The sequence below is a fragment of the Cohnella sp. GCM10012308 genome, from assembly GCF_042649185.1.
GTDB lineage: Bacteria > Bacillota > Bacilli > Paenibacillales > Paenibacillaceae > Cohnella.
On the sequence record NZ_JBHRYU010000032.1, the window covers coordinates 1 to 57,671 of the forward strand.

A 57,671-nucleotide genomic window follows, 5' to 3' on the forward strand; every position below is an offset into this window, starting at 1 on the left:
AAGCCCGGCAAGAGATTTTCGAGTACATCGAGCTATTCTACAACCGCAAACGAATCCATAGCTCGCTGGGATACCTGTCGCCGGCTCAGTTTCGTGCACAATTTTCTGTAAGAGAGATAAGCTAAAATTCGTTAAAGTACTGTCCACTTTCTTGACAGAGGTCCATCGGTGCCGTTATTGGCCAGGGAGCGGCGCGGTGGCGTGCATTAGCGGCATTTGGTGCCGCTAACGGCCAGGGGAGCGTAGTTGTGACGTGCATTAGCGGCATTTGGTGCCGCTAATGGCCAGGGGAGCGGAGTTGTGATGTGCGTTAGCGGCATTTCGTGCCGCTAACGGCCAGGGGAGCGGAGTTGTGACGTGCGTTAGCGGCATTTCGTGCCGCTAACGGCCAGGGGAGCGGAGTTGTGACGTGCGTTAGCGGCATTTCGTGCCGTTATTGGCCAGGGAGCGGCGCGGTGGCGTGCATTAGCGGCATTTGGTGCCGCTAACGGCCAGGGGAGCGTAGTTGTGACGTGCTTTAGCGGCATTCGGTGCCGTTATTGGCCAGGGAGCGGCGCGGTGGCGTGCATTAGCGGCATTTGGTGCCGCTAACGGCCAGGGAGCTCTAGCTCCCCGCTCCCCTGTAACGCTTCACGCCGCGGTTCCAGACTGCGAGGCCGATGGCGGCGGCGATGAGGCCGACGACGGGCGTCATCCACGCCATGAAGACGTCGCGGTGCGCCTCGAGGAAGAACATCGCCGGGTATACGCCGACGAAGGCGAACGGCAGCACCCAGGTGAGCAGGAAGCGGATGCCCCGGTTGTAAATTTGGACCGGATAGCGGCCGTAGCTCTGAATGTTGTACATGAGCGGGATGATGCCCGTCGGCGCGTCGGAATAAAAAGAGATCGCCGACAGCGTCACGTAGATTCCCGTGTAGATGAGCACCGAACCCAGCACCATGACGATGAGCACGAAAGGGTCGTACCAGTCGAACGCGAGCCCGAGTTTCCCCCACGCCGTGCCCATGATCGCGAGCCCTACGAGCGAGGATACGAGCGACGGCGGATCTACGTTTTCCAGCATGACCTGGGCCAGGGAGTGGGCGGGCCGCGTCAGCACGCGGTCCATCTCTCCTTTGATAATGTAGCGGTCGCCGAAGTTCCACAGATTCGTGAAGGCGCTGAACACGCCTTGCGCGATCATGAAGTAGCCATAGACGAATATGACCTCGGATTCGCTCCAGTCCCCGAGCGTCGGGGTGTGCTGGAACACGATAAAAATAAATACCAGGTTTGTCAGCGAAAACAGCAGATCGCTCACGACCTCTACCCAGAAGTCGGCGCGGTAGGTCAGCTTCACCTTGACATAATTGGCGATGTATTCCTTGAACAGGCCGAACGTATAGCCCAATCTAGACAGTCTCACTTTACTTTAGCCCCCTTGCACGAAAAGACGACGACGCGCCGACCGCCACATGAGCAAGATCGGGACGACGAGGACTGCGAACCAGCCGATCTGAATGAGCAGCGCGTGCCAAGTTTCCGCGTCGCTTGTCCTGCCCGTGAACACCGAGCTCGGCAAATACGTAATCGCCTGAAACGGCAGCCAATCCATGACCGCCCGTCCCCAAGCCGGGAAAAAGGCGATCGGCACGACGACGCCGGACAGCAGGTCGACGAGCACGCGTTTCATGCGCATGAGTCCCTCGTTGTTCTCGACAAAGAAGGCGAACAGGCCGGTCAAAATGTTAAGCTGCGTATTGATCAGGAAGCTGAACCAGATCATGATGAAAAACACGATCCAGCGCATCGGGTCCGAAGGAAGCGTCACATGGAAAAGCAGCGTCGCCAGAATCATGCCCGGCACCATGAACAGCAGCAGGCGAAAAACGCCCTCGCCGAAGCCCTGCATCATTTTCACCATTAAATAATTGATCGGCCGCGTCATCTGCACGGCCACGCTGCCGTCGCGTATCTCGTTCGAGATCTCGCGGTCCAGATTGTTGAAGTAAAACGCGCGCGCCATCCAGGATACGGCGACATACGTCGTCATCTGCTCGACGGTAAAGCCCGCCAGCGTCTCCGCGTCGCCATAGATCGCCTTCCAGAGGAAGTAGTAGGCGCCGATGTTAATGGCATAAACGATGATACCGCTATAATAATTAACGCGGTAAGCGAGCATCGTCAAAAAGCGGATGCGGATAAATTCGAAGTATGCGGCATTCACGGCTTGGTCGCCTCCGCCCGTGCGGTGGGCCGCGAACTGTCGGTGCCTGCGCTGCCGTTCTTTGCTCCGTTCACTGTGCCGTTCTCTGTGCCTTTCTCTGCGCCACTTTCAGCGCCGCTCCCTGCTCCTCCGCCGCCCTCTCCATCGTCCCGGCCGCCGGCCGCCAACGCCTCCGCAGGCGTCTGCGCGCTGCCCGTCCGATAGATCTCGCGCACGATCTCCTCGGTGTTCGTCTCGATGATCTTGATGTCGCTGATCTCCATCGTGCCGACGACGCGTGACAACACATCCGACACGTTGATCTCGAGCGGAATCCACACGGTCGCGGTATACGCGTCGCCAAGGCTCCATCTAACGTCCATGCCCTCAGTCAACGCGACCAGCCGATCGGCCCGTACGGCATCGCCGAACGTGAAGACGACTTCGCGGCCCTTGCCCCAACGCGTCTTGAGCTCCTCCAGCCCGCCGTCATAGATGATCCTGCCGTCGTCCAGCATGATGACGCGCGAGCAGAGCGCTTCGATATCCTGCAGGTCGTGGGTCGTGAGCAGAATTGTCGTGCCGCGCTCGCGATTGATTCGTTTCAGAAACTCGCGGATCTCCGTCTTGACCACGATGTCCAGACCGATCGTCGGCTCGTCCAGGAACAATATCGACGGATTGTGCAGCAGCGCCGCCGCCAGCTCGCAGCGCATCCGCTGCCCGAGGCTCAGCTTGCGCACCGGACGGTTCAGCAGCTCGCCGAGCGACAGCGTCTCGACGAGCTCGTCGAGAAGGCGCTTGAAGTCGTTTTCGCCGACGCCGTACACCTTGCGCAGCAGCCGAAACGACTCGATGACGCCGATGTCCCACCAAAGCTGGCTCCGCTGCCCGAATACGACGCCGATGCCCTGGACGAATTTTTCTCTTTCCTTGTGCGGCACGAAGCCGTTGACCTTGATATGCCCGGACGTCGGGACGAGAATGCCGGTCAGCATCTTGATCGTCGTCGACTTGCCGGCGCCGTTCTCTCCGATATAGCCGCAAATCTCGCCCTGCGGGATCTGGAAGCTGATGTCCTTGACCGCGGTCACTTCCGTATATTCGCGCTTAAATAGGTCGCGAAGCGCACCGCCGATGCCTTCGCGGTTTTTCTGAACGTTGAACTGCTTGCGCAGATCGCGTACGTCGATGGCTAACATTCCAAATTCCTCCGTGATTCGACTTAACTTGATTCGAGTCGTGCGGGAACTATATAATTCAATAAGATATCTTACAGGAGATTGATCTTAACGTAAAACGAAGGGAACATGAGGATGCGCAGTCAGCCGCGAAAAAAAAGAAGATGGCCTCTCTACACGGGTCTCTCCATATTAGTGGTCGTCATTGCCTTTGCTACCTGGTACTTCTACAATACTTACCACGCGCTCGAGCAGCTCGACAAACCGAAGGAAGACTCGATTTTCAGCAACGTGCCTGACAAGCCCGAGGAGCAGCCGCCCGAGTGGACCGGCTCCGAACGCGTCAACGTCCTGCTTATGGGCGGAGACAATCGAGGACTCACCCAGGGAGAAACGCCCCGATCGGACTCGATGCTCATCGCCTCGTTCGATCCGACGACGAAAAAAGTTCATCTTTTCTCGATCCTGCGCGATACGTACGTGAAGATTCCGGGACATGGCTCGGATCGGCTCAACGCGGCGCTCTCGATCGGCGGTCCCAACCTGTCGATGAAGACGATCTCCGAGTTGACCGGGCTTGATATCCAGTACTACGTGTACGCGGATTTCCAAGGCTTCATCAAGCTGGTGGACGCGATCGGCGGCGTGGACTTCTACGTGGAGAAGGACATGGACTACGAGTCGGCCGCGGACAAGCATTTGTTCGACATTCATCTAAAAAAGGGCCAGCAGCATCTCGACGGCGACCATGCGCTGCAGTATGTCCGGTTCCGCCACGACAAGCTCAGCGACTATACGCGCACCGAGCGTCAGCGCGCCTTCCTGGGCGCGGTCGCCGACAAGCTGCAGTCGGGCTGGAATCTGATCAAGCTGCCGACCATTTTGAACCAGGTCGTGCCTTATATCGAGACCAACATGTCGGTCAACGACATGTGGAAGCTCGCCAGCCTCGGCTATAAATCGCACCAGGCCGGCTCCGCGCAGCTGCCGCCGATGGATAATCTGGTCGAGCAGAATATCGGGGGCTCGACGATCGGCATCCGCGACGAGGATAAGCTGCGCGAGTACATCCAGGAAGTGCTCGCCTCGGATTCTTCCGTCGCATCGCCATCGCCGTCGGGCTCCGCGAGCGCTACGCCATAACCGTCCTACCGGGACCGCCGATTCGGCGGTCCCTTGACGTTCGTCCGCAGCCGTCCCTTTATCCCAATATCCCGTTCTCCCCATATTTTATCCCATTATCCCATTCGCTCAGGAGGTCACCGCTATGTCCGATTTTAATCAAGCTTCGAACCCAAGAACCGAATCCGCGCGCCTCTACGAGGAAGCGCAGCGCCATATCGTCGGCGGCGTCAACAGCCCCTCCCGCTCCTTCAAGGCCGTGGGCGGCGGAGCGCCGGTGTTCATGCAACGCGCTGAAGGCGCCTATTTCTGGGACGTCGACGGCAACCGCTACCTCGATTACCTGGCCGCGTTCGGACCGATCATCGCCGGCCATGCGCACCCGCACATCACTGCGGCGATCGTGCGCGCCGCGCAGAACGGCACGCTGTACGGCACGCCGACCGAGGGCGAAGTCACGCTCGCCCGCATGCTGAAGGAAGCGATCCCGTCGCTGGACAAAGTCCGCTTCGTCAACTCGGGCACCGAAGCCGTCATGACGACGATCCGCGTCGCGCGCGCGGCCACCGGGCGCAACAAGATCGTCAAGTTCGCCGGCTGCTACCACGGCCACTCCGACCTCGTGCTCGTCGCCGCTGGTTCGGGTCCCTCGACGCTCGGCATCCCCGACAGCGCGGGCATCCCGGTCAGCATCGCGAGCGAAGTGATCACGGTGCCGTTTAACGACACCGAAGGGCTGCGGCTCGCGCTCGAAGCTTGGGGCGACGATGTCGCGGCCGTCATGGTCGAGCCGATCGTCGGCAACTTCGGCATGGTCATGCCGAAGCCGGGCTTCCTCGAGGACGTGTGCCGCATGGCCCGTGCGGCAGGCGCGCTCGTCATTTACGACGAAGTCATCACGGCGTTTCGGTTCCACTACGGCACGACGCAAACGTACGCTGCGGCGTTCCCGGACTTTGCGGCAATCGAGCCGGACCTGACAGCGCTCGGCAAGATCATCGGCGGCGGACTGCCGATCGGCGCCTACGGCGGCCGCGCCGAGATTATGGCGCAGGTTGCGCCGCTTGGCCCCGCCTACCAGGCGGGCACGATGGCGGGCAACCCCGCCTCCATCGCGGCGGGCATCGCCTGCCTCGAGGTGCTGCGCGAGCCGGGCGTCTATGCCCGCATGGAGGCGCTCGGCACGCGTCTGGCCGACGGCCTGCGCGAATCCGCGGCGCGCAATGGCGTGCCGCTGACGGTCAACCGCATCGCAGGCGCGATCTCGACCCACTTCTGCGACCACCCCGTCACGAACTACGACGAGGCGCAGGATACCGACGGCGAACGCTTCGCGGCATTCTTCCGCGAGATGCTGTCGCGCGGCATTTACCTGGCGCCGTCCAAGTACGAGGCGTGGTTCCTGACGACCGCGCATACGGACGCGGACATCGACAGGACGCTCGAAGCGGCGGACAAGAGCTTCAAGGCGATACGGTAGCCGGCGGCGGCAAGAGGAATACGAAGCCGAGCTGCTGGTGCTATTCTCGCGCTCGGGTTGTGCCGGCGCGAAAAGCCTTGCACAGCACAGCACAGCACAGCACAGCACAGCACAGCACAGCACAGCACAGCACAGCACAGCACAGCACAGCACGGCACCGCATAGCATCGCATCGCGCCGTAACGCACCACGCCGTAACGCCGCCGTGCGCCAACCTAACAAAACGCAAAGCGCACAGAAAAAGACGACCAACGGGTCGTCTTTTTCTGTGCCTGCTTACTCCGACTTGGCACGATCGTCGTACCGTCCGTCCGCTTCCTTCGCCAGCTTGCGGTAAGCCGCCGTCTCTTCCGCTACGGGATCCCGCTCCGTCTGGATCCGGATCTCCCAGCGGGGGGAGAGGCGCGCGAGCGCTTCCTCGTTCGGATCGCCGGCCGCCGGCTCTCCTTCGGTCAGCTGCCTCACGAGCTCGGCCTCCGCGCCGGACATAAAGGCCGCTTCGTCATCCACGTATTCCTCGGCCGCCCGCGCGGCCAGTCCCTCCGGACGCTCCGGCAGCGGCTGCGATTGGTCGAATCTTCCGTCCATTCGGTCGTCGCGCATCGTAGTCGCTCTCCTTTCGTAGGTAGCATGATCCATATGCCTTACTCTCATGTACCCCAAGCGGGATCAAATGCTTAAGTGTCGAATCGATACCGCGGACAAAGACGCCTAAGCTTCCGCAAGCGCCTTCAACAATTCGTCATGAATGGCGCCGTTGCTGGCTGCGATATCCCGCACGCCGAGCGAATAAGGCTGGCCGTTCTGCTCGGAAACGACGCCGCCGGACTCCGCGATCATCAGCGCGCCCGCCGCCAGATCCCAGGCGTTCAGGCCGACTTCCCAGAAACCGCTGAGCCGGCCCGCGGCTACGTATGCCATGTGAAGCGCGGCGGAGCCGGAGCTGCGGATGTTGCGTACTTGCGGCGCGAGCGCCAGCGTCTGCTTGAGATTGCGCGGCAGCGCGGAGATATGGTCCGCCGGGAAGCCGGTGGCCAGCAGGCTTTGCGCGAGCGCGGGCTCGGCCGACACCTGCATGCGCTTGCCGTGAACATAGGCGCCCTTGCCTTTTTCGGCGACGAACAGCTCGTCTCGCGACGGGTCGTAAATGACGCCGACGATCACTTCTCCGCGATAAGCGAGCGCGATCGATACCGAGTAGAACGGAAATCCGTGAACGTAATTCGTCGTGCCGTCCACCGGATCTACGATCCACAGGTATTCGCTGCCGCCCATCTTGGCGATCGATTGCGCGGAAGCCTCAGGCCCCGGCTCTACCCCTTCTTCGCCCAGAAAAGAGTGCGTCGGGTAATGCGTCGCCAGCAAATTGCGGATCAGGCGCTCGGAGCCCTTGTCCACTTCGGTGACGAGATCGTGCTTCGAAAATTTAAGATCGGGCGCCGCGAATTGCCCGATCCTGCTCTTGATCCACTCGCCCGCTTTGGACGCGCAGTTGATCGCGACGGCGGTAAAGCTCTTGCCCCCGATCGTATTCGGATTGTCGTTCATATCCTCATCCCTCATTACGCATTATGAATTCGTATGGCTTAGACCGCTTGTCTACCGTTGATCTCTCTAGTTATACGCGACGGCGCTGCAGAGCGTTCCGGCGCTTGGCCCCGCCCCTTGCAGGAAGGGCCGAACGCTACATCTCGCTCGCGCCCTTGAAGATGAGATAACCGGCCATAACCAGCAAGGTCACCCGCAACAGCCACATCAACTGCGGCCCCGACAGCCTCGAAGCGATGATCGCGCCGGCGCGGCCGCCGATCAGCGCACCCGGCGCAAGCGCCAGAAATAGCGGCCAATCGATGTTCCCGTTCCACAGATGCACGGTGCTGCCCAATATCGAGGACAGGAAAATGACGAACATCGAGCTTGCCGTGGCAACATGCGGCGGAAACCTGAACAAGATGACCATGATCGGCACGAACAGCGAACCGCCGCCGATCCCGAACAAGCCCGAGCAGAGCCCGACGGCGAAGCCGATCGTCAGCGCCAGCGGCAGGTTGTAGCCGTATTCGTGAACGGCACCGGAGCCGTCGGTGAACACGCGCTTGATCGGCCAGTCGATGCGCAGCGGCTTCATCCGCTCGCGGGCCAGCATCAAGCCGAACATCGCGAGCATGAACAAGCCGAACGCCAGCTGGAACGGCCCCTGCGGGATGTAGTCCGTCACCAGCGCCCCGATCATGGCGGCAGGTCCGCTCGTCGCGAAGAAGAGCCATCCGCTGCGAAAATCGACTTTGCCCTGCTTGCGGTACGTCCATGTAGACGTCAAAGCCGTGAAAATAAGCACGGCGAGCGAGGTGCCGACAGCCGTTTGCGACGCCACTTCTTCGCCGAGCAGGCTCGGCCCCAGCAGCACGAGCGAGGGCACGATGATAATGCCGCCTCCGAGTCCGACGATGCTGCCGAACAAAGCCGCGACGACGCCAATCAGTACAAGTATAGCCGTAGACAACTGAGATTCTCCCTACTGAGTCGTGTTGGTTGGATTCACTTTATTATACCTGTATCCTGCACGGGAAGCGAAGCGTCCATTGCCGGATGAGGAATTGGCCTGCAGCATGCCGGAAATGGATTCATGCCATTAAGTTTGCAGAGTTAGTTTGCAGAGTTAGTTTGCCAAGCTGCGGACTGCAGCGTCCGCGGACACAGCGGCCGCTATTTGCGCGGTTATGGGGAAAATCGACGCGTTGCCGGACTGAGGGGACGATATTTAGTGTAAATGAGGCGATTCAGCGACGACGCATGCGAAATAGCGGAACCTGAGTCCGCTGCATCGCACATATACGCTTAACGGCCCGAAATAAGATCGCTACGGTCCGCAGCTTCATGAGCGGCGCACTGACTCGAACACAGCGGCCGCTATATGCGCGTCTATAGGGAAATCGACGTTGTTCCGGACTGAGGGGACGCTATTTAGCCTAAACGGGGCGATTCTGCGGCGAGCTTATGTTCACGCGAATCCTCCGCTCATCCGATCTCCACGCTAGCCCCGTCCACGATCCGGATATCGCCGGCCCCGGCTTCGGCGGCTGCGCGAAATTCGTCCATCAGCTTGAACAGCGCCTCGTCCTTCCGCTTGGCTTCGATCATCACGTCGACGGCGAGCGTCGATCCGGCGATCGCGCGGAGAAACGAGAGCAGCGGCTCCAAGGAGACGTGGTCGGCATGTCCGCGGGGATCGGTCGCGCTCTTGGGCGTGGAAACGTGAATTTTGGGCGGAAGCGGCACGCGCGGAAAGGCTCCATCCGAATTAACGCCCGCCTCATGCTGAAGGCCGTTCCAGCCATAGTCGCGCCAAGTCTGCTGGATGCGGTCCCAGAGGACCTGCGGCTCGATGCCATCCGGATTGTTGACCGCATGATGGTGAATGTCGAGCACCATCGGCACGCCCGCTTCCTCGCTGATCGCAAGCGTCTCCGCCGCCGTAAACGTCTTATCGTCGTTCTCGAGCGTCATCCGGCGGACGATGCGAGGCTCGAGCGCGCCGAATTGCGCGAGAAAACGCCGGCCCGCCGTCTCCTTGTCGCCGTAGGTGCCGCCGACGTGGATGTTGCAGGTCGCCCGTTCGTCCAGCCCCATCAGCTCGAGCATCCGGACATGATGGTTGAGGTCCTTGATCGAATTGCGCAGCACTTCCGGACGCGGGGTGCTGAAGACGGTGAAATGATCGGGGTGAAACGAAACGCGGATGCCCGTCTCGCGGACATAAGCGCCGACCGCGGCAAAATCGTCCGCAAGGATCGCATACGGGTCCCAGTCCGCGAGCGCGTCGTGCGTCGCGAGCGGAATGAGCTTGGATGTCAGCCGGTACAGGTGAATGTCCGAATATTTGCAGTGGCTGAGCAGCCGCTGCGTATGCTGCAGGTTCTCCTGCGCAATGCGCGCAAGCCGGAGCAGCCCGCCTTCGCGGTCCGGCAGCTTGCTGAAGTTGGTGTAGGTCATCGTGCGCGACGGGGATGCGTTTTCCAGCAGCACGGACATGGCGACAAAGCCGAACCTGACGAGCACGGGACCGCCTCCTTTTTAATGAAGTGTACCCCTTGCGGACACAGCCCACCCATGCAATCGCAAAAAGAGCCGTTTATATGCAGAAAAAAACGCCGCCTCGCCAAGCATCGCTGCTCGAACGGAGTGGCGCGAACCGGGGAGGAATACCGCGGCTTATATCGTGAGACCTCATCTGAATGGATGGCGGGCCGTCTTGCTTGCATAGACCTTGCGGCCCCGCACATAGGTCGACTGCAGCACGAGCGCGCCGTCCAGCACAAGGAAATCGGCGTCCATGCCCGCCTCCAGCCTTCCCTTCCGCCCCGATACGCCGATCTGCCGGGCCGGCATCTCCGTCAGCGAAGGCAGTACCTCCTCCAGCGGGCGTCCGGTGAACCGCAGGACGTTTCTCAAAGCCTGAAGCATGGTGAGGCTGCTGCCCGCGAGACTCGAGCCGTCCTTCAGCCACACCTGCCCGTCCTTCATCGTCGCGTTGCCGTATTCCCCGTCGGGCAGTCCGGCGCAGTAGACGGCGTCCGTAATGACGCACACGCCGTGAGCCCCCTTGACGTCATACATTAGCTTGACCGCGTCCGGATGGACGTGGATGCCGTCCGCGATCAGCTCCGCCGTCAGCTCCGGACAGATTAGCCCGGCGCCGGCCACGCCCGGTTCCCGATGATGGAACGGGCTCATGCCGTTGAAGTGATGCGTCGTCTGCGTCGCCCCCCGCCGGATCGCCTCGCGCATCTGCGCCAGCGTCGCGTCGGAATGTCCGACAGACACGGTAATGCCCGCCAGGCGCAGACGTTCCGCCGCCTCCATGCCGCCGTCGATCTCCGGCGCGACCGTGACGATCCGGATAAGCCCGCCGCCTGCGTCGAGGTAGCGGTCCAGCTCGTCCGGATTCGCCGGACGAATGTTCGCCTTGTCCTGCGCCCCGCAGCGGACCGGGTTCAGGAACGGGCCCTCCAGATGGACGCCGAGCAGCTCCGCGCCTTCGAGCCCCCGTCCGGCAGCCCGCACGGCATTTCGCAGCGCGTCCAAGATCTCCGCCTCGGCGGCCGACTCCGTCGTCGCGAGAAAAGAAGTCGTGCCGTGCGCCGCATGATACAAGCTCATCCCGTTCAGGCCCTCGTACGTGGCGTCCATCGCCTGCCAGCCGCCGCCGCCGTGGACATGCTGGTCGACTAACCCGGGGATTACGATGCCTCCGCCCAAATCGAGGATCTGCGCCTCCGCATCCTCCAGTCCGGCAGCCGCTCCCCCCGTTGGCCCCGATCCCGCAGCGCCCGATTCCGGGCCGCCGACGGCTTCGATCCGTCCGTCGGCGCCGATCAACATGCGCCCGCCGTCGATCCTCCGGCCGCCCGCGTAGATCGTTCCGTTCGTTACCAGCAGGCGGCGACCCGCGCTATTCTTCATGGAGGCCCCCCCTCTCCTCTGACCATTTTTCGATGGCGAAGCGTACGGCGCCGACAAGGCCGGCTTTGTCCCGCAGCTTGCCGGGCACCACTTGCGGTCTCCACTCCGCTTCTGGGATGTGCACGGCCAGCTCGTCGCGGATCGGCTGCAGCAAATAGTCGCCCGCGGCGGCCACGCCTCCCCCGACGACGATCATCCGCGGATCGACGGCAAAGGCGAGCGCGGCCAGCTTGCGGCCGAGCGCGCAACCTGCGAAGCGGAAAATATCAGCAGCCGCAGCATCCCCCGCCTCGCACGCCCGAAATACATCAAGCGCGGTAAGCGGGCGGTCAATCCCCTCCAGCGCCGCAAGCTTCCCTTCGCGCACAGCCTCGGTCGCCAGCCGCGCGATGCCCGGCGCCGAAGCGATCGTCTCGAGGCAGCCCCGCTTGCCGCAGTTGCAAGGCGCTTCCTGGCCGTCCACGCGGTCATGCCCGATCTCGCCGGCGAGCAGACGGCTCCCGCGCACCAAGACGCCGTTCATCATGATGCCCGCCGACAGTCCGGTCCCCACCGTGACGCAGACCAGGTCGGCGCAGCCCATGCCCGCTCCCGCCTCGGCCTCTCCCAGAGTATAGAGCCTGACGTCGTTGTCGATAAAGACCGGCGTCCCCAGACGGCGGCCCATCGCTTCCGCGAACCGCACGTTTTTCCAGCCCATGTTGGAAGCATCCAGCGCCATGCCGGTCGCGGTATCCACCCAGCCGGGCACGCCGAACCCTGCGGCGGCGATATCGCGGTACCCGTGCGCCAGCGCGAGCGCCCCGATCTCCAGGCCCAGCCGGTCGATAAATTCGGCCGGATCGGACGTCGGACGACCGGGATCCGCGCGCATCGTCGCCAGCCGCCGCTCTCCGAGCAGCAAGCCGCGCTCGTCGAAGAGCCCGATCACCGTGTTCGTCCCTCCGATATCCGCGCCGATAAAAGCCTTGCCCGTCATTCCCCGATCCGCCATGCGCGGCCTCCTCCCGTCAAGCCTGATGTAGCTTCATCGTAGAACGAATCGGGCTTCGGGCAAACGGGCCGATCTTAATTTATACTGCGAGACTCTTATCTTTAAATTCGCGAGCCCTGGCTCCGGTGCCCCGCCATCCGGCGAAGCCGCGGAGCGATTAAAATCCACCCAGTAAAAAACGCGATTGCCTCATCGCCGCGCCGCCGCGCCTGGGGTAGACTGGACTGGATCATGGGGGATTCCCTACAAGGAGCTGTGAAGAGATGGAGAAAATCGTCATCGAAGTCGGACCCTCGCCCTCGCACTCGCCCGCATCCGCGACCGCGGCGTTCGCGGCCGGCGGGGCGACCCGGGCCATACAATCGGCGATCGACTATGCGGCCAATCTGGGAGGCGGCACGGTCAAGCTTGGAGAAGGCGTCTACGCGCTGGACGGCACGCTGCATCTGCGTTCGCGCGTGCGGCTCGAAGGCGTTCCTGGCCGCACCGTCCTGCAGCAGGGCGGAGAGCAAATATCCGCGCTCGCATCCGACGCCGACCTGCACGAACGCCAGGTCGCAGTCGAACATCCCGGCCGCTTCGCGATCGGACAGACCGTGACGATCCGCAAAGCCGCGTCCAGCATGGGCTTCGGGGATACGGTCGCCGTCGTCGTCGGCAAAGAAGGGCAAGCGCTGCACCTCGACCGCGAGCTCCATGCGACCGTGCTGCTCGAACAAGGCGGCATCGTGACGACGCAGGCGCCGGTCGTCGCGGCCTACGATTGCGAGCGGATCGAGCTGTACGGCCTGACCGTCCGGGGCGGCGAGAACAACGCCACGCTGGCCGAGGGCTGCCGAAGCGCGGGCATCTACCTGTACGGGGTCGCCGGCGCGCGAATCGAACGCTGCGCCGTGCATGCGTACAAGGGAGACGGTATCAGCTATCAGCACTGCGCGGACATCTACGTCGATGAATGCGAGTCCGTCGGCAACGGCGGCAAAGGCATCCATCCCGGGAGCGGCACGTCCCGCACGCGAATCGTGAACAGCCGCTTCGATCGCAACGCCATGGACGGCATCTTCCTCTGCTGGCGCGTGCAGGACAGCATCGTGGAGGGCTGCACGGCGGTCGGCAACGGCATGAACGGCTTGTCCATCGGCCACAAGGACGTCCGCAACGTAATCCGGTTCAACCGCCTGTCGGACAACCGGTATTACGGCATTTTTTTCCGCAACGAAAAAGAACCGATGTCGCCCAGCTACAACCGGGTCGAAGGAAACGCGCTGGAGGATAACGGCTCGGACGATATGGGCTACGTCGGCATCCGCATACGGGGGTACACGCACGACGTCGAGCTCGTATCGAATCGGATCTCCTTTTCCAAAGCGCCGCCGGAGCGGACGATCGGCATCTGCCTGGAGCCGCATACGTCGGGGATCACGCTCGGGGACAACAAGTTCGCCGGCTGCGCGCTGCGGACGCACGATCATTGGCTGCCCGACGGCAGGCACGAATAAAAGAAAGCCGTTCCGGCGTTGCTGCCGGAACGGCTTCTCTTTATTTCAACCCGTTATTTCCCGACCGACTTCAGGTATTCCTGATAGATGGCCGTCACTTCCTGGTTCTGCTTGTCGAGCCCCTTGCCCTTAAGCGTTTTTTCAAGCCCCTGCCAGATGCCGTCCAGCTTGGATTCGTCCTTCTCGAGGATGAACTTCGGCAGCGTCTTGCCCCACTCCGCGATCGCTTCCGTGTTGAAGGTTTTGATGTCGTCCGTCCACTTGGCGACCGAGCCGGCGAACTGGTAGTCTTTCTCCTCGCCTTTCACCAGCAGATCCGCGGACGTCTTGGCCCCGTATTTGCCGAGCGTCTCGATCGCGACCGCATTCATGTTTTTGGAGATCCAGCTCTCCGAGAAACTGTACATCGCGAAGTCGCCGTCCGACAGCGTGAAGCCCGAGGCATAGTTGGTGGACAGCGGACGGGCGTAGCCCATTCCGAGATCCTCCCAGAACGTATTCGGCCTGTTCTTGTACTCGTCGATCAGCCAATCCGTAACCGTCCGCTTGCCGTTTTCGACCGTGTAGTATTTGCCTTCGATGCCCCAGCCGACGAGGATTTGATTTTCCAGCTTGAACATATCGTCGTAGAACTGGATTATGCGCTCCGGATTTTTGGCGTTCTTGGTGATCGACAGCCACATGTCGCCGCCGCGGCTCGCATAGGTGGACGGCTTGACGGCGAGCTTGGTCTTGCCCGGCGCGACGATATCGAAGTTGATGTAAGTCCGGTCCGCCATGTTGTTCTGCTCGAGACTGCCGTTGCAGTTGCCGCCGCCGCCGAAAATGACGAGGACGCGGCCCTGGCTGCACTTGGTGGTGAACTGCTCCTGCGTCTGAATGAGCGACTCGGGGTCGAACAGGCCTTCCTTGTTGATCTGGTTCAGGAACTTGAAAAAGTCCGTGTAGCCCGGCTCGAAAAAGCGCAGTCTGGCGTTGTTCTGATCGTCGACGAAATATTGGGCCGTCGTCGGCAGACCGGCATAGGAACGGGCCGACGTATCGAAAACATTGTACAGCTGGTTGGCCGCGCCGTAGTTGGAGAAGCCGATCGTCTTGCCGCCGCCGATGTCGGGATACTTCTTCATATAGTCGACGGTGACCTTCTTGACGTCGTCGAGCGTCTTGATCTCCGGATAGCCGGCTTCCTTCAGCACCGCCGATTGAATGGCGATCCAGCCCGCCTGGGTCAGATTATTGACTTTTTGGGTAGGCGGCTGCAGCAAGCCGTATACTTTGCCGTCCGGCTGCTGGAGAGAGGACAGATCGTTGTTGTACGCCTTCATGATGTTGGGCGCATGCGTCTTGATCAGGTCGGTCAGGTCCAGGACGGCCTTCGCGCCGATGTAGGACTGTAGCGTGTTGTCGTGGATGTTAATGACCTCCGGATAATCCCCGGCGGCCAGCCAGACGTTCATCTTCTCCCGGAAGTCGCCCGTAATGACGTCCCACTTGATCGTGGCGCCGGTCCGCTTGGTAACTTCCTGCGCAACTTCGTTGTTCCAATTGATGTTCGGATTGTCCGTGTTCATCGTGAAGGTGAACGGCTCGCGGGCCGCTTCGCCTCCCGACGCGGACGGGGATGCCGATGCGGACGCCGACGCGCTCGGCGCCGCGGACTGACTGGGCGAAGCTTCCTGCGAAGCCCCCTTGTTGCCGTTCCCGTTGCCATTCGAGCAAGCCGTCGCGACAATACCGAACAATAGCAGTACGGACACCAAACCGTGCTTCTTCATTTTCCACATACGCTGGCGACCTCCCAATTTCGTATCGTGCTATTTATTTCAGGCGCCCGCCGACTAGCGAGCCGGGTACAGCGGCGGCCGCCGTGAAATCAATCCTTCATCGAACCCAGCGTCAAGCCTTTGACGAAGTACTTTTGCAGAAACGGATAAACGAGCAGGATCGGGACGGTGACGAGAATGGTCAGCGTGGACTTGATGGTGAGAGGAGAGATGACGCGGGCGTTGCCTTCCTCCCCGCCTTCCGCGGCGGTGTTCTCGACGACTTGAATCATTTTCTGAAGCTCGTATTGGAGGACGGCCAGCTTCTCGTTGCGGCTGTTGTACAAGTAGTTGTCGAACCACGAATTCCATTCCCCTACCGCGACGTACAGCGCGATCGTGGCTAGGACGGGCAGGCTGACCGGGAGGATGATCTGCGTATATATCCGGAAGTCGTTGGCGCCGTCGATATAAGCGGACTCGACGAGCCCGTCCGGCAGCTGCTCGAAAAAGGTGCGCATGACGAAGATGTAAAAAGCGCTGACCAGGCCCGGCACGATGTAAACCGCGAACGTGTTGAGCAGATGCAGGTTTTTGATCAGCAGGTAGGTCGGGATCAATCCGCCGCTCACGTACATCGTGACGATAAGCATGAGGATGAAAAAGCGGCGCAGCATGAAGTGCTTGCGGCTGAGGACATAAGCGAGCATGCCGCAGGCGAACACGGAAAGGACGGTCTGGATCACGGTGCGGAGCACCGAGTTGACCGATGCCCGCAAGAGGGTGTCCTTCTGGAACACGTACGCGTAATTTTCGAGCGTGAACTTGCGCGGCCAAAAGTACAGTCCGCCCTTCAGCGCATCCGCGGTCTCGTTCAGCGAGATGATCAGCAAGTAGATAAACGGGTAGACAGTGGTAAAAGCGGCCACGGCCAGCAGCGCATACAACGCGGCGTCGAACGTTCGCTCTCCCGCACTGCGGTGAAGAGGCATGGCGATTCGCTCCTATCGTTAGAAGAGGTTGGCTTGATACCGCTTGGCGATTGCGTTCACGGACAGAACCAGCGTGATGCCGACGACGGAGTTGAAGATGCCGACCGCCGTGCCGAACGAGAAGTCCCCTGCGTTAAGCCCCAGCCTGAGCGCCAGAATCGAGATGACCTGGGAATATTCCGCGTTGATCACGTTGCCGAGCAGGAACTGCGATTCGAATCCGCCTGTCATGAGGCCGCCGATCGACAGGATGGTGAGCAGGATGACGGTGGGCATGATGGACGGTATGACAATGTACTTGACTCGCTGCCACCGGTTGGCGCCGTCGACCATCGCCGCGTCGTACAGACTGGGGTTGATGCCGGCGATCGCGGCCAGATAGATGATCGCGCCCCAGCCGAAGCCCTTCCAGGTGATGATGATCGTATGAATGACCCAGAACCATGTCGGCTTGCCGAAGAAGAAGACGCTCTCGTCGATCCAGCCCAGCTTGATCAGCAGGTCGTTGATCAGGCCGCCGTCCGGCGACAGGAGCATGACGAAAATGTTGGCGACGACGACCATGGAGACGAAGTGGGGCAGATAGGTCATCGTCTGGACGATGCGGACGAAGTTTTTGCTTCTTAGCTCGCTGAGCACGACCGCAAGCGCGATGGAGCTTAGCGTCCCGAGGATCAGCTGCATGAGGTTCATCGCGAAGTTGTTTCGAAGCGCTTGCAAAAATTCGTCGTGGGTAAGCAACGTTCTGAAGTGCTTGAATCCGACCCAGTCCGCCTTCCACAAGCTTTGTCCGATGTGGTAATCCTTGAACGCCATCAGCCATCCCCATAGCGGCACGAACTGGAAAAGCACCAGATGGAGCATGATCGGCACGGACATCCACAATAGCGCCTGCTGCTTCCGAATTCGCATCCATAGCGGAGACCTTCGGACCGCAGCTGCCTGGCGCGCGCTCTGGACGGGTTCTGCGTTTGCGGCTGCCTTTGTTTCCATTCCGGTTCACCTCCGTCTTGCTTGAGCTTTATTATAGCTTCCGCCCGTGCGGGCATAGTATCTCTTAAAGTTGTTCTTTACTGGGAGATTTTTAAACTGTTCGGCATCGTCGCAGAAAAAAGCCGCCCGCCGGTTCAGGAGCTTAACCGGACGAACGGCCGTGCCGCGACTTCATCAGATCGCTTCCCGCTGCCCCGGCTCCGCGTCCAGGACCGGATGAGAGATTCCGATAAACGTCCCGCCCTCTTCCCTGTTCTCGATCCGCAGCCCGTACCGTTCGCCGAAATAGAGCGCCAGCCGTTCATGGACGTTGCGCAAACCGACTCCTTTGCGCCTGTGGGGGATCTCCGTCTCGGCGGTCAACAGCCCGTCGCGCAGCGCCTCGGGAATCCCCGGTCCGTTGTCCACGATCTCGAACTGCAGCCGGTACGGCTCGCGGCTGCCCCGGATCAGGATCTTGACGGCCTCACCGTCGCCGGCGTGCCGGGTGCCGTGCTTGATCGCGTTCTCCACGAGCGGCTGGAGCATCAGCCGCATGCAGGGCAGCGGCAGGATCTCCTCGTCGATCATATAGACGACCCGGATCGACGTATCCTGACGCGCGGACTGGATGGCGACATAGGCCTTGACGTGTTCGATCTCGCGTTCGACCGTCGTCAGCTCACGGCCGTCGTTCAGGCTGAGCCGCAGCAGGTTGCCGAGCGACCGGACCATCTCGCTGATATCGGACGCTTGCCTGCTCTCCGCCTTCCAGCGTATCGCCTCGAGGGTGTTGTACAGAAAATGCGGGTTGATCTGATGCGTAAGCACCTGGAACTCCAGTTCTTTTTTGTCCTTCGCCTCTTTCTCCGCGCTCCGGACCAGTTCGTCGATTTTGCGCACCATATTGTCGAAGCCCATATACAGCCAGCCGATCTCGTCCGATCGCCTTAGCTGCGGCCAGTTGTGCACCGTCTCCCCGCGCTCCACCTTGCGCATGGCCTTGACAAGCTTCTGGATCGGATTGGTGAACCTAAGCGTGAAGAAGGCGACCGTAAAGACGGAGATCGCGAGATAGAACAGCAGGAAGAAAAGGCTGATCTGCTCGATGCCCGATACCGGTCTCGTCAGCACCGATACGGGAATAAGGCTGAGCACCTTCCAATCGTTATGGGTCAGCGAGGCATATGTCGCCATATACTGCACGCCCTCGATAGAGAGCGGACTTGCCGCCTCCGCGGACCGGGTCAGGAAGGCGTCCAGCCCGGGCGAGTCGAATCGGGTGCCGATCCGCTCCGCATCCTGGTGATAAACGATCGTATTGTTCTCGTTCAGCAGCATGACCTGCTGCCGATCCACCATTTTGACCGGCGCCAGGTATTCGCTCAGCGTGCTCGCCTTGATGTCGGCGGCGACGAAGCCCAGCGGCTCGGATTGGTTCAAGCCGTACAATTGTTTGATTTTGGACAGTATCGGCTCCTTGTACAGGGCCGGATTGTCTTGCGGCAGAAAAAGCTGCCAATAAGGGGATTTCATTTCCTTGGCCAGACGGAACCAGGCCTGGTTCTCCACGTCGGCGTCCTGGTAGATCGTATGCGTAAAGGTCGGGTAGCGGGAAGGCTCGATCGGGAAAATCCGGATCGTATACGCATGCGTGTTGCTGTTCAGCATACCGGTGTACTGAACGAGCCTGGAGGCGATCTCGAGCTCTTCGAGTTCGCCGGAGGGCCGTATGCTCAGCAGCTGCTGCATCTCCTTGGAATACATGATCTCGTTCTGGGCGCTGTCAACCAGGTCCAGATAGTTGTCCAGCACCTTCGCGTTCTTGTCCATCATCTCCATGGACACGATCGAGCTCACGTCCTGAATGGCCTTAACGGATTTGGAATAGGCGAAATAGCCGATGAACAGGAACGGAAGCACGACGATCAGAAAAAACAGAACGATCACTTGACGGCGGATCGAGAAGCGCCCCAGTTGCGCTCGGACCGGCCTACTCATGCCGGCAGCTCCGGCTGTTGCGGTACTCCTGCGGCGTGCAGCCGTACGCCCGCTTGAACAGCTTGGCGAAGTGGACCGGATCCTGGTAACCGACCATGTAGCTGATCTGATAAACCTTGTACCTGAGATCGCCCAGCCGATCCGCCGCGTTTTTCAGACGCACGTCGGTCAGGTACTCCAGGAAGTTCATGTCGGTTTCTTTTTTGAACAGCTTGCTAAGCCATACCGGCGTCACATGCACATGCTCGGCGACCATTTGCAGCGTCAGGTTTTCCTGGTAGCGCGCATGAATGATGCGCTGGGCCTCGTCTACGATCTGGCTGCGCGATCCGGACTGCGCCTTGATGCTCTCCGCCGCCTTCAGCAGCTGCTCCGTCGCCTGCTCCCTGAGCGACTCCAGCGTGTCGAAGCGTTCGAGATGTTCCCAGAGCGCGATCGGATGCTTTTCCCAGGACGTTTCCTTCCAGCCCGCCGTTTTTTGCGCGGTCCGGAATACGTCGAGCAGCCATTCGAACGTGCGCTGCTGGAGGTCGTTCGGATGCTTGACCTCCCAGGCCTTGGCCAGCTTCGGAAATCCGGACATCGCCTCCCGAATCTCTCTGTCCGTGCCGAACTTCATGATTTCTACCAGTTCCCTTGCGTCAGCCAACTGGTACTCCGGCCGGGCGCCGGGATCGCTCCCGGCGGCTTCCTCCGCCGCTTCGCCGCCCCGGAGCCTCCGGCTGACAAGCGACTCCTGCGCGCTGCGGTACAAGTCGGACAATTGCCGGAGGCCGCCTTCTCCGACGGCCTCGCCCATGTCCAGCCGTATCTCCGGCATGTGCCCGATCCGCTCGCGGGCCTCCTCGAGCAGGTCAACGCGCGACCCGCTCATATCCGCGTCCGCTTGCCCTAGAATCGCGATCCAGTCGTCCTGTTCGGACCTGAACAGCGCGTGGCGGCAGGGATGCCCTGCGGCGATCGTCTGCGAGAGAGCATCCTCGAGCTCCGAGAACAGCGTCTCCTTGTCGAACGCGGAATCCTTGGTTGTGAGCGCCTTCAAATTGTCTATTCCAAATACAGCGACCCGGAGCTGCCCCTCGATCAGCCACGCAAGGTCCAGCTGCCCCAGCTTGTGCTCGATCCGGGCCGCGGGATCCTCGCGGTAAGGCCGCCCGATCAATCGGCGCAGAAGCTCTTCCCTGATCTTGGGGACGGCAGACTCGTACCCCTGCCGGATGAGGCTGCGGCTCAGCTCGCTTTCGTTTTTCTCGCGCTGTCGCTGGAGCGCCACCGTAACCGCCTTGAACAAGTCGTCCTTGTCGAGGGGCTTGAGCAGGTAGTCCGATACGCCGAGCTTGAATGCTTCCTTGGCATAATGAAAATCGTCGAAGCCGCTGACCACGATCGTGCTGCCGCCGTACCTCTCCCGAGCGAGCGCCTCGATCAGCTTCAAGCCGGTCATGCGGGGCATTCGAATATCCGTGACGATCAGGTCCGGCCGATGCGCGATCGCCAGCCCCAGCGCCGTATCGCCGTCGTCGGCGTCCAGCACCTCGTCGACGCCCCACGCCGACCAGGGGATCTGTTTGACAAGACCGTTGCGAATTTCCCTTTCGTCGTCGACGATCAAGATCCGGACCATCGCTTCGCCTCCTCGATTTTCGCTGATAAAATGGCGTGTCGATAACGGTATGCGGCTGTGATCTTCATTTTGAGCAGGGGCTCCCCGCGCCGCTATGGGTCAATTTAGGCGAATGCAGGCCATTATTAGCTCTATGCCGAGCCGAGACGCCGATTCGTCTCTCTGGCTCAATAATTCTCTCTATAGGGCATCCATCCCTTCCCAAAAAAAGAGAAAAGCACCGATTCCTCCGAAATCCGCGAGATGAACCGCGGGTTCGTTGAGAATCGATGCTTCCGACAGTATAGCAGCTACGGCAGCGTTACTTTTTAAACAAACATAGGCGGAACGTTCTCGGTCAGCTCCAGCACCCCGACGATCTCTTCGTCGGAATTCCGGACCGGAAAATAGACCGTCTGTCCAGCCTCCCGGTCCCGGCGCGTAGGACGTCCGGAGAACGCGCGCAAAATCTCCGGCCACAAAACCATGATATGCGTCCCCTCGGACGGCAGCGCGCCGCCCGCGACCATGACTTCGCCGTGCGACGGGTTTTCGGGCCTCCTGATCCACAGCGCCGCATACGGCCTGCGGAGCGGATCGATCCGCTCGGTCAGCAGGAGCACCCGCTTCAGGGCGTTGAAGCGGTCTTCCACGAAGTCGATCTCGTCGCCGAGCGCGAACTCGCTCTCCGTGCCGGCGACCCGCAGCGGGTATTCCCGCCGGTCGGGCGGCATGACCTCTTCGAGGCAGTCGCCGGGAAGGAACAGCGCGCCCAGCCTTGCGATTTCCATCAGGCTATACGTTTTCGGCTTCATTGCGGCTTTCGCCTCCTTATCCCAGGATTCCCCACAGACTTTGTTTCAGGTCGTTAAACGTTTCCGACGGTCTGCCCTCGTGCAGCGAGGCTTTGGGCGCTTCGCTGAACATCGCGTTTTCCCACTCGTACGGCGGCTTGTCAAGAAAGTCCGGCTTGCCGGGCCACCAGGCTCCCGGCGCAAGTCCGAACGCCTCGGCGATCGCCCCGCCCATCCGCTCTCTGCCGGCCTCCGGCTGCGCGCGGATCCACTGCTCCATGCAGTCCGCGACCTGCATCGCGTTGCGGAGCGCCTTGAGCCGGATCGACGGGATCGGTCCCTGGAGCCCGAACAGCCGGTCACCGGGGTAGAACATCGTCGTGCTTCCTTCCGAATCGGGCGTCTCGCGCCACCCGTCTCCCCACTTCGTGTTTTCCCAGTACACGAACCCGTCCACGCCCCGCGCCACGGCGGCCAGCGGAGAGATCACGGTGGCGAGCAGGGGATGCGAGATCCGCTCGGCCCCGCCGTAAGTCCACACCTCGCAGCCGGCATCGCGCAGCGCGCCCAGGCTCTCCGGGAACCAGGAGAACATCTGATGATTGACGACCCACAGCTTGATGAGATCCGCGTATTTCTCGAAGTGCAGCCCGTAGCTCCAGCTGGCATCGGTACGAAATACGAACTGCGCGCCGCTTTCTTTCTCCAGCACGTCCTTCGCCAGGTCGTAATAAATGTCGTTGACCTTCTCGTCCCAGACGAAGCGCGTCTCGTCGCCGTCGTACGGGAACAGCTTATACCGCTTCTTGTGGTTCAGGAAAAGCTCGAACTTCGTCCGCAGCCACCCGCGCTCCGTGAAGTGGCGGTGGAATTCCTCCATGATGCCGGCGAATTCCGTGCGGTAGCCCTTGGTCCCGAACTTGGCGTAATCGGCCGGCCAGTGAAAGTTGAACGGCAGATACATGTACGGAATCGGAATCTCGCCCCGCTTCGTATCCGCGAAGGCCGAGCCGTCGAGATAGGGGCCGAAGTGTTCGTCGAACGCCGACCAGTCCTTGACGCGCATCTCTTTCCCTTTGCCTTCGAGCTCAGGGATAAAGGCGGCGGGAATGCGCCCCGAGTGCTCGTAAGGCAAATAATGCAGCAGGCAGCGGTGCTCGTGGGCCATTCGGAAAAACGCCTGCTCCGTCTTGAAGTACGTGCCGTCCTCGTAGCGGTCCGGGTTGCTCCGAAGGCTGTCCATCCGGCGCGACAAATTGTCCGCGTAGCTGTTCAGGTCGGCGATCACCAGCGATTCGTCCGGCACGGCCGTATGCAGCACGCGGAGCCTGATCGCATGCGCATCGGTCCCGCTCCCCGTCGTCACGCGGACCGCGCCGCGGTAGTCCCCCGCCCCGACGCCGGCAGGAACGAACAGGTCGACCCAGAGGGCCAAGTACGCCTGGTCCTCCACGCCGTTCGCCGACGCGACCGCGGCCAACGTCCGAGGCCCGTCTCCTTCGGCTTCCAGCGGCACCAGGGCGTCGGGGTAATACCGCGCTTGCACGCGATGGTACCACTGCGCATAAAAAACGAATTCGTCCGCGCCGATCTCGCCCTGCTCGCTCCGCAGCGCCTCGGCCTCGAACCGGATCGCGGAAGGTCCCGCCGCGTCGAGCCTGACGATCAACTGAAAAGACAAGTAGGCGTTGCGCGGCGAAGTCAAATCGGACGAAACTTCGGCCAGCTCGGCGAGCGATCGGGTGCGTGCCTGCTCCTCGAGCGCCTCCCCGGTCTGCGGACAGACGCGGACCATATCGTGAATCAGATAGCTGCTGCTGCTCATGCCCTGACCTCCTGTCGCTGCGTTTTTTTGGCGTTGAGCGCCGAGACGGCGATGTCCGATGCGAGAACGCGAGTGCCTTTGCGGTTCGTCGCCAGCACCGTCCTGCGCTCGCCAGGCAGCAGGTTAAAATAGTTGTCCGAGAACATCGTGTGATCGATCGGGCACTCCAGCTTGACGAACCGAGCGAATGTATCGGTCTCGATCGCGATGACGACGCCTTCAGGTCCTTCTTCCCTGGTCACCTGCAGCCGGCAGGGGCTGAACCGAAGATCCTTGTGCTCGGCGAAAAAGAAATGATTATCGTAGACGTCTTCCCTGGCGCTGCGCGCGAACATGAACCGGGACCGCCTGTCGATGACGCCGAGACGCCACTCGATCTCCGCTGGCGCATATTCGACGATCTGCATGGAGGCATTCGCCGCCACGCTCACCTCGAACGTCTCCTCGTAGATCGGATGGCCGAAGCAGCTGCGCACGCCGACCGTAATCGTATCGTCGAATGCTTCGGCGCTGTCGTTGGTCATCCAGACGGAGATCCGGCCCTCGTCCTCCTTGAACGACAGCAGCAACGGATGATAGAAGCGGCGGGCGTAGTAATAGGAAGCCTTGGGGAATAAGTAATAGTCGATCAGGCTCCAGCTGATGCCCGGCCAGCAGTCGTTGAGCTGCCAGATAAGGGAGCCGCCGTTCTCGGGCTTCCGCCTGCGGAAATGCTCGACGCCGAATTTGAGCCCCTCCGCCTGGCACAGCATCGAGAAATCGACGTACTCGTCCAGATCGCGCGGCAGCCCGGAGTAGCCCGCCATCGTGATGGACGCTTTTTCCGGCTCGTAATCCTTGTTGCGGTAATCGACCTCGAAGCTGCCGTAGTAGAGCTCGCCCTCCGGGACGCTGCGCCGCAGCGTCTCCTTCACCGTGCTCCCGTGAATGCCGAACTCGCTGCTGAACTTGGAGGTGTCGTCCGCATATCTTCGATACGAGATGCCGTACGGCGATACGTCCATCTTGAAGCCTTCGCCGTAATGCCGCGGATAGACGTCCCCCGCCCATACGGCCCAGTTGTGCGTGTCCCCTTCGTCGAAGCTGTTCGGATCGTTGCCGCCCCAAGGCGAGCTGGGCCAATACAGCCGCGTCGGATCGAGCTTCTCCAGCAGCTCGGGCATCATTTCGTGGAAAATTTTCGCGCCGTAGAAGCGGGTATCGCTGCGATAGCGCATCTTTTCGCTGTGGATCGCCTGGCTCTCGTTGTTGCCCGCCCAGATCGCGATGCACGGATAGCTGCGCAGCGCCTTCACGTTCGCCACGATCTCCGCGCGCACGCTGGCCATGTAAGCCTCGTCGTAATCGGGCACCTCGCTGCAGGCGAACATGAAGTCCTGCCATACCAGGATCCCCTGACGGGAGCAGGCGCGGTAGAACGCCGCCTTCTCGTAGACGCCTCCGCCCCAGACCCGCAGCATGTTCATGTTGGCCTCGCGGGAGAGCGCGACGAGATCCTCGTAGCGCTCGTCCGGGATGGCGCCGATGAAGTTGTGGGCGGGAATCCAGTTCGCGCCTTTAGCGTAGACCGGCCGGCCGTTCAGGACGAACAGAAACCGGGGACTGCCGCTCTCCGAACGAAGCTGCACCTCCACGGTGCGGATGCCGACCTGCTCGGAGATCGTGTCGACGAGCTCGCCGTCCGCCTTCAGGTTTACGGTCAGCTCATAGAGGAAGGGCTCTCCGTGATCGAACGTCCACCAGAGCGCGGGCCGCTCCACCTCGAACCGCAAGCCGATCCTGCCGTCCGTAACGTCCGTCTCGTACCTCGCCTCGAATTCTCCACCGCGCAGGATCGTCTCCGCCGTTAGCCGCATGTCCGCGCTCCGGTGCCGGACTTCGGCCTCGACCTCGACCTCCGCGCGATCCGGGCCGATCGACAGCGTCTTGAAGTGAAGGTGCGCAAGCCGCGCCGCATGCACGACCTTCAGCCGGGCTTCCTTCCAAATGCCGGCCGTCACGATGCGCGGGCTCCAGTCCCACGAGAAATTGCACGCGCACTTGCGCAGCCAGATTCGCTCGTAGTTGACCTTGGACCAGAAGCGGGAGACGTCCTGCCGGGCCGCGTATTCGACGACCGGATCGAAGCGGACGACAAGCACGTTGTCCCGCTCCTTCAGCTTCCCGGAGAGCTCGGCCGCAACCGGCACGAACATATTGTCGGACACGGCGACCGATTCCCCGTTGAGGAATACCTCCGCGAGCGTATCTAGGCCGTCCAGCTCCAGCAGCAGGCCCGCCGTCTCCTCCGCTTCCGGACGGTCGAACGCGGTGCGGTACACCCAGGTTTTGCGCTCGATCCACAGGCAAGCCTGATCGTTGGTCGAGTAGTAGGGATCCTCGATGCGCCCATGCGCCAGCAGCGTGGCGTGCACGTCTCCCGGCACCGCCGCCGCGAGCCACTCCGCATCGTCGTAGTCCGCCCGGTGCACGGCGTCCGGGATCGCCTCCCTGCCGTCGAAGCCTTGTATTTTCCAGTCGCGGTCCAGCGCTACGATATTCGTCTTGATCGGTATCATCGTCCATCCCTTCCCGGCCATCGCCATCGACCCGTCTTGTGTTATGCGGCTATCTACCATGTTAGAGAGGACGCCGTTCTTTATAAACGAGTCATTGCTGGCTTTTACTGAGAAGCTTTTGTCCTCGTGCCGCGGCCGGCGCGGCGACGCGAAAAAACCGCCGGAGCGGCCCGGAATCGGGCTGCCGCCGGCGGCCGGTCGGAAGCGAATCAAGCTGAATGCGGACGCTTAAGGCTCATACACGTTGAACTCGTAGATGCTCCACCACGGGGATGCCGCGGCCGTCAGCACGACCTTGATATACTGGGCCGTCTGCACGGAGAACGTCACGGTCTGCACATTGCCGCTGCCCGTGCCGCTTGCGACTGCGGTGCCCCAATTCGTGCCGTCCGAGGAAACGTACACCTCGTAGGCGCGGGGATAGTCGCTGCCGCCCGTGGAGTCCAGCGTGATCTTGTTGAAGGTTTTGGCCGCGCCCATATTGACCTGATAATACCGGCCTACGCTCTGCGCGCCGCTGGACGTCCAGCGGGTCGTTGCGTTGCCGTCGAGCGCGTTGGCCGTAGCAGCGTTGGTCGACGACGTCGCGGTCCAGCCCGTGCGGCTGAGCGCAGCGCCGCTGGAAGGCGTAGCCGACGCCTGCGCGGAATCGGCGCTCTCGCCGCCGAGGCTGACCGCGCTCACGACATAGTAGTACGTCGTGCCGTTGGATACGGTCGTATCGGCATAGACGACGCCGGTCACGCTCGTCGCGACGACGCTGTACGGGCCGCCGCTGACGGTGCCGCGCTTCACGTTGTAGCCGCTCGCGCCGGAGGAAGCCGTCCAACCCAGGTTGACCGTGCCGCTGCCGCCCGTCGCGGCGAGACCGGTCGGCGCAGCCAATGGCACCGTGACCGACGCCTCGGCGGCATTCGGCCCCGAACCTGCCGCGTTCGCGGCGGAGACGGTATAGTAGTAGGTCGCGCCGGGAGCCGCCGCTTTATCGGTATAGGCGTTGGTCGTCACGCCCGTGGCCAAGCTCGTATACGGGCCCCCGGCGACCGTCGCGCGCTTCACCGTGTAGCCGGTCGCCCCGGACACGAGGTTCCAGGCCAGTTGGACGTTGCCGCCGACCAGACTGGCCGTGAGTCCGGTAGGGGCGGCCGGCGTCACGCTGAGCTCGTCGGCGCCGATGTCGTAGGCCGAGCCGGAAGGACGCGGCTGGCCGTCCATGTCGAACGGTACGTCGGCGGTCAGCGCGATGCCGGCGTCGATCGCCGCTTGGGCGGTGGCCGGATTCAGGTGGTAATCGCCGGCGGCCGCGTTGACCAGCATGCTCGCGGTGCCGTTCGTAATGTTGTTGCTGCTCGTCGCGGTACCGCCGTCGCGCGGCTTCACCGCTTTATCCATCAGGTTGTTGCGGACTTCTCCGCTGCTCGCCGCGTACCTGGATTCCACGGACCCTACGCCCGACGGAACGCCCAGGATCGTGTTGTTGTACACCTTGAAGCCGGACGCTTTGTTCATATAGACGCCGGCGTCGTCCGTAACGTACACGACATTGTTGCGCATGATGCCGCCGCGGTGTTCAAGCGACGTATCCCCGTTCCGGAAGTACTGCGGGGCCGTTCCGCCGCCGCCGAACGACATGGCGATGAAGCTGTTCTTGAACACGTTGTTCTCGACGAGCGTATCGATCGAGTTGCCCTTGGCGAAGAAGGCGTATGCGACGCCGCCGGCCTTCTTCGCGTTCTGGAAGGTGTTGCCCCGAATGACCCAGCCCCTGGCCGCGATCAGGTCGACCCCTTCCACGACGTCGCGCGTACCGCCGGTCGTGTAGCCGATCAAGGAATTCTCGATCGTGCCGTAGTCGGCATAAGGCAGCTCCGGGCTGCCCCCCGAGGTCGACTTGAAGCCGCCCTCTCCGTTGTCCCATGTCTTCAGATGATCGGCGCGGAAATAATCCGACCCGGAATTCACCTGGATCGCATGATAGTAGGAATCGCGGATCGTCAGGTTTTTGAACGTGATATAGTCCGAATCGTTGACCTTGAAGTTGATGTCCAGGCTCGAGCTGTTGATGCCCGGACCGGCGACGACCGTGTCGTCATAGTTCGCCGTCGCGCCCTGGATCGTAATATTGTTTTTGCCGTTGATGTTGATCGTCGCCGACTGGCTGTACGTTCCTGCGGCCAGCGTGATGATCCGTCCCTGCGCGGGCGCCTGGTCGATCGCCGTCTGCAGCTGTGCGAGCGAGGTTACGGTCACGCTGCCCGGCGTCTGGGCGGCGGTCGCCGCGCTGACGGGGTTGGACAGCCCGCCGTAGTTGCCGCCATCGTCGTACGTCCTGACCGCGAAGTAATAGGTCACGCCCGTCTGGAGCTGATTGACCTGGTACTTCATCGCCGCGCCCGCCGCCTTCTGCGCCAGCTCATCCTCGGCCTGGGTCGCCGCAGCCCATTGGGCTTCCGTTGTAATGGGCGAAGTCGAGTACCGGACGTCATAGCCCTCCGCCATGCCTGCGTTGCCGTCGTTGCCCGGCGCCGTCCAGGTCAGCTGCACGCTGCGCGCGCCCGGGTTCGCCGCCGCGAGGTCGGCGATCGCCGCAGGCGGCGTCGGGTCGTTCGCCGCCGTCGTGACGGGCACGACGTTGGATAGGGCCGAGGCATTGGATACCTCGTCGAACGTCCGCATCGCGAAGTACAGCGCCGTACCCGCGGGCAGGCCGGTCACCGCCAGCGTCTGCGTCGTGCCCGCAAGCGCCGGAGCCGGCTCGTTCGTCAGCTGCACGGCATCGTTCCAGTTGTTCTCCGTGATGGCGGACGTATAATACCGTATGTCGTAGGCAGCCGCCGTACCGGTCGTGCCGTCATCGCCCGGCGCGGTCCAAGACAGATTGGTCGACTTCCAGGTCGTACCGGACGCGGACAGGTTCGAGATCGTGCCCGGCGCCGTCGAATCTCCGGGATTCGCATACGCCTCGAGCTCGACCGGGGTATTGACCAGATTCGTCTCCCCCGTGACTCTCACGTGCCCGTTGGCCCAGGATCTTACGTACCTGGCGTTAACCGGCGTCGTCAGCGCGATGTTTTTGCCCGAGCCGTCGGTCGGCTCCTGGTATGCCGCATCGCCGCCCGTGCCGAGTCCCGCGCTGTTGTCCGCGTCGTTGTTGAAGACGGTCGTGACGCCCGTCTGGAACGTCGGGTCATTGGACAACTGAACGACGTGGTCGCGCCCCGTCCTGGCGACGCCCGAGGTCCCGCCCCAGTCGTTCAGCACGTTGATCCGGCTGATCGCATACGCCTGGCCGAGGTCTACCTGCACCCACTTGGGACCGTCGGCGACGCTGATCAGCGCGTAGGCGCCGGAGGTTCGCGTGCCGTCCGTCACCGCCGAGACGGAGACCGCGCCGTTTGTCGTCACGGGCTTGCCGAGCGCGACGTTGACGGTCGACTCCAGCAGGGTCTGCGCCGTGTTCGACAGGGCGGACTCGTTATTCGCGTTGTCACGGGTCTTTATGGCGAAGTAATACGTAGCGCCCGTCGTCAGCCCGAACACCGTGAAGCTCTGGGCGGTGCCTGCCGCCTGAGGCGTCGGTTCGCCGATCGCTTGGGTGGCGCCGCTCCAGTTGGACGCGGTGATCGGAGACGTGCTGTAGCGGACGTCGTATTGCGTCGCCGTACGCTCGTTGCCGTCGTCGCCCGGCGCCGTCCATTTCAACGTAGCGCTGGTCATCGTTTTCGCGGTGACCGCAAGGTCTTCGATCTGCGCCGGCGCGAACGTATCCGTAGCGCTCAAGACGAGATAGGGCCGGTTGTACGCGTTCTCGGTGCTGTTGAAGGTTGCCGAGCTCGCCTGGACGAGCGGATCGTGCAGCTTGAAGGATACGGTATGATCCGACATCTGGGCGTTCACGAACGCCGTGACGTCGAACTCGTACCAACCGGGCTCGCTGACCATGATCTTTCCCAGGTCGACCGCGCCGGTCTCGTTCGGACGGGTGGTATTGGTCACGGCGCTCTCGGTCCATGCGTCGTCCTGGAGCCCCGTGACCGTGACGCCCCACGTCTTGCTCGGCTTGTTTTGCAGGAACATCTTAAGCGTCGCGCGCTCCGCCGCCGTGCCCGCGAAGCCGGAGTAGTCGGCTTTGACATAACCGTTGTAGACGCTGTTGCCGTTATTCTGAATGATCGTGGTAACGGCGTTGCCGTATGCTGCGGCACCGGCGAAATTCACGTCGTCGGACGGCGTGAACTCGGTGGTCGAGCTCCCCAGCATCGTAACGGAAGCCACGTTGGACAGCGCCGAGACGTTGCCCTGGTCGTCGATCGTTTTCATCGCGGCGTAGACGGTGGCGCCCGCCGTCGGTCCTTCGACCTTGAGCGTCTGTGTCGTCCCGCCCGCCGCCGGCTGCGGCAGGTTGTAAATCTTTTGGGCGCTGTCCCAGTTGGCGTCCGTGATCGCGCTGTTCGAATAGCGAATGTCGTAGGCGTACGCCGTACCGGTCGTGCCGTCGTCGCCCGGCGCCGTCCACGCGAGCGTGAACGTGCGCGAGGTCGGACCGCTCGCGGCCAGGTTCGTCGTCGTCGCCGGCGGCGTCGTCTCGCTCGGCGCGAACTCGTCGGCGCCGACGTCGTACGCGCTGCCGTACGGACGGGCTTCGCCGTACATATCGGTCGGCACGTCGGGCAGCGTGATGCCGACGTCTCTGGCCGCCATCCCGTTGAACGGATGCAGGCGATAGTCGCCGCCGGCCGGATCGACCAGCCAGGCGGCCGTAGCGCCCGTGATGTTGTTGCTCGCGACGGAGGTGCCGCTGTCGCGGTTCTTGACCGTTCCGGTCATGAGGTTGTTGCGCACCTCGCCGCTCGTGCCGGCGAACCTGGGCTCGATGGCGCCGACGCCGGAGCCGGTGTTCAGAATCGTGTTGTTATACACCTTGTAGCCGTTGGCCTTGTTCAGGTAGACGCCCGTATCCGTAGCGCCGAAGACGACATTGTTGCGGATGATGCCGCCGCGATGCTCGTAGGTCTGGTCCTGATTGCGGAAGAAGGTTGCCCCCGTGCCGCCGCCGCCGAACGACATGGCGACAAAGCTGCCTACGATCACGTTGTTCTCGAAGATCGTGTCGATGGAATTCCCTTTGGCGAAAATGCCGTAGCCGCCGCCGTTGTTCGACGTCTTGGCGTTCTCGACGCGGTTGCCGCGGACGATCCAGCCCCTGGAGGCGATCAGGTCGACGCCTTCCACGACGCTGCGCATGCCGCTCACGGTGTAGCCGATCAGCGAATTCTCGATGATGCCGTAATCGGTGTAGCCGCTGCCTCCGTTCAGGTCGAAGGTCGTCTTGAAGCCGCCTTCCCCGTTGTCCCAGGTCTTAAGGCCGTCGGCATGGAAGTACTTCGAGCCCTGATTGACCTGGATGGCGTGATAATAGGAATCCTGGATCGTCATGTTTTTGAACGTGACGTAATCGGAGTCGTTGACCTTGAAGTTGATGTCGAGCGTGCTGTTGTTGATGCCCAGCCCCTTCACGACCGTCGTCGTATAATTGCTGCCGGCGCCCTTGATCGTGATATTGTTTTTGCCCGTAATATTGATCGGCGTCGTCTGGTTGTAGGTGCCCGCAGCCAGGGTGATGACCCGGCCGCCGGCAGGCGCGCCGTCGATCGCCGTCTGCAGAGCGGAGAGCGAGGATACCGTAACCGCATCGGCCGTCGGCGTGGCGATCGTGGCGGAGGCGGCGTTGGACAGCCCCGATACGTTGCCTACGCCGTCCGTCGTCCGGACCGCGAAGTAATAGGTCGCGCCTGCCGTCAGTTCCGTCACCTTGAAGCGCATGGCCGTGCCCGCGGTCGGCTGCGGCAGCTCGCCTTCGGCCTGCGTTGCGGACGCCCAGTTGGACAAAGTGATCGGCGAGGTCGAATAGCGGACGTCGTAGCTGGCGGCCTTGCCGTTCGAGCCGTCGTCGCCCGGCGCCGTCCAGGTCAGCTTGACGGACTTGAACATCGCCTGGGTCGCCTGCAGGTTCGCGATGGCGGCCGGAGCGACCGTGTCCGCCGCCGGCGTCGTGACGGACGCGACGTTCGAGATCGGCGATTCGTTGACGAGATCCTTCGCCTTCAGCGCGAAGTAATAGGTCGTGCCCGGCGTCAATCCGGCCACCGTGTACGATTCCGCCGAGCCGGCCGCCTTAGGCGCCGGAAGGCCTGAGACCGGCGTCGCGGCGGACCAGTTGGACGAGGTGATCGCGCTTGTCGCGTAGCGGAGGTCGTAGGCGACCGCCGTGCCCGTATTGCCGTCGCCGCCCGGCGCCGTCCAGGCGAGATCGACGGACTGCCAGGAGACGAAGGTGCTGGACAGGTTCGTCACCGCGGCGGGCGGCGAGCTGTCCTGCGGATCGGCGTACACCTCGAGCTCGACGGGCGTGCCCACGGTATTGACCGAGCCGTTGACGCGGACATGGCCGTTCACCCAGTAGCGGACATATCTCGCGCCGACCGTGTCGGCGAGCGAGATGTCCTTGCCGCTGCCGTCGGCCGGCTCCATGTACTCGGCGTCCGTGCCGGCGCCGAGACCTGCGCTGTTGTCGCCGTCGTTGTTAAATACCGTGACGACGCCCGTCGCGAAGGTCGCGTCGTTCGACAGCTGGACGACGACGTCGCGGGCGTACCGGTAGACGTCGGCGGATGCGCCCCAGTCGTTGCGAATATTGATCCGGGCGACGTCGTACGTCTTGCCCAGGTCGAGCTGCACCCACTTCGGACCGTCGGCGACGCTATACAGCAAGTAAGCGTCGCGTGTCTTCACGCCGTCCGTCAACGCCGAGAACGGCTGGCCCGTCGAGCCGGACGCGTTCGTCGTGACCGGCTTGCCGAGCGCGATATTGGCGACCGGCAAGGTGGAGACCTGGACGGGAGAGGAGAGCGCGGATACCTGCCCCGAGCCGCCGGCCGTCTTCATCGCGAAGTACAGCGCCGTGCCGGACGGCAAGCCCTTCACGGTCATGCTCTGGGCGGCCCCTGCCGTAGCCGGCGACGGTTCGCCCGTCACGCGCTTGACGACCAGCCCGTTGTCCCAGTTGGCGCTCGTAATCGGCGAGGTCGAATACCGGATGTCATAGCCGGCGACGGCCGACGGTCCCGGACTGGTCCAGGACAGGACGACGCTGTTGACTCCCGGGCTGCCTGCCGCCAGGCCGACGGCGCTCGGCAGCGACGTATTCGTCGCGGGAACGGCGGCGTACACCTCTACCTCGACCGGCGTATTGACGGTCTGGATCGAATTGTTGGAGGAGCGGACATGACCGTTCGCCCAGGACCGGACATACCGCGCGTTGACCGGCGCGGAGAGCGTCACGCTCTTGCCGCTGCCGTCCGTCGGCTCCAGATAGGAGGCGTCCGCGCCCGAGCCTTGGCCGGCGGTATTATCTGTATCGTTGTTGAAGACGGTCGTGACACCGCTTGCAAATGCAGGATCGTTGGACAGCTGGACAATGATGTCCCTGCCGGTGCGCGGTTCTGCGGGATTGAAGTCGTTCAGAACGTTGACGCGCGTGACGTTGAACGATTCGCCGAGATCTAACTGGACCCACTTGGGGCCGGCGGTCGCGTCGACGAGCGCATACGCGGACGCCTGCCGGTCGCCGTCGACGAGCTTGGCGAGCGAGACGGCGTTCCTGACGAGGCCGTTCGCGGTTACGGCGGCATGGCCGAGCGCGACGTTCGTCTCGGCGGCGTCCGCGTGCACGCGGGCGGCGGGGGCGAAGGTAAGAGGCGAGGAGATTAATGCGGCGACAAGCAGCGACAAGCCTGACTTTTTGACGATCGACAGCATGCGGACACATCCTTTTCATCGAATGGTCTTGCGTAAAGCGTCGAATCCGATCTCGTCATTCCCTTGCCGAACGATTCCTTAATTCCTCCTCTCCATTGCCGACGCGGCATTCGTTGAAGCGTCTCTCGGCCCTCTCATCCTGCTGAAGCGCTTCTTCTTTAAAATTGTCACATCTCCTTCCATCGCACTACGGGCGTAAATTGTCTTCTACTCGGTCATTTCCATACAATCGGCCGCAACCCGGCATATCGACTCAATTCGACTCTCAAAAGCGCCGCAACGGCAAATAGGCCTGCCTCGTCGCCGAGACAGGCCAAGCCGTTTTCGCTTATCTGAAAGTCCGGACAAGCAGCCGCACCAGATCGTCGTCCCGGAGCTCGAGCGCCCTGCCGCCTACGCGGCGGATACCTTCCGCTTCGCTCGCGCGCGCGTCGGCCAGGCTCGTGCTCGTGTACGTGATCCGCATCTCATACGGCCCAGGCATCGCGTAGGGCTGGCACTCTCCTCTGCGGGCGACCGCTTCCTTGACGGCTTCGCCAATCTCCGCCAGCACCCGTGGAGGCGCCTTGAGAAGGCCCGAATGCCGGCCCGTCGCCCGCTTGGTCTCGTACGCGAACGCCGTGCCCAGCTGCCGGCGCGCCTCCGCGCAGGCCTTGTCGTCGCCCGAGACGAACAGGACCGGTACGCCGCAGCGCCCGAACAGAAGCGCGTCGATCCCGATCTCCCCGATCGGCGCGCCGTTCAGCGCCAGCTCGAGGATGTCCGCGTAGCTGAACGTATGCTCGAGAATTGCGTCCCGGGTGCCGGCCATGGCATGATAGCCGATCAAGAGCGCGCCGGCGAAGGTTTCGTCCAGACCGGCGAAGCGGTTCGCAAGCGGCAGCGCGCCGGCGGCCAGCGTGGCTGCGGGATGGAGGCTGCCGATAAGCAGGTTGAAGCCCGACGCGTGGGCGTCCTTCACGATGACCTCGGTCGCGCCCGCCTGCGCGAGCGCCTCGACGACGGCGTTCACCTCGTCCGTCAACAGCCGGCGGGACTCCTCGTAGAACATCTCGCCGCGGTAGATCTGCTCCTTGAGCGCGATGCCGGCGATGCCTTCCATGTCGACGCTGACATAGAACTTCATGGTTCTCCTCCTTCTCTTGCTGTCCGGCCGGAACTACGCTTCGATCATGCGGAAGCGTTGAGGAAAAAAGCGATACTCGCGCAAGTCGAACGGTTCCGGCCGCGCGGCCCACGGCAAACCCGCCTCGGATAACAGCTTGCCCTCGGCGAAGGCCTCCTTCAGGGCGGTCTCGATTCCCTCGATATAAGCGCCCGGCTGGTCCGCCGCACCCGACAGGCGCACGAAGGCGGAAGGAATCTCGCGGATCTCCCCTGCCGATTCAAATGCGCCGTTCGCAACAAGGGTGAAGCGCCGCGCCGAAGCGAGCGAGACGTCGAGACCGCCTTCCACTCCGTCGAGCGTCTGGATCAGGTTCCGGTACCTCCGCTCGACGATGCCGCCCTCCGCGCAGTCGTACGATTTTCCCAAACCGTACCGCCAGATCTTGACTTGATCGCCGTAATCCCATTCGATTGCGCCTTCGGCGCCCTCGATCCGAATCCGCTGCGTCTCGGGCTCCCTGGCGCACAGGGTCACGTAGTAGCACAGCGTCGTGCCGTCGCTCATCTCGATGCGCATGGCGGTCGTGTCGTCGCTCTCGATCGGATTGGCATGGTACATCTCGGCCGCTACGCTGACCGGCTGCGACTCGCGTCCGACTGCGGCCGCCGCCGTTTCCGCCAGCTTCAGCATGCTATAGAGCAGATGGGCGGCCGGGTTGTGAAACGCGCCGTCCAGCACGACGTTCCCGTTAGCCGTAAGCTTGCCGGCCCAAGGCGTGCGGCCGTAGTATGCGGCCGTCCGCTGCAGCAGGGCGATCGCCTTAAAACGACTGACGCGGCCGATCTCCCCGGAGGCGATCGCATGCGCGATCAGCGACTGCGCCTTGCGCGAAGGCGCGAAGAAGTTGACGGCGCACAGCTTGCCCGTCCGCGATACGGTCTCCGCGATACGGTCGACATCCTGAAGCAGGGCGCCGGGCGGCTTCTCCAGGAGGACGTGGAACCCTGCCTCCAATGCGTCGATGCTCATCGGCGCATGCAGCGGGATCGGCGTGGAGACGACGACGATGTCCGCCGCCGTCTCCGCCAGCATGTCGCGATAATCGCCGTAATGCCGGATGCCCCGCTCCGCGATAAGGGCCGCCGCGCTCTCCGTCAGCCTTACGTCGCTGACGGCAGCCAGCTCAAGCAGGCCCGCATCCGTGAGGCGAACCAGCTCGTTCAGGTGGACGCGGCCGAAGCCGCCGGCGCCGATTAAAAGGACTCTGCGTACGGACATGTCGCTTCCCTTCCCCTCTTCGAAAATCGCAAGGCTCAATCGATTGCCGCAGGCGCGGCCCGAGCCGCCGAGCCCAGCCCAGCCCAGCCGCGTCGCCGTCGCGTCGCAGTCGTCGCAGCCCCGGAAGTCTCGGCCTGCCGGCTTCGTTCGCTTGTGCCCCGCATGCATGCTTCGGCTAAGTGCGCAGGATCCGCTCCGCACGTTCGTCCGCGTCCACCGCCGCCATGGAGGCGAGCAGCACGTCCTCCCCCGACAATACGCTCGCGCCGCCGCGCAGCCGGTTCACGAAGTCCGCGTAGAGACCGACCGGCGGCTGGCGAAGCGGCACGAGATGAAGCGCTTCCCTATCGCTCGACGCCAGCAGCATCGGCTCGCGCGCCCCCCACGGATCGCCCTGCAAGCGCAGCTCGGCGGTTCCCTTGGTGCCGACGGCGAAAATGCGCCCGTCTCCCCAGGTCCAGCTGCGCGCGGGCGTATGCCAGTCCGCGTACAGCTGGGCGAACGTACCGTCGGCTAGCCTCGCGATCAGCGTCGCGGCATCGTAGAAGCCCGCATGCTCCGGCAGTATTCTTTTCGCCATATACCCTTGCACGTCGGCGATCTCGCTGCCCGTCAACCAGCGCAGCAGATCCACGTCGTGAACCAGCAGATCTTGTATAATGCCGCCCGACCGCGCGTAATCGAAAAACCAGTCCGGCCGCTCTCCCGCGTTCAGCCGATGCGGCTTGCGCATGTCGAGCGATACGAGCCGCCCGAGCGCGCCTTCGTCGATCAGCGCCTTGAGCGTATGCACGCCGGCATGGAAGCGCTGGGTCAGCATCATCCCGACCTCGATCCGTCCGCGTCCGACGATGCCGCGCAGCCGCTCGAGCCCCGCCCTGCCCGTCACGGCCGGCTTGTCGAGCATGACGTGCTTGCCCCGCGCCTCGCACAGCTCGGCGATATCGATCTTGCGGCTGTTGACCGCCGCGCAGCCGACGACGCTCACGTCCTCCGCCAAGGCGTCGCCGATCGCGCCCAGCAGCGGTACGCCCAGCCGGCCGGACAGTGCATTCGCCAGCCGCCGGTCCTCGCCCGCCTCCTCGAAGATGCCCGCGCAGCGATAGCCCATGCCCAGCATGTTTTCGATAAAAGAGGCGATGTGTCCGTGCTGGCATCCGATGATCGAAAAAACCGGCGACATCATAGATCCGCTCCTTTGGCCGACAGGATTACGCCAGTTGCCCGGGTACGTGCACGGCCACGCCATTTTCCTCGCAGACGCGCGCCAGCCAACCGTCCGGCCGACGGTTCGTGACGATGCCCGTCGCTTCGTCCAGCGGCATGATCGTAAATAGCGCCGTTTTCTCCAGCTTGCTGTCGTCGAACACCGGGTACACCTCGCCCGAGCGCCGGATCAGGATTTGCGCGATCCGGACTTCCATCTCGGCATGCATCGTCCACCCGTGCGTCTCCGATACGCCGTCGACGCCGAGGAACATCTTGGTGATATTGATCCGGTCCGCGACGATCTCGGCGAGCGGTCCGATCAGCTCGTAGCTCTTGGCCCGCATGACGCCGCCGACCACGACGACCTGAACGTCCTCCGCGTCCGCCAGCTCGCAGGCGATATTGACCGCGTTGGTCACGACCGTGATGTTGCGCCGGGCTTTGAGCGCGCGCGCGATGAGGAACGTCGTCGTTCCGCCGGTCAGGCAGATGACGTCCCCTTCGGACACGAGTCCCGCCGCCGTCTCCGCGACGCGTTCCTTCTCTTGCAGCTGAGCCTGTCTTTTATCCGCAAAAGGCAGCTCGGCTGCCGGCTGCGCCGGGGTGCCCTCATAGACGGCGCCGCCGATCGTCCGGATGATCGGACCCGACCGTTCCAGCAGATCGAGATCGCGCCTCGCGGTCGCCTCCGAGCATTGCAGAGCGCCCGTAATCTCCTGAATCGACAATCTCCCGTTCGCCTTGATCAGCTCCAGCATCTTCGCCCTGCGCGCTTCGCCCTTCGACGTCGCTTCCATATCCCGTCTCCCCCGCCCGTCATCCGCGTATTTTTCTACATTGTGCAGGAGAAGCCGTCCGGATTGCAAGGAAGGTGCCGGCTTGGTGCCGGCCTCATGTCACTACAGCGACAACACGGCCACCCGGACCAGCAGCCGTTCGTAGACGACGGGGTCCAGCTCTCCCGCCCTGTCCGTCATGGCCGCCGCCCCGGCAGCTGCCGCAGCCATGCGAAGCCGATCCGCTGCCGGCAGACCCATCTCGTCGGCATAAGCCATGCCCGCCACGAAAGCATCGCCGCAGCCGACGGCGCTAACCGCGCTGACGCTCGGCGCGATGACGCGATACAACCGGCCGTCCACGCAGGCGACGGCGCCCTGTCTCCCCAGCGTCGCGCACACCTGACGCACGCCCTGACCGTGCAGATTCGCCACCGTCTGGGCCAATTGCGACGCATCCATACGTCTGCAACCGGCCAACCGCGCTAGCTCCTCTTCGTTCGGCTTAATCAAGTCCGGCTTCGCTTGGATGCCGAGCGCCAGCGCTTCGCCGCTCGCGTCCAGGTAGACGCGGGCGCCCGCGGATCTCGCGATGTCGACGAGCTCCGCGTATAGGCCCGCCGGTGCGCCGGCGGGCAAGCTGCCCGACATCACGACGACGCTCGCTTGCGCGCCGAGCCGGCCGACGGCGTCCTTGATCTCCGCGAGCTCCGCTTCCCCGACCGTCGGCCCTTCCTCCAGCAGCTCCGTCGACGCGCCGCTTGTTTCGTCGACGATGTTGAGACAGGTGCGGGACTCGCCGGATACGCGCACGAAGGAGGTCCGGATGCCTTTGGCCGTCAGACGCTGCTCGATGAAGGCTCCTGCGCCTCCTGCCGAGAACCCGGTCGCAACCGCTTCGCCGCCGAGCAGCCGCACGATCTTGGCGACGTTGTTCCCTTTCCCCCCGGGCTCGGCGATCTGCCGCCTGACCCGCTGCACGGCGCCCGCGGTAAACCCCGATACGTAGTAGGTCTTATCGACGGCGGCGTTCAGGGTGACCGTGGCGATCACACCGCCTCACCGCCCCGTCCGGCGCAGCCGCATAACGCGATTTTCTCCAGTGCCAGACGCTTGACCGCTTCCTTCGCCGGCACCATGTACTTGCGGGGATCGTTCTCCCCCGGCCGCTCCTCGAAGACGCGCTTGATGGCGTCCGAGAACGCGATGCGCAGCTCGGTCGCGATATTCATCTTGGCCATGCCGAGCGCGACGGCCCGCCTCACCTGATCGGCCGGAATGCCGGAGCCGCCGTGCAGCACCAACGGAACGTCGACGCGGCCGGCGATGCGGGCGATCCGGTCGAAGTCGATATCAGGGTCCCCCTTATAAATACCGTGCGCGGTGCCGATGGCAGGCGCCAGCGTATCGACCCCCGTGCGTGCGACGAACGACACGCATTCCTCCGGATCCGCCAGCAGCGCGTCGCGTTCGTCGACCACGATGTCGTCTTCCACGCCGCCTACTTTTCCAAGCTCCGCCTCTACGTTGACGCCGACCGCCGCGGCCACCGCGATCACGCGGGCGGTGCGTTCCACGTTTTCCTCGTACGGATGCATGGACGCATCGATCATGACGGAGGTGTAGCCCGCCCGGATGCACCTGACGATGACGTTGTAGTCGGTACAGTGGTCAAGGTGAAGGCCGATCGGCAGGCGCGTGCGGCTCGCGGCCACCCCGGCTGCGGCCGCGATGTAATCGGCGCCCAGATGCTGAACGGTACCTACGGTCGTCTGCAAAATGAGCGGGGCATCGCTCTCGACTGCCGCATCCACGACCGCCTGCATCATCTCGAGCGTGTGGACGTTAAAAGCCGCTACGGCGTATCCGTGTTTTCTCGCGTGCCGCAGCACCGCCGTCGTCGAACTTAGAGGCATAACTGGTTCCTCCCGGCCTGCTGGAATGGTGTTCGTTTGCGAGCGAGCCATGACGTTATGCTTTTAATATAGTCATATAATATGATTTTTTCAATCATAAAATGATTGTATTTATCATTTTATTAAATTATTATGATCGTATCATTCAAAAATGGAGGTTTCCGGCTCATGAGTCTAACTTACCGGGAGACCAAGCAGCAATACGCGGCGTTGCGCCAAACCTATGAATACATGTTAGGCGAGCGGGATCGAATCCAAGCTTTCGTGAAAAGCGTCTCGCCCACCTCGTTATCCTTTGTCGGCTGCGGTTCCAGCTATTGTCTATGCGAATCCGCCGCGTTCTCCGCCCGGCTGCGCGCGGGCTTGTCGGCGCAGGCGTTCGCGGGCGGCGACTTGCTGTTGAACGGCGATCGTTACCGCGCCGCGCTGACGGGCACCCTGCTGGTTGCCCCCTCCCGGTCGGGCAGCACGACCGAGATCGTCGAGGCCGTCCGGCTGCTGCGCGCCGAGTCGCGGATCCCGCTGCTGGCCGTCTCCTGCGTCGCAGGCTCCCCGCTGTCGGCCGAAGCGGATCTGGCGCTGGAGCTGCCGTGGGCATTCGACGCCAGCGTCTGCCAGACCCGCACGGTAATCAACCTGTATGCGGCTAACCTGCTGATCGCAGCCTTTCTCGGCGGCGACGAAGCGCTTGTCGCATCGATCGACACGGCGATCCGGGACGGCGAAGCGTTCATGTCGCGAGTCGAAGCGGGCATTCGCAAGACGGCGGATTTCGACTGGACCCAAGCGGTCGTGCTCGCCGACGGCGAGTTGAGAGGCTTGGCCGGCGAGGGCGCGATCGCCCTGACCGAGATCGCTGCCGTGCAGGCTCAGGCTTATCACCTGCTCGACGTCCGCCACGGGCCGATGGTCGTCGTCGGACCCGGCACGCTCGTCATCGCTGCCGCCTCCGGCGACGACGCCGGCAAGCAGCACCGGCTTAACCTGCTCCGCGACCTGAAGCGCCGGGGGGCGACCGTCATCGTCTATACGGACGATGCGGACCCGGAGATCGAAGCGATCGCGGACTACGCCGCGTTCTCCGGCTTCGCGCTGGATCCTGCTGCGCAGGGCATCCCCTTTCTGTTTCTGCCGCAGATCGCCGCGCTCTCCCGCGCGGAGCGCAAGGGCGTCGATCCCGACCGGCCGGACGGCTTGGTGGCGTGGGTCGAGCTTTGAGATATGCCGGCTCTTGACCCGACCGTTGAACGGGCAGGAGCCGGCTCCTTTCCCCTTCCCAGCTCTATCCGGAGTTTCTTCGCCCCTTCCGCCCGCCCACCTCACCAATGTAGGTCCATCCGGCGCTTCTTCGCGCCTTCCGCCCGCCTGCCGCACCAATGTAGCTCTATCCAGAGCTTCTTTGCCTATCCTGCACGCCCTTGCGGCAACGTGACGGGCGGACGGAGCCATGTAGCTCCAACGGGATTCTTTTCCGTAAAATGCGCAAAAAACCGCCCCCGATCAGATGGTCGCACATCGCTTCCATCTCCCGAGGACGGTTTTTTTGGCCTGGTGCCTTTGCTCTAACTAGGCGCTATAGATCAGCGGATTCTGGCGCCTGCACTCTTCCATGACCCACATCTGCTGGCGCACCTGCTCCGGCGTGATTTCCAGCGGCGCGCCCTCCGTCAGCGAGCGGTGCAGCATCAGGTACAGCTTCTCGGTCATGTAGCCGAACAGGCTCTGCCCCTCCGGCAGCGACATCGACCAGTCGTCGCTGTGCCAGGTCAGCGTCTCGTTGCAATACGCGGGCAGCCCCGCCGCATTGAACAGCGGCTCCTTCACGAGCTGCTGCGCAGGCGCTTCGTCGGGCTTAAAGTATGTCCACTCGAGACGGTCGGAGCTGCCCCGCAGTCCGCCGTTGGTCCCCTGGATATTGAAGGAATCCTGCGGATACGCGCAGCAGGACGAGATCTCGATATCGATCGTCGGGCGACCCGGTCCACGCATGATCAGCTTGACGTAGTCTTCCGCGTCGCCGAACGTGTTCGCACGGTCCATGATGCACGTGATCTGCGGCAGCGCGTCGGTGCCGAACAGCTGCAGCGCCTGGTCGACCGGATGCGGGCCGGTGTTCATGAGGTTGCCGCCATTGTTGCTCTGCAGCGTCTGCCAGTCCCAGCGGCGCGCAAAGCCGTTCATGCCGATGCTTACCTGCACGATGCGGCCGAGCACGCCCGAGTCGATCACCTGCCGGATTTGCTGGAAGGCGGGATGGTACCTCGACTGCTGGAAAACGGCGAGCAGCTTGCCCGAACGCTTGGACGCTTCGATCAGCCGATCGACTTCTTCTGGCGATTTGGCCAACGGCTTTTCGCAAAGGACGTTAATGCCCTTGTTCAGGAGCTCGAGCGTGATCGGAAAGTGCTGGTGGCTGGGCGACGCGTTGACGATCAGATCGAGCGGCTCATGGGCAACCATCTCTTCCCACGTGCCGTAAGCGCGGCAGCCGAATTCCTCTTCGGCGAGCGACCGGCGCTCCGGTATTGAATCCGCGATCGCCGCAATGCGATATTGCGCGGGCAGCTGGACGAGCAGTTTGCCATGGATGTCGCGGCCGCTGCGGCCTTGTCCGATGATGCCGACCTTCAAAGGGGTTCCCGTCATTTTTGCATCCCTCTTTCCGCGATGGGCCCGGCGGTATCGCCGAACGTTTTTTTGTATTCCGTAGGCGTGATGCCGGTGCGCTTCTTAAAGGTACGAATGAAGTGACTGAGATGGTGGTAGCCCACCTGGAAGCCGATCTGCGTAACCGTGAGCGACTGGCGCCGGATCAGCTCCTTGGCCCGCTCGATGCGAACCTCGTTCACGTAATCGATGAAAGACTGCCCGGTCACCTGCTTGAACATATGGCTGAAATACGCCGGCGCCATATTCGCGATCAAAGCGCCGTGCTCGAGCGGTATGTCCTGGCTATAGTTGTCGTGAACGTATCGCCGGGCCTCCTCGATGGGTTCCCGTTCGGCGGCGGCCGTCTGCCGGCTCGGCTTGCGCCGGACGGCCCGGTATTCGCGGTCGGCTACCATCAGCAGCTTCAGCAGGCTCAGCCGGATGGCGAACTCGTAGCCGACCTCCTTGTGGTCGTACTCGTCTTGCATGTCCTGGAGCAGTTGTAAAACGAGGGGCTGTCTGTGTTTGCCGACATGCAGCCAGGAATAAGGCGCAGAGGCAAGCCCCGGCGTCAGATACCGCTTGAGCGCATCCTCCATGGGCCCCAGATGGCCCTCCAGCAGCTCGGGCGAGAAGTCGGCCATGATCAGCTCGAACGAGCGATCCTCGATCGCGCTAATGCTGTGCCCGGTACCCGGCGAGATGATGAACAGGTCGCCCTGGCTGACGGTCAGCGACTTGCCGAGCATCTGGTGGTTGCACATGCCGTGGCGGACATAGGCAATCTGAACGTAATCGTGCATGTGCATGCTCTGCTTCAGAAGCGGACTGTCGTAACTGAATATTTTAAAAGGAAAATCCCCGTTCAGCTGATCCCGTCCATGTAAATACGGAATCTCCAAATCCTCGCTCATGGGTCACCGCCTGTCGTTAAGCCGTCGCGATCAGCCTGCGAACCGCCTCGAAGTCGTGTTCCAGCCGCTCGTATGCCGGGAAGGGCGCATGGCACTCCAGCGTTACCCAACCCGAATAGTCCGTCTCGCGCAGCGCGTCGAACAGCGGTTTGTGATCGGCGCCGCCCTCGCCCAGCCGGCTCTGCAGGAACCGTTCCCGGCCATGCCGGGTCGTACTCTCGAACGTGCCCGGCGCGCCAACTTGTTCGATTCGAAGCTCATCCTTGACGTGAACGTGCATGAGTCGGCGTCCCAGCCGCAGTACGGACTCCCGGCCGTAGTCCGTATCGGTAATATACATATTGCCCGCGTCGTGAATCATCCCGACGTTGTCGCTCCCGATCATGTCGAGCAGTCGCAGGCTGCTGTCCACCGTCTCGACGAGCGAGTCGTTGTGAATCTCCATGAGCACGTTCACTTGATGCTTCTTGGCCTCTTCGGCGAATAGATTCATCCAATAAGCGGCCTTGGCATAGTGATAGTCCTGCGCCTTGAAGGCGTTGGGACCGCCGGGGAAAACGCGGATCATGCGCGTGCCCAGCACGTCGGCGATCTCGAGCAGCCGCTTGAATTCGTCGAAATAGCGCTCCGCCTGGTTATCGTCGGCATCTGAGAAGCCGCCGATATAGCTGGCCAGCACCGGAATCGGCAGCGCCAGGCTATCGGAGAGCGCTTTGACCTCCTTGACTCTCGCCATGCTGCTCGACGGGGAAATATGAGGCTCCCGCGCCGCGATTTCGATGCCGTCCAGGCCCAGCCGCTTCGCCAGCTGCATCGCCTCCTGAATGCTGTGCTCGATGAACACCCCGCTAAATGCCGCGAATTTCATTTGCGTTCCCCCTGTTCTCGAATGAAGGGCTTATCGTCAGTTCGCTATTGTCTCGTCCTCGTCCCGATATACGATCTCGCCGGCCTTGCAGGTCTGTTCGATGCGGAGCTTGCCGCCGTCGCGCCGGAACAGCACGATATCCGCAGGAGCGCCTACTGACAATCCCGCCGCTGCAGGCAGACGCATGAATCCCGCCGGCCTGACCGACGCCATGTCCCAGGCATCCGCCAAGCTCGCGATGCCTCGGTCCGTCAGCTGGCCGATGCCCCAGAGCAGCATCTGCGCGGATCCGGCCAGCAGACGTTCCTGCTCCGCCAGATGGAGCCGGCCCTGCGGCGTCAGAACGACGCGTCCCCCGATGTGCGTCTCGTATTCTCCCGGCGGCATGCCGCTCAGATAGACAGCGTCGCTGACCAGCATCGCCTTCGGCCCTTTCACCTTAAGCACGACCTGCAGCACCTGGTCCGGCAGGTGGAACCCGTCGGCAATCAGGCAGCTCCACAATTCGTCCCGGGCCAGTTGTTCCCACAGATAGTTCGGATGGCGGGGCAGCATCAGGTGGGCGCCGTTGCCGAAATGCGTCGACATGCGCGCGCCGGCCGCCACTGCCTCCTTGATCTGGTCCGCCGTCGCGGCCGTATGGCCGATGGAGACCGTGATGCCGTTATCCGTGCAGCGTCGGATAAACGAGCTGCTTCCCTCCCATTCCGGCGACAACGTGACGATGGCGATGCGGCCGCCTGCCGCTTCCTGCCATTTGCAGAACAGCTCCCAATCGGGCGTCCTGACGTATTCGAGCGCATGGGCCCCCCGCGCGCCGTCTTCGGGCGAGATGAACGGCCCCTCCAGATGGATGCCCGCTATGCACGACGCCGCGTCCGTATCCCGCTCGCAAGCCTCGGCGATGGCCGCGACCTGAGAGGCGATCGTCTCCGGCCCGTTCGTGATGACGGTCGGATAGAAGGCGGTCACGCCCTCTCGCCGCAGCTCCCGCGCGACCGTGCCAGGCAGCTCCGGAGACATCGGCGGCCGGTTGAAGTCATGTCCGGCAAAGCCGTTGATCTGCAGGTCTACCAGTCCCGGCGCCGCGAACGGCAGCGCGTCCCTCTCGGTCGGATCGGCCTCCGCGGGCGCGATCCGCGCGATCCTGCCCGCTTGGACCTCGATCTCCACAGGCTCTCCCGTACGATAGTGGATCGCTTGGATAATCATTGGCCCATCGCTCCGTACGAATCGAGATCCGCGTACAGGGTGCAGTCCGGATGGCTCCTCAGAATCGTGGAAGGACAAGCCGTCGCGATCGGTTCGCCTAGCGTCCGGCCGACAGCCTCCCTTTTGGTGGGCCCCGGCACGACGCAGAACAGATGCGCGCCGGAGAGAAGCGCGGGTACCGTCAACGTCAGCGCATGCGTCGGCACCGCATCAAAGTCGGGAAAACAGCCGTCGTTCACCTGCTGCCGCCTGCAAGCCTCGTCGAGCTCGACCGGCTTGACGAGCAGCGGATCGCCGAAGTCGGCGACCGGCGGATCGTTAAACGCGATATGCCCGTTCTCGCCGATGCCGAGGCAGACGATATCGATCGGCGCCTCGGCCAGCAGCGCCGCGTACCGGCCGCACTCCGCCTCGCCGTTCGAGCTGTCGATCAGGTGGACCGCGCCCGGCTTTACCCGGTCGAACAGCCTGCCCTGCAGGTAACGTCCGAAGGCCTGGGGAGCGCCCGGGCGCAGTCCCAGATATTCGTCCATATGAAAAGCGACGATCCGCGACCAGTCGATCTCCGGATCGGCCGCAAGCGCATCCAGCATCTCGTTCTGCGAAGGGGCCGCCGCGAAAATCATGCGAATGCTTCCCTTATCGCGAAGCAGCTCCTTGATCTTCGCTGCGGCATCGGCCCCCGCCGCTGCGCCCATTTCGCCGCGGTTCCGGTATACCCGCACTTTCAAATCGTCCGCCCTCGTCTCCTTGACCGGCTGCTGCAGCTGCTGCGAGTTCGTCATTCGGAACGCTCCTCCTCTTGTTGGTCCCCGATCGCAATCTCCGTCCGGCGGCTCGCGCTCTCGTAGATCGCTTCGACCAGCCTGACCGCCCTCCAGCCGTCCTCGCCAGAGCTAAGCGGTTCGATGCCCGTCTCGATGGCGGCGATCACGTCGAGGAATTGACTCTGGTGAAATTCGGCGACGATGCTCTTCGGATCGGTCACCCCGCCATACGCTTGATCCTGCGCCCAGTTCGGCTGCTCCCATCCGGGCACGCTCCAGCGTACGATCGAGCTGCCCTCGAGCTTGATCGTTCCCCGCTCGCCATAGAGCGTGATCGTCGCCGGATAGCCGGGCTGCACGCTGGTCGAAGCCATGACCGTGCCGTAGGCGCCATTCTCGAACTGCAAGATCGCCAATCCTAGATCCTCCGCCTCCATGCGATGCTTAAGCGTAGCCGTTTTGCCGAATACCGTGCGCGCATCCCCCGCGAACCACAGCAGCAGGTCCAGCCCGTGTATGCCCTGATTCATGAGCGCCCCGCCATCCTCGGCGATCGTCCCGCGCCATTCGGCGCTGTCGTAGTAAGCTTGGCTGCGGTAAAAGGGCAGCGCCATCTCCGCAAGCAGCAGCCGGCCGAGCGCGCCTTCGTCCAGCATCCGCTTGATGAGCTGATTGTTAGCCTCGAATCTGCGCTGGGCGATCGACGAGAGGATGAGCCCGCGCGCGCTGGCCGTGTCCGCCATTCGCCGTGCATCCCGCGCGTTCATGGCCATCGGCTTTTCTACGATAAGATGCTTGCCCGCGTTCAGTACGTCGAGCCCGACGGACGCATGGCTGCCGCTTGATGTGGTCACGCAGACGATATCGATATCCTCGCGCCTTAGCAGGTCCCGGTAGTCGGTGACCCAGTCGCAGCCTTCCCGCTCCGCGAACGTTCTCGCCCGGCTCTCGGTCCGGCTGGAGACGGCGACAAGCCTCGCGTCCTCGATCTGGCCGATTGCCTCGGCGTGCCTCTCCGCGACGTCGCCGCATCCGATAATGCCGAATCCCCATTGGGCCATCCGCCTATACCTCCTTCGCTAGCGCGCGCAGCGCGTCCAGCGTCATCCGGGTCCCGGTCATCCGGCTGCCGTCCCTTGGCACATAATGCGTCTCGATCGTAAAAAGACCTTCATAGCCGTCCGCCGCAAGCGCTCTCAGCTGCGCGATGACCGGCACGTCTCCGGAGCCGAGCGGCACGCACCGCGCCTTGCCGTCGGGGCCGAAGCAGGCGTCTTTGAGATGCACGTGGGCTGCGTAAGGTTTGATCGTCTCGTACCCCAGCGGGTACGCTTCCTTGCCCGCATGCGCTTCGTTGCCGGGATCCCACAGCGCGCGCAGCGCAGGCGAATCGACTGCTCGCACAAGATCCGCGACCTCTCGCGCCGAACCGCCGTTGCACGAGGATTCGTTTTCCAGCAGCAATTCTATTCCCGCCTTGTGCGCGATATCCGCCGCCCGCCGCAAATGTCCGACGATCTCCTCCGCATAGCGCTCGGGCTCCCGCTCGCGCCAGAAGGAGAAAATCCGGATCCGCTTCGTCCCCATCAGCTTCGCGAGCGCGATGACCCGCGCCAGCTTCGCGAAGTGGGCGTCCACGCTCTCTTCGTCCTGACCGAACGTGTCTCCAGATGCGACCGGCCTCCCGGGATCCAAGGCGCACTTGAACACCGGCGAGGCGATCGCGGATATGTACAGTCCCCTCGCTTCCGCCTGACGTCGAACCTCAGATGCCTCCTCATCGCTCAGGCCAGCGGCATTGCGCCCGTCGATAACGCGTACCTCCACGTGCGACAGCCCCTGCTCGGCCGCCCAGTCCAGCGCTTCCTCGTAACGGTCGGACACCTCGTCCGTCAGCACGCCCAATCTGCTTGTGAACACTCGCTCCGCTCCCTTCGCTTCGCGCTTTCTTCCTCTACTATAGCAACTTCGTTCCGAAAGAAGTTGACGTATTTTGCGAAGGATTTTTACATTTTTTAAGAATGCAAAAAAGCCCCCGGCCTTGGCCGAGGGCAGCACGCGTATGTAGGACGAGCGAGACTGCCGCTCTCTGTTCGCTTCTATAATTGGCGCTTGAAGACGACGATAATGTCCCGGGATGCGCCTTGCCCCTGGCTCGTGTCGAAGCAGGACACCAGCTCCCAGCCCTCGTAGCCGTAGCGGTTCAGCTCGTCCTGGAACTCCTGCTCGTCCACCTTGCCGCCAAGCCAGCCGCCGGTCTTGTATTTCAACGTGCAGTATTCCCACTTCGCTCCCATCGCGATTCTCCTCCCGGCGTGCGTTTAGGCTTGCTGCTCCCCGAAAAACATCTCGTGCGCGAGCGCGGTCTGCACGCGCGATTCCTCGTCCGTAAGCTTGCGGATCAGCTCCATCTCGACCTCCGTCACTTCTTCGCCCTGGAAGTTGATCTCGGCGATCGAAGCGACGATGCGGACGATAGCCACCGCCCGATTGTCCGGCGCGTACGCGATAACCTTCTGTCCCGTAGGGAAGACGCGGAACTGCTTCTTGACCATCTTGCCCCGTCCGTATTCGAGCAGCTCGTACAGCTCTTGCTCGGACTTGAATTTGCACACCGAATTGAATTCCGTCTGGAATCCCATCTGCATCCCTCCGACCTTGGACTTTTGCTGTTATTATAAACCGTAGACCGCTTGCAATGAAAGTAACGGCGCCCGAAACCAACCAAAAAGGACCGGCACCCGGCTCGTCCGAAAACGAAGCGCAAGGTCCGGTCCAAAATTTATTTGAAGTACTTGTTGTATAAATGCCTACTTGGTGATATAATGAGAAATGGTACTTATCAGACATCCAAAGCATAAACTTCCTACTTCAGGATAGCACATACTTCATCGGATGTCAATTCCCGTTATTCTATACCGTTCCGCCCCAGCACTTTTACCGGATGGAGGGATGCGCTTTGACGATGGATACCGATTCGCCCGTTGTCGACTTCATGGACGACGATCTGAAGGTGCCCGCGGGCATTCGGATGGACGACCCGGTCCGCATGTATCTGAAGGAGATCGGCCGCGTGCCTCTGCTCACGGCCGATGAAGAAATCGCGCTCGCTCATCGGATCGAGGAAGGCGACGAAGCAGCCAAGCAGCGTCTGGCCGAAGCCAATCTTCGACTGGTCGTCAGCATAGCAAGACGGTATGTCGGACGCGGCATGCTGTTCCTGGACTTGATTCAGGAGGGCAACATGGGCCTGATCAAGGCCGTCGAGAAGTTCGATTACCGCAAAGGCTTCCGTTTCAGCACGTACGCCACGTGGTGGATCCGCCAGGCGATCACCCGCAGCATCGCGGACCACGCCCGCACGATCCGGATCCCCGTCCATATGGTCGAGACGATCAACAAGCTGGTGCGCATCTCCCGGCAGCTCCTGCAGGAGCTCGGCCGCGAGCCGACCCCCGAGGAGATCGCGCAGGCGATGGACATTACGGTCGACAAGGTCCGCGAGATCATGAAGATCTCGCAGGAACCCGTGTCGCTCGAGATGCCGATCGGCGAGGAGAACGACTCCCGGCTCGGCGAGTTCATCGAAGACCAGGATGCGCCGGAGCCCGCGGACGCCGCGGCGTTCGAGCTGATGCGCGAACAGCTCGAGGACGTGCTCGATACGCTCACCGAGCGCGAAGAGAGCGTGCTGCGCCTCCGGTTCGGCCTCGACGACGGCCATACGCGTACGCTTGAGGAAGTCGGCAAGGCGTTCGGCGTCACCCGCGAGCGGATCCGGCAGATCGAAGCGAAGGCGCTGCGCAAGCTGCGCCATCCGAGCCGCAGCCGCAGGCTCAAGGATTTTCTGGACTGAGACTTAGGCAAAAAGGCACCGCCGTCAGCGATGACGGCGGTGCTTTTTGTAGTTGAATCCGACGCAGAGACGCGGTTTTTCCGGTTAACTCGCTGCGCTCACCGACCAACCGCCCCAGTTGCACGGTTTTTCCGGCTAACTCGCACATTCGCAGCTTCATTCAGCGTCGTTGCACGGTTTTTCCGGCTAACTCGCGCATTCGCAGCTCCATCCAGCGCAGTTGCACGGTTTTTCCGGCTAACTCACTCTCTCGCAGCTTCATTCAGCGCAAGTTGCACGGTTTTTCCGGCTAACTCGCCTCGACTTGCCCCGCCCGCTCAGCCGCAATCCGCGGCCTCGCCCGAACGCAGTCAGCTGCCGTAGTCGATCAACTGCTTCTCGGCATAACGGGCGATGGCGAGCTCGATCAACGTGTCCAGCAGCTCCCGGTAGGAGACGCCCGTCTCCTGCCAGAGCAGCGGGTACATGCTGAACGGCGTGAAGCCCGGCAGCGTGTTGACCTCGTTGATCAGCAGCGCGCCGTCGCTCTTGCGCACGAAAAAGTCCGCGCGGCACAATCCCGAGCCGTCGATCGCCAGAAACGCCCGGACCGCCATCTCGCGAACGGACTGCGCCGTCTCTTCCGGGATCTCCGCGGGAATGATCATGGCGGATTTGCCGTCGATATACTTGGCCTTATAATCGTAGAATTCGTTCGAGCTGACGATCTCGCCGGCGACCGATGCCCGGGGCTCGTCGTTGCCGAGGACGGCGACCTCGATCTCCCGCGCGTCGACGAACTCCTCCACGATAACCTTGCGGTCGTATCGCAGCGCTTCTTCGACTGCAGCGGCCAGCTCCTCGCGATTGCGCGCTTTGGATACGCCGACGCTGGAGCCGAGGTTGGCGGGCTTCACGAAGCTCGGATAGCCGATATCCTGCTCCATGCCGTCCAGCAGCGCCTCCCGCTCTCTGTTCCAATGAAACCGCGTGAACGCTCTGTACCCGACCTGCGGCAGGCCGGCCGCCGCGAACATCGTCTTCATCGCCGCTTTGTCCATGCCGACCGAGGAAGCGAGCACGCCCGCTCCTACATAAGGCAGGTTCGCCATCTCGAACAGGCCTTGGATCGTCCCGTCCTCGCCGAAGGTGCCGTGCAGCAGCGGGAATACGACGTCAACCGAGCCGATACCGTGGTCGCCGGCTTCGGCTACCACCGTTTCCGACATGCCTTGCATCAGGGGAACGAGCGACGAACCGCTCGCTCCGGCTTCTCCGGTTCGCTCGAATTGCAGCTCCGCGACGGCCGCGGGCGGCGACGCAAGCAGCGAACCCGAACGCCATCTGCCTTGCTTCGTTATATAATAAGGAATAAGTTCGTATTTGTCGTAATCGAATGCCTTCAGCACCGCCAGCGCGGTCTGGAGCGATACTTCATGCTCGCCCGAGCGGCCTCCGTAGACGAGCCCGACGCGAATCTTCTGTCCAGTTCCCATTGTCAGCTTGACCTCCGCCTTGTTCGACTGCCTTGTTCGACTGCCTTGTTCGACTGCCTTGTATGGTTGCTTTGTATGATTGCCTGCAGATCAAAAAATCGCCTCGATATGATAAAAGCGATACCGTGTGTTCTCCGTCCAGGCGTAGGAATCGCGATAGTCCCAGTATCTGTGCCTGCTCGGCACGGTATTGGCGTTGACCAGCGGCATGCCGTCGCCGTCGGTTGCCGTCACGATCGTATTGTGCCTGAATTGGCCGGTGCCGTCCCAATCGTAGCAAATGACGTCTCCCGGCGACAGCTGCTCGGGACGTTCGACGCGCAAAGCCCGCAGCCCGGCCGGCCTCGGCTGGCTCAAAAAATGCTGCAGGCTGTTCGCGACCGCCCAGCTGTAGCTCCAGCGTTCCTGGCTGCCCGACAATCCGTGATACCACCAGCCCGATTCCCTTTTCCCAGTATAGTTCATGGGCGCGCCCCCTGCAAAGAGACACTGGGAGACGTAGTTGGTGCAATTCACCTCGAAAAGCTCGTACGCCGGATTCGCCTTATCCCACCATGCCTCGGCATACGCGACGGCGGCTTCCCGGTCGTAAGGTCCGCTGCGCGCAGGCGTTCCCCCGTAGGGATTCGCCCAAGGCGCGGCCTGAACGCCGCCGCTCGCGATCCCTTGCCAGGCGCCATACCCGTCCCGGGCCGGGATAAAAGGAACGGATGGCGCCACCGGCCATTCGCTGCCCGCGCCAAGCGCCCCCTCTGTTCCGGATCCCAGCAGCGCGGCGGACGACCGCTCGTCGCCCAGCGGTTCCGCGCGGTCCAGCCGCCACTCGCCGCCGAAGGGCACGAGCCGGATGCGCTCGCGCTCGACCCGCTCTTCGGCGTAGGCTGCCGCACCGGTGCCGCAGGCTCTTGCTATCCGCAGCTGCAGATCGACGAAGGCTTCCTTTTCCCCGGCGCTCCAGCGGAGGACGCGGGCGCGGATTTCGCCTCTTCGGGGCCGGGCCGCCGATGCGGCATCGCGCCGCCGAAGCGCTCGCGCCCGGCGCTGCAGCCGCCATCGGTGCGCCTCGTCGCCGACCTGCACCAGCGCCTCGGGCGAACGGTTCAGATCCGCCTCGTTCACCGCGTTCACATATTCAACCAGCGCCTTCTTTATCCGTTCGTCCAATTCCGGCACCGGACATCCCTCCCGCACGGCACAGATTGCATCCGTTCAAATGTATGCTGGCCGCGGCGGTTCCATGCTTGCGAATGACCGGTGCGCTGCCTTCCTACGCACTCCCGCACCTCCTCTTTTCACGCTTCCACCGCGGATGATCCCCTTTGTTTGCGGCATGCTAAACCTCGTGCAATACCGGCCGTTTTTCCCCTCATTGGTAACAAACTAGACACAATCTCTCTTTACTGCGCGCCGGGATAACGCTATAATAATGAGGAAGGTTCAATTTTGAAATCGGGTTTCACAGAATGAAACGTAAACGAGAATGCTTCTCATCCTCGCGACGCTTGATCTGGAATCCGTGCAATCTTATCTAGGAGGCCGATTATTTTGTCCACCCTTCCGTACAACGTACAGGCCGACCTGCAGGCAGCGGGCAACTCGTATCGCTACTACAACCTGCAAGGTTTGGAAGAGCAAGGCCTGGGCCCCGTGTCCAAGCTGCCTTTCTCGATGAAAGTCCTGCTTGAAGCCGCCATCCGCCAATTCGACGGACGCGCCATCACGCTGGAGCACGTCAAGCAAATCGCCAACTGGGCGAACGGCCGCGAAGATAAGGAAGTTCCATTTATCCCCGCCCGCATCGTGCTGCAAGACTTCACCGGCGTACCGGTCGTCGTCGATCTCGCCGCGATGCGCGAGACCGTGAAGCAAGCCGGCGGAGATCCGAAGCGCATCAACCCGCTCGTTCCCGTCGATCTGGTCATCGACCACTCCGTCATGGTCGACGCATTCGGCACCGCCGACGCGCTGCAGACCAACATGGACCTCGAATTCGAGCGCAACGAAGAGCGCTATCGCTTCCTGCGCTGGGCGCAGACCGCATTCGACAACTTCAGAGCCGTTCCTCCGGCTACAGGTATCGTCCACCAGGTCAACCTGGAGTACCTTGCATCCGTTGCAGCTACCAAGACCAAAGACGGCGTCACCGAGGTGTATCCGGACTCGCTCGTGGGCACGGACTCCCACACGACGATGATCAACGGTCTCGGCGTCGTGGGCTGGGGCGTCGGCGGCATCGAAGCCGAAGCCGGCATGCTCGGCCAGCCGCTGTACTTCGTCATGCCTGAAGTCATCGGTTTCCGCTTGACCGGCAGCCTGGCCGAAGGCGCTACGGCGACCGACCTCGCGCTGACAGTTACCCAGATCCTGCGGAAAAAAGGCGTCGTCGGCAAGTTCGTCGAGTTTTTCGGTCCGGGCCTGTCCAACATCAGCCTGGCCGACCGCGCGACGGTCGCCAACATGGCGCCGGAATACGGCGCGACGATCGGTATCTTCCCGGTCGACAGCGAGACGCTGAACTACCTGCGCCTCACCGGCCGCGACGAGAAGCAAATCGAGCTTGTCGAAGCTTACTACAAAGCGCAAGGCATGTTCCGTACCAACGAGACGCCGGATCCGACGTTTACCGACGTCATCGAGCTTGACCTTTCCACCATCGTACCGAGCCTTGCAGGTCCGAAGCGTCCGCAAGACCGCGTCGAGCTGACGGCGATGAAGGAAGAGTTCAACAACATCATCCGCACGCCGATCGATAAGGGCGGCTACGGCCTCTCCGACGAGAAGATCGCGCAGACCGCACCGGTCAAGCACCGCAACGGCCAGGCGAGCACGCTCACGACGGGCGCCGTCGTCATCGCGGCGATCACGAGCTGCACGAACACTTCCAACCCGAGCGTTATGATCGGCGCCGGTCTCGTCGCAAAGAAAGCCGTAGAACGCGGCCTGACGAAGCCTGCTTACGTCAAGAGCTCGCTGACCCCGGGTTCGCTCGTCGTTACCGACTACCTGGTAAAGGCCGGCGTGCTTCCTTATCTGGAGAAGCTCGGCTTCTACGTCGCCGGCTACGGCTGCGCAACTTGTATCGGCAACTCCGGTCCGCTTCCTGACGAAGTCAGCCAAGCGATTGCGGACAACGACATGACCGTCGCCGCAGTCCTCTCGGGCAACCGGAACTTCGAAGGCCGCGTGCACGCGCAGGTCAAGGCGAACTATCTCGCTTCGCCGCCGCTCGTTATCGCATACGCGCTGGCCGGTACGGTCAACATCGACCTTGCGAACGATCCGATCGGCTACGACCCGAACAACGTGCCGGTCTACCTGAAGGATATCTGGCCGACCAATGAAGAGATCCAGCAAGCAGTCTCCGCGTCGCTCGATCCGGAGATGTTCCGCAAGAAGTTCGAGAACGTCTTTACCCAAAACGAGCAGTGGAACAAGATCCCTGTGCCGGAAGGCGAGCTGTACGAGTGGGACGACAAGTCGACCTACATCGCGAACCCGCCGTTCTTCACCGACCTGGGCGATCAACCGGGCGACATCGTCGACATCAAGCGCTCCAACGTTCTGGCGCTGCTCGGCGATTCGGTCACGACGGACCATATCTCTCCTGCGGGCAACATTAAGGTCGACAGCCCTGCCGGCGAGTATCTGATCAAGCACGGCGTCGACAAGAAGGACTTCAACTCGTACGGCTCCCGCCGCGGCAACCACGAGGTCATGATGCGCGGCACGTTCGCCAACATCCGGATCCGCAACCAGGTCGCTCCGGGCACCGAAGGCGGCGTTACGACGTATCTGCCGACTGGCGAGATCATGTCGATCTACGACGCGTCGATGAAGTACCAAAAGAACAAGACGAACCTCGTCGTCATCGCCGGCAAGGAATACGGCACGGGCTCCTCGCGCGACTGGGCGGCCAAGGGCACGTTCCTGCTGGGCGTCAAGGCGGTCATCGCCGAGAGCTTCGAGCGTATTCACCGTTCGAACCTTGTAGGCATGGGCGTACTGCCGCTGCAGTTCCAACCGGGTAACGGCTGGAAAACGCTCGGCATCAGCGGCCACGAGAAGTTCGACATCGAAGGCCTTTCGAACGACGTACAGCCGGGCCAGACGGTTACCGTTACCGCGACGCGCGAAGACGGCACCACGTTCTCCTTCCCTGCCATCGTCCGTCTCGACTCGATGGTCGACGTCGACTACTACCGCAACAGCGGCATCCTGCAGACCGTACTGCGCCAGATGATCGCGAACCAATAATTCGTATTCTGCCCAGCCGTATCCCGGGGTCGCTCCCGGCGATGCGGCTTTTTTATGTGGCATCGGCGGACAAGCTTTGTTATGTTTGGGAAACGGGATAGGGATGCGCTATAATGAGGGACGGAGGTGACGATCGCATTGACAACCGAGAATAAAGGTTTTATCCGGCGTTACAGACCGGCGATCATCCTCGCGGCGCTCATCGTCGTCGTGATCGTCGCCAGCAACTGGTCCCTGCCGTACGTGCTGTACGGACCGGGTTCGGCAGAGCCCGTACACCCGCGCGTCGAGACGGACCACAAGGTCGTTCAGAAAGGCGAGCTGCTTTTCACGACCGTATCGTCCTACTCCAAACCGAACGTTTTCTCCATCATATACGCCTGGCTGAATCCGAAGATGGACATTCAGACCCAAGCAACGGCAACGGGCGGCACGGTCAGCCTTAGCGCCTACCGCAACCTGATGGCCTGGATGAGAGACAGCTCCGAGGCCAACGCCCTGCTCGCCGCCTATACGGCGATGAACAAGAAGATCGACGTGAAGGAGCAAGGCATCATCGTCAATTCGTTCATCAAGGAAACCAAGGCGCGGGAGCACGGTCTGCAGGAGGGGGATATCATCACCTCGGTGGACGGCGTCAAAGCGAACAACGCGGAGGCGCTCAGCAAGTACCTCTCTTCCAAAAAGGCGGGAGACACGGTCAAGCTTACGGGTACCCGCGGCGGCAAGGCGTTCGAGGCGAGCGTGCCGCTTATCGCAATGCCGGGCACGGGCAAGCCTGGCGTCGGCTTCACCAACCAGACCGTGCTGAAGGTGACGCCGCCGGACAAAGTGAAGTTTGATTTCGAGGATACGGGCGGTCCGTCCGCCGGTCTGATGATGACCCTCGAGATTATCTCCCAGCTGCAGGACAAGGACCTGACCAAGGGCTACCGCATTGCCGGCACGGGGACGATCGCGGCCGACGGCAGCGTGGGACTTATCGGCGGCATTCAGTACAAGCTCATGGCGGCCGACCGGGAAAAAGTGGACTACTTCCTCGTCCCGTACACGCGCGTAGCCGCCGACCATTGGCAGGACAACGAAAAGATCGCGCCCAAGGACGCGATCAACGCCGTGCTGAACGGCTTCGGCAA

At 62.4% G+C, this 57,671-nt stretch carries 43 protein-coding genes (1 of these 43 running past the window's edge); 8 read left to right on the forward strand and 35 right to left on the reverse strand.

From position 1 onward, the window contains the following. Nucleotides 1-125 (forward strand): IS3 family transposase (locus tag ACFOTD_RS26715; RefSeq protein WP_378123082.1); only part of this gene is annotated, 125 nt, incomplete at its 5' end. A 479-nt stretch (nucleotides 126-604) separates the two neighbouring features. Here the strand turns inward: ACFOTD_RS26715 and ACFOTD_RS26720 are convergent. From ACFOTD_RS26720 to ACFOTD_RS26730, 3 genes are read right to left on the reverse strand one after another with little or no spacing between them, the layout of a single operon-like run. Then, a complete protein-coding gene (locus ACFOTD_RS26720; RefSeq protein WP_378123002.1) occupies nucleotides 605-1,408 on the reverse strand; it encodes an ABC transporter permease in 804 nt (267 codons plus the stop codon). A gap of 6 nt (nucleotides 1,409-1,414) precedes the next feature. After that, a complete protein-coding gene (locus ACFOTD_RS26725) occupies nucleotides 1,415-2,209 on the reverse strand; it encodes an ABC transporter permease (RefSeq protein ID WP_378123003.1) in 795 nt (264 codons plus the stop codon). Beyond that, complete coding sequence (locus ACFOTD_RS26730) at nucleotides 2,206-3,390, reverse strand: ABC transporter ATP-binding protein (RefSeq protein ID WP_378123004.1); 1,185 nt, start codon at nucleotides 3,388-3,390, stop codon at nucleotides 2,206-2,208. Before ACFOTD_RS26730 ends, ACFOTD_RS26725 begins: the two co-directional genes overlap by 4 nt. A gap of 114 nt (nucleotides 3,391-3,504) precedes the next feature. Here ACFOTD_RS26730 and ACFOTD_RS26735 point away from each other — a divergent pair, with 114 nt between their 5' ends. Together ACFOTD_RS26735 and ACFOTD_RS26740 are read left to right on the forward strand one after the other, a co-directional pair. Next, entirely contained in the window at nucleotides 3,505-4,512 is a 1,008-nt protein-coding gene (locus ACFOTD_RS26735) for an LCP family protein (RefSeq protein ID WP_378123005.1), read from the forward strand. A 124-nt stretch (nucleotides 4,513-4,636) separates the two neighbouring features. Further along, the gene (locus tag ACFOTD_RS26740; protein ID WP_378123006.1) at nucleotides 4,637-5,971 is read left to right on the forward strand and encodes a glutamate-1-semialdehyde 2,1-aminomutase; all 1,335 of its coding nucleotides are present in this window, start codon (nucleotides 4,637-4,639) and stop codon (nucleotides 5,969-5,971) included. Nucleotides 5,972-6,247: 276 nt separating this feature from the next. Here ACFOTD_RS26740 and ACFOTD_RS26745 read toward each other — a convergent pair whose 3' ends face one another. From ACFOTD_RS26745 to ACFOTD_RS26770, 6 genes are all read right to left on the reverse strand, one after another. After that, complete coding sequence (locus ACFOTD_RS26745; RefSeq protein WP_378123007.1) at nucleotides 6,248-6,574, reverse strand: hypothetical protein; 327 nt, start codon at nucleotides 6,572-6,574, stop codon at nucleotides 6,248-6,250. A 108-nt stretch (nucleotides 6,575-6,682) separates the two neighbouring features. Then, nucleotides 6,683-7,519, reverse strand: a complete 837-nt coding sequence (locus ACFOTD_RS26750) for an inositol monophosphatase family protein (RefSeq protein ID WP_378123008.1) — start codon at nucleotides 7,517-7,519, stop codon at nucleotides 6,683-6,685. A 136-nt stretch (nucleotides 7,520-7,655) separates the two neighbouring features. Then, complete coding sequence (locus ACFOTD_RS26755; protein WP_378123009.1) at nucleotides 7,656-8,474, reverse strand: sulfite exporter TauE/SafE family protein; 819 nt, start codon at nucleotides 8,472-8,474, stop codon at nucleotides 7,656-7,658. A gap of 515 nt (nucleotides 8,475-8,989) precedes the next feature. Beyond that, nucleotides 8,990-10,030 carry a UV DNA damage repair endonuclease UvsE gene (gene uvsE, locus ACFOTD_RS26760; RefSeq protein ID WP_378123010.1) on the reverse strand — a complete coding sequence of 347 codons (1,041 nt, stop codon included), beginning with the start codon at nucleotides 10,028-10,030 and terminating at the stop codon, nucleotides 8,990-8,992. A 168-nt stretch (nucleotides 10,031-10,198) separates the two neighbouring features. Next, entirely contained in the window at nucleotides 10,199-11,434 is a 1,236-nt protein-coding gene (gene nagA, locus ACFOTD_RS26765) for an N-acetylglucosamine-6-phosphate deacetylase (protein ID WP_378123011.1), read from the reverse strand. After that, on the reverse strand, nucleotides 11,424-12,428 hold the full coding sequence (locus ACFOTD_RS26770; protein ID WP_378123012.1) for an ROK family protein: 1,005 nt from the start codon (nucleotides 12,426-12,428) through the stop codon (nucleotides 11,424-11,426). The genes nagA and ACFOTD_RS26770 overlap by 11 nt, the downstream gene beginning before the upstream one ends. A gap of 263 nt (nucleotides 12,429-12,691) precedes the next feature. On the opposite strand from ACFOTD_RS26770, the gene ACFOTD_RS26775 reads away from it, so the two are divergent. Then, nucleotides 12,692-13,927 (forward strand): right-handed parallel beta-helix repeat-containing protein, encoded by a 1,236-nt coding sequence (locus ACFOTD_RS26775; RefSeq protein WP_378123013.1) that lies wholly within the window; start codon nucleotides 12,692-12,694, stop codon nucleotides 13,925-13,927. Nucleotides 13,928-13,980: 53 nt separating this feature from the next. On the opposite strand, the gene ACFOTD_RS26780 is transcribed toward ACFOTD_RS26775, so the two are convergent. The 15 genes from ACFOTD_RS26780 to ACFOTD_RS26850 all read right to left on the reverse strand — a co-directional run bounded on the left by ACFOTD_RS26780 (nucleotide 13,981) and on the right by ACFOTD_RS26850 (nucleotide 40,540). Then, complete coding sequence (locus ACFOTD_RS26780) at nucleotides 13,981-15,711, reverse strand: type 2 periplasmic-binding domain-containing protein (protein ID WP_378123014.1); 1,731 nt, start codon at nucleotides 15,709-15,711, stop codon at nucleotides 13,981-13,983. An 89-nt stretch (nucleotides 15,712-15,800) separates the two neighbouring features. After that, complete coding sequence (locus ACFOTD_RS26785) at nucleotides 15,801-16,682, reverse strand: carbohydrate ABC transporter permease (RefSeq protein WP_378123015.1); 882 nt, start codon at nucleotides 16,680-16,682, stop codon at nucleotides 15,801-15,803. Between the two features lie 18 nt (nucleotides 16,683-16,700). Continuing rightward, on the reverse strand, nucleotides 16,701-17,675 hold the full coding sequence (locus tag ACFOTD_RS26790) for an ABC transporter permease (RefSeq protein WP_378123016.1): 975 nt from the start codon (nucleotides 17,673-17,675) through the stop codon (nucleotides 16,701-16,703). A gap of 174 nt (nucleotides 17,676-17,849) precedes the next feature. Next, the gene (locus ACFOTD_RS26795; protein ID WP_378123017.1) at nucleotides 17,850-19,655 is read right to left on the reverse strand and encodes a cache domain-containing sensor histidine kinase; all 1,806 of its coding nucleotides are present in this window, start codon (nucleotides 19,653-19,655) and stop codon (nucleotides 17,850-17,852) included. Then, a complete protein-coding gene (locus ACFOTD_RS26800; protein ID WP_378123018.1) occupies nucleotides 19,648-21,279 on the reverse strand; it encodes a response regulator in 1,632 nt (543 codons plus the stop codon). The genes ACFOTD_RS26795 and ACFOTD_RS26800 overlap by 8 nt, the downstream gene beginning before the upstream one ends. A gap of 308 nt (nucleotides 21,280-21,587) precedes the next feature. Continuing rightward, entirely contained in the window at nucleotides 21,588-22,073 is a 486-nt protein-coding gene (locus tag ACFOTD_RS26805; RefSeq protein ID WP_378123019.1) for a hypothetical protein, read from the reverse strand. Between the two features lie 16 nt (nucleotides 22,074-22,089). Further along, nucleotides 22,090-23,877, reverse strand: a complete 1,788-nt coding sequence (locus ACFOTD_RS26810; protein WP_378123020.1) for a hypothetical protein — start codon at nucleotides 23,875-23,877, stop codon at nucleotides 22,090-22,092. Continuing rightward, on the reverse strand, nucleotides 23,874-26,435 hold the full coding sequence (locus tag ACFOTD_RS26815) for a glycosyl hydrolase 2 galactose-binding domain-containing protein (protein WP_378123021.1): 2,562 nt from the start codon (nucleotides 26,433-26,435) through the stop codon (nucleotides 23,874-23,876). The genes ACFOTD_RS26810 and ACFOTD_RS26815 overlap by 4 nt, the downstream gene beginning before the upstream one ends. 228 nt (nucleotides 26,436-26,663) lie before the next feature. Beyond that, entirely contained in the window at nucleotides 26,664-34,253 is a 7,590-nt protein-coding gene (locus tag ACFOTD_RS26820) for a fibronectin type III domain-containing protein (RefSeq protein ID WP_378123022.1), read from the reverse strand. Nucleotides 34,254-34,581: 328 nt separating this feature from the next. After that, nucleotides 34,582-35,379: a M55 family metallopeptidase gene (locus ACFOTD_RS26825; RefSeq protein ID WP_378123023.1), complete on the reverse strand. Its 798-nt coding sequence runs from the start codon at nucleotides 35,377-35,379 to the stop codon at nucleotides 34,582-34,584. A 33-nt stretch (nucleotides 35,380-35,412) separates the two neighbouring features. After that, nucleotides 35,413-36,639: a Gfo/Idh/MocA family protein gene (locus tag ACFOTD_RS26830; RefSeq protein ID WP_378123024.1), complete on the reverse strand. Its 1,227-nt coding sequence runs from the start codon at nucleotides 36,637-36,639 to the stop codon at nucleotides 35,413-35,415. Between the two features lie 175 nt (nucleotides 36,640-36,814). Continuing rightward, nucleotides 36,815-37,825, reverse strand: coding sequence for a Gfo/Idh/MocA family protein (locus ACFOTD_RS26835; protein ID WP_378123025.1), 1,011 nt, complete (start codon nucleotides 37,823-37,825; stop codon nucleotides 36,815-36,817). A 25-nt stretch (nucleotides 37,826-37,850) separates the two neighbouring features. Continuing rightward, nucleotides 37,851-38,645 (reverse strand): DeoR/GlpR family DNA-binding transcription regulator, encoded by a 795-nt coding sequence (locus ACFOTD_RS26840; protein ID WP_378123026.1) that lies wholly within the window; start codon nucleotides 38,643-38,645, stop codon nucleotides 37,851-37,853. A gap of 102 nt (nucleotides 38,646-38,747) precedes the next feature. Beyond that, a complete protein-coding gene (locus ACFOTD_RS26845; protein ID WP_378123027.1) occupies nucleotides 38,748-39,677 on the reverse strand; it encodes a 1-phosphofructokinase family hexose kinase in 930 nt (309 codons plus the stop codon). Further along, the gene (locus ACFOTD_RS26850) at nucleotides 39,674-40,540 is read right to left on the reverse strand and encodes a class II fructose-bisphosphate aldolase (RefSeq protein ID WP_378123028.1); all 867 of its coding nucleotides are present in this window, start codon (nucleotides 40,538-40,540) and stop codon (nucleotides 39,674-39,676) included. The genes ACFOTD_RS26845 and ACFOTD_RS26850 overlap by 4 nt, the downstream gene beginning before the upstream one ends. Nucleotides 40,541-40,708: 168 nt before the next feature. Here ACFOTD_RS26850 and ACFOTD_RS26855 point away from each other — a divergent pair, with 168 nt between their 5' ends. After that, nucleotides 40,709-41,758: an SIS domain-containing protein gene (locus ACFOTD_RS26855; protein WP_378123029.1), complete on the forward strand. Its 1,050-nt coding sequence runs from the start codon at nucleotides 40,709-40,711 to the stop codon at nucleotides 41,756-41,758. 348 nt (nucleotides 41,759-42,106) lie between these two features. Here the strand turns inward: ACFOTD_RS26855 and ACFOTD_RS26860 are convergent, their stop codons facing one another. From ACFOTD_RS26860 to ACFOTD_RS26900, 9 genes are all read right to left on the reverse strand, one after another. Continuing rightward, nucleotides 42,107-43,186 (reverse strand): Gfo/Idh/MocA family protein, encoded by a 1,080-nt coding sequence (locus ACFOTD_RS26860; RefSeq protein ID WP_378123030.1) that lies wholly within the window; start codon nucleotides 43,184-43,186, stop codon nucleotides 42,107-42,109. Next, nucleotides 43,183-44,103 carry a helix-turn-helix transcriptional regulator gene (locus ACFOTD_RS26865; RefSeq protein WP_378123031.1) on the reverse strand — a complete coding sequence of 307 codons (921 nt, stop codon included), beginning with the start codon at nucleotides 44,101-44,103 and terminating at the stop codon, nucleotides 43,183-43,185. Before ACFOTD_RS26865 ends, ACFOTD_RS26860 begins: the two co-directional genes overlap by 4 nt. A 16-nt stretch (nucleotides 44,104-44,119) precedes the next feature. Then, a complete protein-coding gene (locus ACFOTD_RS26870; RefSeq protein ID WP_378123032.1) occupies nucleotides 44,120-44,971 on the reverse strand; it encodes a sugar phosphate isomerase/epimerase family protein in 852 nt (283 codons plus the stop codon). 36 nt (nucleotides 44,972-45,007) lie between these two features. Continuing rightward, nucleotides 45,008-46,183: an N-acetylglucosamine-6-phosphate deacetylase gene (locus tag ACFOTD_RS26875; protein WP_378123033.1), complete on the reverse strand. Its 1,176-nt coding sequence runs from the start codon at nucleotides 46,181-46,183 to the stop codon at nucleotides 45,008-45,010. Continuing rightward, nucleotides 46,180-46,968 carry a glucosamine-6-phosphate deaminase gene (locus ACFOTD_RS26880; protein ID WP_378123034.1) on the reverse strand — a complete coding sequence of 263 codons (789 nt, stop codon included), beginning with the start codon at nucleotides 46,966-46,968 and terminating at the stop codon, nucleotides 46,180-46,182. The genes ACFOTD_RS26875 and ACFOTD_RS26880 overlap by 4 nt, the downstream gene beginning before the upstream one ends. After that, on the reverse strand, nucleotides 46,965-48,011 hold the full coding sequence (locus ACFOTD_RS26885; protein WP_378123035.1) for a Gfo/Idh/MocA family protein: 1,047 nt from the start codon (nucleotides 48,009-48,011) through the stop codon (nucleotides 46,965-46,967). The genes ACFOTD_RS26880 and ACFOTD_RS26885 overlap by 4 nt, the downstream gene beginning before the upstream one ends. A 4-nt stretch (nucleotides 48,012-48,015) precedes the next feature. Continuing rightward, on the reverse strand, nucleotides 48,016-48,870 hold the full coding sequence (locus ACFOTD_RS26890) for a sugar phosphate isomerase/epimerase family protein (RefSeq protein WP_378123036.1): 855 nt from the start codon (nucleotides 48,868-48,870) through the stop codon (nucleotides 48,016-48,018). Between the two features lie 179 nt (nucleotides 48,871-49,049). Then, the gene (locus ACFOTD_RS26895; RefSeq protein WP_217593308.1) at nucleotides 49,050-49,247 is read right to left on the reverse strand and encodes a DUF4177 domain-containing protein; all 198 of its coding nucleotides are present in this window, start codon (nucleotides 49,245-49,247) and stop codon (nucleotides 49,050-49,052) included. Nucleotides 49,248-49,271: 24 nt separating this feature from the next. Beyond that, entirely contained in the window at nucleotides 49,272-49,592 is a 321-nt protein-coding gene (locus ACFOTD_RS26900) for a hypothetical protein (protein WP_378123038.1), read from the reverse strand. 323 nt (nucleotides 49,593-49,915) lie between these two features. Between ACFOTD_RS26900 and rpoD the strand changes: the two genes are divergently transcribed. Further along, nucleotides 49,916-50,806: an RNA polymerase sigma factor RpoD gene (gene rpoD, locus ACFOTD_RS26905; protein WP_378123083.1), complete on the forward strand. Its 891-nt coding sequence runs from the start codon at nucleotides 49,916-49,918 to the stop codon at nucleotides 50,804-50,806. Nucleotides 50,807-51,156: 350 nt separating this feature from the next. Here rpoD and ACFOTD_RS26910 read toward each other — a convergent pair whose 3' ends face one another. Together ACFOTD_RS26910 and ACFOTD_RS26915 are read right to left on the reverse strand one after the other, a co-directional pair. Further along, nucleotides 51,157-52,281 (reverse strand): D-alanine--D-alanine ligase, encoded by a 1,125-nt coding sequence (locus tag ACFOTD_RS26910; protein ID WP_378123039.1) that lies wholly within the window; start codon nucleotides 52,279-52,281, stop codon nucleotides 51,157-51,159. A gap of 90 nt (nucleotides 52,282-52,371) precedes the next feature. Further along, the gene (locus tag ACFOTD_RS26915) at nucleotides 52,372-53,454 is read right to left on the reverse strand and encodes an amidase domain-containing protein (RefSeq protein ID WP_378123040.1); all 1,083 of its coding nucleotides are present in this window, start codon (nucleotides 53,452-53,454) and stop codon (nucleotides 52,372-52,374) included. A gap of 366 nt (nucleotides 53,455-53,820) precedes the next feature. Here ACFOTD_RS26915 and acnA point away from each other — a divergent pair, with 366 nt between their 5' ends. Together acnA and ACFOTD_RS26925 are read left to right on the forward strand one after the other, a co-directional pair. Then, nucleotides 53,821-56,535, forward strand: coding sequence for an aconitate hydratase AcnA (gene acnA, locus ACFOTD_RS26920; RefSeq protein ID WP_378123084.1), 2,715 nt, complete (start codon nucleotides 53,821-53,823; stop codon nucleotides 56,533-56,535). A 126-nt stretch (nucleotides 56,536-56,661) separates the two neighbouring features. After that, nucleotides 56,662-57,671, forward strand: the 5' portion of a protein-coding gene (locus tag ACFOTD_RS26925) for a YlbL family protein (RefSeq protein ID WP_378123041.1). 157 nt of this gene lie beyond the right edge of the window; only the first 1,010 of its 1,167 coding nucleotides appear in the window; the start codon lies at nucleotides 56,662-56,664; the stop codon falls past the right edge of the window.

Excerpts from the sequence above, each read along its gene's own strand:
- ACFOTD_RS26870 (WP_378123032.1), bottom strand. The coding sequence starts at position 44,971 with ATGAAATTCGCGGCATTTAGCGGGGTGTTCATCGAGCACAGCATTCAG.
- ACFOTD_RS26875 (WP_378123033.1), bottom strand. The coding sequence starts at position 46,183 with ATGATTATCCAAGCGATCCACTATCGTACGGGAGAGCCTGTGGAGATC.
- ACFOTD_RS26740 (WP_378123006.1), top strand. The coding sequence starts at position 4,637 with ATGTCCGATTTTAATCAAGCTTCGAACCCAAGAACCGAATCCGCGCGC.
- ACFOTD_RS26800 (WP_378123018.1), bottom strand. The coding sequence starts at position 21,279 with ATGGTCCGGATCTTGATCGTCGACGACGAAAGGGAAATTCGCAACGGT.
- ACFOTD_RS26745 (WP_378123007.1), bottom strand. The coding sequence starts at position 6,574 with ATGCGCGACGACCGAATGGACGGAAGATTCGACCAATCGCAGCCGCTG.
- ACFOTD_RS26795 (WP_378123017.1), bottom strand. The coding sequence starts at position 19,655 with ATGAGTAGGCCGGTCCGAGCGCAACTGGGGCGCTTCTCGATCCGCCGT.
- ACFOTD_RS26865 (WP_378123031.1), bottom strand. The coding sequence starts at position 44,103 with ATGAGCGAGGATTTGGAGATTCCGTATTTACATGGACGGGATCAGCTG.
- ACFOTD_RS26830 (WP_378123024.1), bottom strand. The coding sequence starts at position 36,639 with ATGTCCGTACGCAGAGTCCTTTTAATCGGCGCCGGCGGCTTCGGCCGC.
- ACFOTD_RS26840 (WP_378123026.1), bottom strand. The coding sequence starts at position 38,645 with ATGGAAGCGACGTCGAAGGGCGAAGCGCGCAGGGCGAAGATGCTGGAG.
- ACFOTD_RS26735 (WP_378123005.1), top strand. The coding sequence starts at position 3,505 with ATGCGCAGTCAGCCGCGAAAAAAAAGAAGATGGCCTCTCTACACGGGT.
- ACFOTD_RS26835 (WP_378123025.1), bottom strand. The coding sequence starts at position 37,825 with ATGATGTCGCCGGTTTTTTCGATCATCGGATGCCAGCACGGACACATC.
- ACFOTD_RS26885 (WP_378123035.1), bottom strand. The coding sequence starts at position 48,011 with ATGGCCCAATGGGGATTCGGCATTATCGGATGCGGCGACGTCGCGGAG.
- ACFOTD_RS26770 (WP_378123012.1), bottom strand. The coding sequence starts at position 12,428 with ATGGCGGATCGGGGAATGACGGGCAAGGCTTTTATCGGCGCGGATATC.
- ACFOTD_RS26810 (WP_378123020.1), bottom strand. The coding sequence starts at position 23,877 with ATGAGCAGCAGCAGCTATCTGATTCACGATATGGTCCGCGTCTGTCCG.
- ACFOTD_RS26805 (WP_378123019.1), bottom strand. The coding sequence starts at position 22,073 with ATGAAGCCGAAAACGTATAGCCTGATGGAAATCGCAAGGCTGGGCGCG.
- rpoD (WP_378123083.1), top strand. The coding sequence starts at position 49,916 with ATGGATACCGATTCGCCCGTTGTCGACTTCATGGACGACGATCTGAAG.
- ACFOTD_RS26895 (WP_217593308.1), bottom strand. The coding sequence starts at position 49,247 with ATGGGAGCGAAGTGGGAATACTGCACGTTGAAATACAAGACCGGCGGC.
- ACFOTD_RS26855 (WP_378123029.1), top strand. The coding sequence starts at position 40,709 with ATGAGTCTAACTTACCGGGAGACCAAGCAGCAATACGCGGCGTTGCGC.
- ACFOTD_RS26815 (WP_378123021.1), bottom strand. The coding sequence starts at position 26,435 with ATGATACCGATCAAGACGAATATCGTAGCGCTGGACCGCGACTGGAAA.
- ACFOTD_RS26750 (WP_378123008.1), bottom strand. The coding sequence starts at position 7,519 with ATGAACGACAATCCGAATACGATCGGGGGCAAGAGCTTTACCGCCGTC.
- ACFOTD_RS26850 (WP_378123028.1), bottom strand. The coding sequence starts at position 40,540 with ATGCCTCTAAGTTCGACGACGGCGGTGCTGCGGCACGCGAGAAAACAC.
- ACFOTD_RS26880 (WP_378123034.1), bottom strand. The coding sequence starts at position 46,968 with ATGACGAACTCGCAGCAGCTGCAGCAGCCGGTCAAGGAGACGAGGGCG.
- ACFOTD_RS26730 (WP_378123004.1), bottom strand. The coding sequence starts at position 3,390 with ATGTTAGCCATCGACGTACGCGATCTGCGCAAGCAGTTCAACGTTCAG.
- nagA (WP_378123011.1), bottom strand. The coding sequence starts at position 11,434 with ATGAAGAATAGCGCGGGTCGCCGCCTGCTGGTAACGAACGGAACGATC.
- ACFOTD_RS26785 (WP_378123015.1), bottom strand. The coding sequence starts at position 16,682 with ATGCCTCTTCACCGCAGTGCGGGAGAGCGAACGTTCGACGCCGCGTTG.
- ACFOTD_RS26860 (WP_378123030.1), bottom strand. The coding sequence starts at position 43,186 with ATGACGGGAACCCCTTTGAAGGTCGGCATCATCGGACAAGGCCGCAGC.
- ACFOTD_RS26910 (WP_378123039.1), bottom strand. The coding sequence starts at position 52,281 with ATGGGAACTGGACAGAAGATTCGCGTCGGGCTCGTCTACGGAGGCCGC.
- ACFOTD_RS26780 (WP_378123014.1), bottom strand. The coding sequence starts at position 15,711 with ATGTGGAAAATGAAGAAGCACGGTTTGGTGTCCGTACTGCTATTGTTC.
- ACFOTD_RS26825 (WP_378123023.1), bottom strand. The coding sequence starts at position 35,379 with ATGAAGTTCTATGTCAGCGTCGACATGGAAGGCATCGCCGGCATCGCG.
- ACFOTD_RS26820 (WP_378123022.1), bottom strand. The coding sequence starts at position 34,253 with ATGCTGTCGATCGTCAAAAAGTCAGGCTTGTCGCTGCTTGTCGCCGCA.
- ACFOTD_RS26790 (WP_378123016.1), bottom strand. The coding sequence starts at position 17,675 with ATGGAAACAAAGGCAGCCGCAAACGCAGAACCCGTCCAGAGCGCGCGC.
- ACFOTD_RS26900 (WP_378123038.1), bottom strand. The coding sequence starts at position 49,592 with ATGGGATTCCAGACGGAATTCAATTCGGTGTGCAAATTCAAGTCCGAG.
- ACFOTD_RS26775 (WP_378123013.1), top strand. The coding sequence starts at position 12,692 with ATGGAGAAAATCGTCATCGAAGTCGGACCCTCGCCCTCGCACTCGCCC.